Source organism: Inquilinus limosus DSM 16000 (assembly GCF_000423185.1).
GTDB classification, from domain to species: Bacteria; Pseudomonadota; Alphaproteobacteria; order DSM-16000; family Inquilinaceae; genus Inquilinus; species Inquilinus limosus.
The window spans coordinates 1-44,066 of the sequence record NZ_AUHM01000043.1 but is presented as its reverse complement, the minus strand read 5'-3'; the positions used below and the strand labels follow the sequence as shown (position 1 = coordinate 44,066).

Below are 44,066 nucleotides of genomic sequence, written 5' to 3'. Positions count from 1 at the left end.
TGTCCGGCGTCTGCTCGATCAGCCCCAGGATCTCCTCGGCATGGGCCTCGAGCCGCTGCGAGCGATGATCACCGCCCCGCGGTCGCGGCGCCACCGCGCCGGTACGCTGCCACTGCTCAACCCACTTGATCGCCGTCGAGGCGGCAACCCCGAAGCGCTTGGCCGCAGAGCGCCGCGTCATGCCGCCGTCCACCGCCCGAACCAGCCGGTCCCGGATGTCCATCGAAAGAGGTCGCGTCATGCAAGCTGGCCTCCCTCACCAGCCTGCATCTTGAATCAGAATTCCCAGCCTTCGGGAATCCCCCACGATTCCTGAAGATCGGAAAGTGCTCTAGAAGCTGCCCGCATTCATGAGCCCGATCGATAGCGCCATGCGGCTTCGGGCCTCTAATCGCCGAGCCTCTACCGGCCCATCTCCGGGCGACCGGACCAATGGAACGACGGAGGGGATCGATGAAGCTGCTTGCCGCCACTCTCGCCATGTTTTCGCTGGCCGCATCGGCCCAGGCGGAGCAGCGCAGACCGGCGCCGCCGAGGGTGGCCTCGCCCGATGTCCGGGCGGTCGCTCCGGCGCTGGCCGACTACACCGACGAGGTTCTGTTCGCCGATGTCTGGGCCAGGCCCGACCTGGCGCCGCGGGACCGCAGCCTGGTGACGATCGCGGCCCTGATCGCGACCGGCCACACCGCGCAGCTGACGGGCCATCTGAACCGGGGGATCGACAACGGCTTGACCCGGGCACAGTTGTCTGAGGTCATCACCCATCTCGCCTTCTATGCCGGCTGGCCCAGGGCGATGTCCGCGATCCCGGTCGCCAAATCGGTGTTCGAGGCGCGCGGGCTGCCGCCGGGCGAGACCTCCAGCCCCGACACGCAAGGGAGCACGACATTGGACATCGTTCGCCACGGTTCGACGCCCGCCCAGCCCGGCCCGGCGGAGTACTTCACCGGCACCGTCCGGATCGCCTCACGCTTCCAGCGCAGCGATCCCGCGCGCGTCGGCGGCGCCATCGTCAGCTTCGAGCCCGGCGCCCGCACCGCCTGGCACACCCACCCGCTGGGGCAGACGCTGATCGTCACCGCCGGCCAGGGATGGATTCAGCGCGAGGGCGGGCCGGTCGAGGAGATCCGCCCCGGCGATGTGGTCTGGATCCCGCCGGGCGAGAAGCACTGGCACGGCGCCACGGCGACCTCGGCCATGACCCATGTCGCCGTCGCCGAAGCGCTCGACGGCCGGAGCGTCGACTGGCTGGAGCATGTGACCGACGAGCAGTACGGACTCGGGTCCCAGGGCGGAGGCTGAGCACCCGCCGGGAGCCCCTTAAGAGGCCGGCGGCCCGGCTTACGGCAAGACGGCCTGGATGGCGGGAGAGGATTGAACCGGGACGGTACCGGGCGCCTCGACGGCTTCCGGCAGGTCCAGATCCTCCAGCGCCGCCCGGGCCGCCGGCAGGTCGCCAGCCGGCACGCGCAGCAGCAGCACGGCACGGACCTGGCTGTCGGCGCCGCGGATCGGCCGCGCCGCCTCGCCGAGATCGGGGCCGGCCTCGCCGGCCAGCGCAGCGACGCGCTGCCCGCCTTCCGCGCGGATCGCCGCCACCAGCTCGGGCAGCGTCAGCGGCCTGCAGCCGTCGCGCCGCGGCCGGGCATGGGCGGCCAGCAGCCAGCGCAGCCGGCGCTCCGGCAGCTCGGCCACCAGCAGGCGCCCGGCCAGGGTCCAGTTCACCGGGGTCCGGCTGCCGACCGCGATCGGCGCCGCCCCGGCCGCGGCGCGGCTGAGAGCGATGGCGCAGCGCTCGCCATGCAGCACGGCCAGGGCCGCGGCGCCGCCAACCGAGCGCACCAGCTCTTCCAATATCGGTTCGATCGTGGCGGCGAGGTCGGCGATGCCGGTCGCGGCGAGGCCGGCGGCCCGTGCCCGCGGCCCGGCGCGGATCCGGCCGCGGCCGCCGCGCTGCAGCAGCCCATGCCCGACCAGCGGCCCCAGCAGGTCGTGCAGCGAGGAGCGCGGCATCGCCACCGCCTCCAAGAGATCGGCGATGCCAGTCTCGCCGCCATGGGCCTTGAGCCAGACCAGGATGTCGAGGGTGCGCAGGATCGAGCGGGCGCCGCCATCGGCCGCCGCCCCCTTCCCCACCGCGCCCCCCTTTCCCACTGTGAAACTGGTCGGGTCGTAGTCGTCGCCCATGCCGTGGCCCAGGATCAGGCTGGGCGGCCGGTCCCAGCGCACATGGTCCTCAACGAAGACATCGGCGCGGACCGAGGCGGTCTCCCAGCCGCGGCTGATCACCAGGGGCGTGGGCACCTCGATCCGCCGCGGCAGGGTGCGGCCGGCCAGGATGTCGAGCCCGACCTCGACCGCGCGGATGCCCATCGCCGGCGGGAAATCCATCGCCGCCAGCGGCACGCCGTGCAGGATGGCGAGCTGATAGACCGCGTTCTGGTCGCCGCCGGTGTGCGGCGGCACGCGGCCGTCATAGCCGGCATCGACCCAGGCGTGGATCGACCCGGCGCCGTGCAGGCCGCTGTCGCACCAGACGCCGCCGATGGCGTCGCCCCAGCGCTCGATCAGCCCGGCCATGGCGCGGCGGCCGGCCGCGACCGTCATCTCGGTGTGCACCGTCTCGAGGATGCGGATGCCGGGCGAGAGCGCAAACACCTCGCGCGCCGCCCGGGCCCGGCGCAGCAGCGGCCCGATCTCCGGGTCGCCCACCATCATCACCACACTGCCGCGGCCGCCCAGCGTCTCGACCAACCATTGCGCCGGCAGCCGGCCGATGGCGGTGTCGGGCCCGGCGACCTGGACCAGGGAATGCGAGGCGTCGCCCAGCAGCCGGTCGACCATGATCACGGGCAGCCCGGCGGCGCGGGCCCGGGCCAGGGCCGGCAGCAGCGCCTCGGTCTCCAGCGGGCTGACGATCAGCGCATCGACGCCCATGGCCAGGAAGGCGTCGATGTCGCGCGCCTGGGCCGCGGCGTCGTCATCGGCATGGGCGATGCGCAGCGTGGCGATGCGGTCGGCATGCTCGGCGGCGGCGAACTGCACGCCATGGATCAGCCCCTGGCGCCAGAGATTGGCGCGGGACCCGTTGGAGAAGCCGAAGACATAGGGTGGCGGCCGGGCGAAGGGCGCGGCGTCGACCAGCTCGGTGAAGCCCGGGTTCCACAGGAAGGACCGGGCCGGGCCGGTCATGCCCTGCAGCCGCGGCCGGGCCGGCGCGGCCGGCTGCTCGGCCTCCAACGCCACCGCCAGGTCGAACCAGGCGGCGCCGAGCCGGACGATGCCGCGCCGCGGCGCCTCCAGCCAGCCCGATGCCAGCATCGGCCGCAGCACGGCGTAGAGGCTGGACCGCGGCACGGCGAGACCGCCGGCCAGGGCGGCGACGGACACGCCGCCCGGGGCTTCGGTCAGGCGGTCGACGACCCCGAGCAGGATGTCGACGCCCGACTGCCGGTGGCCGGCGCCCTCCAAGGCGTCACTCGGCGGCGGCCGCGGCCCGCATCGCCCGGGGCGGCGACAGGCGATGCATCGCGCCGTCCTTCATCACCATGCGGATCGCGCCGTGCTCGTGGATCAGGCTGATGTCCTTGAGTGGGTCGCCGTCGACCAGGATCAGGTCGGCCAGGAAGCCCTCGCGCACCTGGCCCAGCCGGTCGCCCATGCCCATCAGCTCGGCGCCGATCCTGGTGGCGCATTGCAGCGCCTCGGACGGGGTGTAGCCGAACAGCTTGACGAAGTGCTCGACGTCGCGGGCATTGGTGCCCTGCGGCGTCCAGGCGAAGCCGTAGTCGCCGCCGATCACGACGCGGATGCCGCGGCGGCGCATCTCGGCATAGGTGCGCTGGCTGGCCTCCATGCAGAGATGCATGCCCAGCTTGCGCGCCTTGGCCTCGTCGATGCCCCAGGGCCCGGCCTCGTGGATGGTGTTGTAGATCAGGCCGATGGCGGGGCCGACGAAGACCTGGTCCTTCTTCGCCTCCAGCATGTCCAGCGCCTCGCTGTCGGCATGCTCGCAATGGTAGATCACGTCGACCCCGGCGCGGATGGCGCGCTTCACCGCCTCGCTGGCGCGGGCATGGCAGTTCACCCGCCGGCCGAAATCATGCGCGGTCTCGACCGCGGCCGAGACCTCGGCCTGGGACATCACCGTCATGCCGCCCTTGGCCGGGTCGACGAAGTCGTCGCCGGAGATGTTGATCTTGATGTTGTCGACATCCTCGCGGATGCAGATGCGGACGGCGCGGCGCACCTCCTCCGGCCCGTCGCAGACCATGCCGAAGCTGGCGCGGGCCAGGTGCAGCCGGGTCTCGTCGCCCAGGCCGCCGGTCACCGTGATCTCCGGGCTCGCCGCCTTGATCCGCGGTCCCTTCAGCCGGCCGGCATTGACCTTGTCGCGGATCACGACGTCGAGCCGGATCTTGGCGCTGGCGGCCGAGTAGCAGCTGGTGAAGCCGTGATCCAGCAGCGTCTCGGCGTTCCACATCGTCTCCAGCACATGCTCCTCGGTCGGGATGTCGCCGAGATCGGTGTTGCGGGCGGCGCCGCAGAAGGAGAGATGGGCGTGGCCCTCGACCAGCCCCGGCATCAGCGTGGCGCCGGTACCGTCGACCGCCTCGCAGCCGCCGGCGTCCAGCCGCTCCGAAGCCGGGGCCACGGCCTGGATGCGGTCGCCGCGGACCACGACCTGGCCGGGATACGGATCGCGCCCGCTGCCGTCCCAGATCATCGCGCCGGTGATGTGATAGTCGCCCATGGGATCCTCCGCCCTGAGCGGGAGGCGGGCCGGCCCGCCTCCCGCGGGTTGACTACTTGCCGATCCACCGCTGCGGGTAGTCCGGCATCCCTTCGCAGCCGCACATGGCGTAGTGCAGCGGCGGCATCTTCTCGTTGACGTATTTGTCGAGGGTCTCGGCCGTGATCGTCGGCTGCGGCAGCGACCAGGCCGGGCCCGGCACCTTCTCGCCCTTCAGGATGCGCAGCGCCGCGATCACCGGGGTGCGCCACTGATAGGTCGGGTAGGTCGGCGCCAGCGCTTTCATGCCCGACTGCTTCCATTTCTGCAGGAAGTCCTGCTGGTCCTCGCCGGTGACGATCGGCACGTCCATGCCCTGGTCCTCGAATGCCTCGATCGCGGCGACGCTGGTGGCCCCGGCGTCCATCCACACGGCGTCGAGCTTGCCGACGCGGGTCAGATAGTCCTCGACGATCGACTTGGTCTTGGCCCGGTCGCCGTCGGTGAACTCGGCGCCGACCACCTCGATGCCTTTCTCGTCGAAGATCCGCTTGGCCGCGGCCCAGCGGTTCTCCAGCACGTCGACGCCGGGCAGGATGCGCAGCGCCAGCACCTTGGCGCCCTTCGGCACATTGGCGGCGATGTATTCCGCCGCGGCGATGCCGAAGGCGTAGCCGCCGATCGGCTTGATCACGGTCACCGGGCAGTCGGTCAGCACGCCGCGATCGAAGACGATGACCGGCACCTGCTTGCAGGCCTCCTCCACCGCCGGGGTCAGCGCCGCGGTGGTGTTGGGCGAGACGATCAGCGCGTCGCAATTGCCGCTGGCCAGCATCGCCTTGATGTCGGAGATCTGCTTGTCGTCCTTGCCCTCGGCATCGGCCACGGTGAAGGAGGCAATCTCGTCCTTGTGCAGGTCGACCTCGGCCTGCATCGTGGTCCAGCCGACCACGCGCCACGGGTTGCCGACCCCGGCATTGGAGAAGCACAGCTTGTACGGCCCCGGCTTCTTGTATTTGGACGTATCGACCATCTGGGTGCCGTAGTGCTGCTCCCACGGCTTGTCGGCCGGACCTTCCGCCTTGGCCGACATCAGCGCCCGCTGGGCCTCGAACTCCTTGGGGTCGTCGAAGCTCTGCGCCTGTGCCGTGCCGGCCGCCAGGGCCAGCAAGGCGGCAGTGCCGATCATCATCCCGATTTTCATCACGTTCCTCCCCTATCGTTCTGGTTCTTGGAATGGTCGACGGCGTCAGGCCCCTCCCCTGCGGCGGCGCCAGACGCTCCAGCCGACGGCGGCGATCAGGATCAGGCCCTGGGCCGCGTCGCGCAGCGGCTTGGGCAGGCCGATCAGGTTGAGCAGGGTGAACAGGGCGGCGAGGCTGAGCGCCCCGGCCACGGCGCCGGGCACGGTGCCGCGGCCGCCGAGCAGCTGGGCGCCGCCGATCACGATCGCCGCGATCGCCTGCAGCTCGTAGCCGTCGCCGACATTGGTCGAGACCCCGGCGAAGCCGCCGAGCAGGATGCCGGCGGTGACTGCGGACAGGGCGGAGACGACGAAGGCGATGGTGCGCACCAGCCGCACCCGCACCCCCGCCAGCTCCGCCGCCCGCGGATTGTCGCCGATGGCGTGCAGCAGCCGGCCCAGCACGGTGCCGTGCATCAGCCACCACAGCAGCGCGACCGTGACCACCATGACCACGACCGCCAGCGGCAGCAGGTCGATCATCGGCAGGCCGCGCCAGGTCAACCGGCCGAAATCGCGGAAATTGTCGGGCAGGTAGCCCTGCGGCGACCCGCCGGACCAGGCCAGCGCGATGCCCTTCAGCGACAGCAGCATGCCGAGGGTGGTGATGATCGACGGCACCTTGAGCCAGGACACCACCAGCCCGTTGAACAGGCCGACGGCGAGGCCGATGCCGTAGACGAGGGCGATCACCCACCAGGTCTGCGCCGGGTCGCCCTGGATCAGCAGCGCCGAGGCCATCACCACGAGCGTGATCAGGGACCCGACCGAGAGGTCGAAGCCGCCGGCGACGATGACGAAGAGCTGCCCGGCCGCCAGGATCACCAGCGGCGCCGCCCGGCGCAGGAAATTCATGTAGCCTTGCGGCTCCAGGAAGGCCGGGCTGGCCACGGCGATCGCGACCAGCAGCACGATCAGCACCCAATAGGCCGGGCGGATGACGGCCAGGCGGCGCAGCGGCGACGGCGTCGCGCGTGGCGGGCTGATCGGGCGCGGCTCGGTGGTCTCGATCATGCCACATGCCCCCGGGTGCGGTAGGCATAGACCGCGACGGCGGCGACGACGATGCCGCCGCGCAGCACCTGCTTCACGAAGGCGTCGATGCCGACCATGGTGAAGATCGCGTCGAGCGTGCCGAACAGGATCACCCCGGCCAGCGTGCCCCAAACGCCGCCGCGGCCGCCAGCCAGGACGGTGCCGCCGATCACCACCACGGCGATGGATTCGAGGTCGTAGATGCCGTCGCGCCCGACCCAGGGGGCGCCGGAGCGCAGGCGGCTGGCGAGGTAGAGCCCGGTCAGCCCGGCGGCGAGGCTGCAGACGACATGCGCGGCCAGCGTCACCCGGTGGGTGTGGATGCCGGCCAGCCGGGCGCCGTCCGGGTTGCCGCCGGTGGCGTAGAGATGGGCGCCGAAGCGGGTGGAGCGTAGCACGAAGGCGGCGCAGCCGGTCAGCACGAACAGGCCGATCACCGGATAGGGCACCGGCCCGACCTGGCCGTAGGCCAGCACCTGGAAGCTTTCCGGCACCGCCCCGGCGAAGTTCTGGAAGGAGGCGCTGAGCAGCCCCTGCAGCACCAGCCCGACGCCGAGAGTGGCGATCAGCGGGTTGATCTCGAGCCGCGTCACCAGGAGGCCGTTCACCGCCCCGACCAGGGCCGAGACGGCGAGCACCGCGGCCACGGCCGGCAGCATCATCGCCGGGTCGCCCTGCATCAGCCAGGACGCCATGACGGCGCCGACGCTGACCAGGTTGGCGACCGAGAGGTCGATCGAGCGGGCCAGGATGACGAAGGTCTGGCCCAGCGCCACCAAGCCGAGCGCCACCACCCGTTCCAGCACCGCGATCACGCCGCCGGCCGAGAGCTGCGCGGACTGGCCGGTGGCCAGCGCCGTGGCGGCGAAGCCGACGGCCGAAGCCGCGATCAGGATCGCCGGCACCGGCAGCTCGGCGCGGCGGCGGGGCCGCCCGGCGGTGGCGATCGCGCTCATGCCGCCCCCATTCGCGCCACGGCGTCGAAGCGGTGGCCGGTGGCCAGCGCCATGACCTCCTCCTCGGTCGCGCCGCCCGGCCGCTCGCCGACGATCCGGCCGGCGCGCATCACCAGGATGCGGTCGGCCAGGCCCAGCGCCTCCGGCAGGTCGGAGGTGGCGACCAGGATGCCCTTGCCGCGGCCGGTGAAGTCGCGCATCAGCCGGTAGATCGCGGCCTTGGCGGCGACGTCGACGCCGCGGGTCGGTTCGGCGAAGACCAGCAGCTGCGGGTCGCAGGCCAGCCAGCGCGCCAGGATCGCCTTCTGCTGGTTGCCGCCGGAGAGGAGCCGCGTCTCCTGCTCCCAGCTCACGGCGCGGACATCGACCGCCGCGAGGATGCCGTCGATCGTCTCCGCCCCCACCGCCCTGCCCTGCGGCCGCGCCAGCAGCGAGGCGAGGCCGCGGCGAGCGAGCAGGCCGTTGTCGCGCACCGACTGCATCAGCGCCAGCCCGTCGCGCTTGCGGTCCTCGGGCACGAGGCCGAGTCCGCGCGTGACCCCCGCCCGCGCCGAACCCGGCCTCGCCTCCCGCGCCCCGATCCACATGCTTCCGCGGAGGAAGGGATCGGCCCCAACCACGGCGCGGGCCAGGGCTGTCTTGCCGGAGCCTTCCAACCCGGCGATCGCGACGATCTCGCCGCGGCGCACGACCAGGTTGATGTCGGCCAGTGCTGCGTTGCCGCCGCCTTCGATCCGCAGCACGGGATCGCCGGGCGGGCCCGCCGGTCTCGGCGGGAAATAATCGCTGAGCGGCCGGCCGACCATCAGACGGACCACCTCGTCCGCTCCGGTCTCCGACCGCGGTCGGGTGGCGACGTGCCGCCCATCCTTCAGCACGGTGATGGTGTCGGCGACGGCGAACACCTCCGGCATCCGGTGCGAGATGTAGACCACGGCGACGCCGGCTGCCTTGAGGCCGCGCACCAGTTGCAGCAGCCGCGCCGCCTCGACGTCGTCCAGCGCCGCGGTCGGCTCGTCCATCACCAGGATGCGGGCGTCGACCGCCAGCGCCTTGGCGATCTCCACCGCCTGCTGCTCGGCGATGGCCAGGTCGCGCGCCGGGGTGTCCGGGTCGATGTCGGAGGACAGGCGGGCCAGCAGCGACCGGGCGCCGGCGCGCATCGCCGCGCGGTCCAGGCGGAAGCGGCGCACCGGCTCGATGCCGAGATGGATGTTCTCCGCCACCGTGCGGTCGGGCAGCAGGCTCAACTCCTGGTGGATGATGCTGATGCCGGCGGCGCGGGCGGCGGCGGGGTGGGAGAAGCGCGCCGGCGCGCCGTCGACCAGGATCTCGCCGGCATCGGGGGCGTAGACGCCGCCCAGCACCTTCATCAGGGTCGACTTGCCGGCGCCGTTCTCGCCGCACAGGGCGTGGATCTCGCCGGCGCGGCAGGCGAAGGACACGCCGTCCAGTGCGACCACGCCGGGGAAGGCCTTGCGGATGCCGCGCATCTCGAAGCGCGGGGCGCTGCTCATGCCGCGGCCTCCCACTCGCGCCGGATCAGGGCGATCGACTCCGCGAACAGCGTGTCGAGGTCGGGGAACAGGTCGCGCCAGACCCTGGTGGCGGCGGCGAGATCCGGCAGCGCCCGGCCGAAGGCCTCGACCGTCAGCCAGCCGTCATAGCCGATCCCGCGCAGGGCGCGGATGGTCGCCGGGAACGGGACATGGCCGCGCCCCGGGATGCCGCGGTCGTTCTCCGACAGATGCACATGGGTGATGCCGGCGGCATGGGCCGCGATGACGCCGACCGGGTCGCGCTCCTCGATGTTGGCGTGGAAGGTGTCGTACATGAAGCCGAAATTCGGGTGGCCGACCCGGGCGCGAAGCGCCTCCGCCTGCTCCACCGTGTTCAGGGCGTAGCATTCGAAGCGGTTCACCGCCTCGATCGACAGATGGATTCCCGCCTCCTGCGCCCGGCCGGCGGCCCAGTGCAGCGCCTCCGCCAGATTGGCAAGCTCGTCCTCGGTCGGCCCGTTGCCGGAGAAGACGCCGAGCGGCGAGTGATACGGCCCGCCCATCACGGTGGCGCCCAGGGCGTGGCCGCAGTCGATCGCCCAGGCCAGCCGGTCGCGGGCGCGGCGGCGGATCGCCGGATCCGCGCTCAGCGGGCTGTGGTCGGGATCGGGGATGATCGTGGTGCAGGTGCGGGCCAGGCCGAGATCGTCGAGCAGGCGGCCCAGGGCGGCGCAATCGGCCTCGGTCCCGCCCATGACCGGCACCTCGACGCCGTCATAGCCGTGCCGCTTGAGGGACTCGAGCACCGGGCGGTCGGCGGGCGCGATCGCCCCTCCGATCACCAGGAGGTTGAAGCCGATTTGCACGCGTTCCTCCCAGCCCCGGGCCCGTGGCTGCCGCCCGTGCCCCGGATCTGTTTTTCAGAAAGGATGAGGTTCGCGTCGGTCCGGCGTCAACGCAGCGGCGCGGCCCGATGTCCGACATTCTGGACAATCCGCGCCGGGCTCAGCCCCGCGAGCCCGGGATCAGACCCCTCGTGCAAGAGAACCGTGATTGCGAGGAGGCGAAGCCGACGAAGCAATCCATGCCTCCGCTCCTGCGGCCCTGGATTGCTTCGCTGCGCTCGCAATGACGATCTTTTCATGCGCTCGCCAGGCTCAGCCCCAGGCGCGGCGGTACAGCGCCTGGATCTCAGTGGCGTCGGGGATGCGCGGGTTGTTGGCGGGCGAGCCCGAGGCCAGGGCCTGCTCCGCCATCAGCGGCAGAAGCCGGTCCCATTTCCCGGCGTCGAGGCCGTAGGCCCGCGGCGTCGGCACGTCGAGCTCGGCATTGATCCGGTGCAGGGCCTCGACCAGGCGGCCGACCGCAGTCTCGTCGTCTTCTCCCGCCGGCGCCAGCCCCATGGCGACGGCGCAGGCGGCGTAGCGCGGCATCGCCGCCGGCGCCGACCATTCCGTCACCACCGACAGCAGCATGGCGTTGGACAGGCCGTGCGCGACATGGAAATGCGCGCCGATCGGCCGGCTCATGCCGTGCACCAGCGCCACCGAGGCGTTGGAGAAGGCGATGCCGGCCTGCAGCGATCCCAGCATCATGCCTTCGCGCGCCGCGCGGTTGCCGGGGTCGTCGCAGGCGGTGCGCAGATGGGTCCAGATCGACCGCATGGCGGCCAGCGCCATCGCGTCGGTGAAGGGCGAGGCGCGGCGCGAGACATAGGCCTCGATCGCATGGGTCAGGGCGTCGATGCCGGTGTCGGCGGTGAGGCGGCGCGGCTTGCTGAGGGTCAGCTCGTAATCGACCACGGCGATGCTGGGCAGATAGGCGAGGCCGGCGCAGAGCATCTTCTCCTCGGTTGCCTCGTCGGTGACGATGGTGAAGCGCGTGGCCTCGGAGCCGGTGCCGGCCGTGGTCGGGATGGCGACGATCGGCAGCCCCGGCGCGTCCTCCTGATGCGGCGCCTTCAGCGCCCGCATCGTGCCGCCCCGGACGCTGAGCACCGCGGCCGCCTTGGCGGTGTCGATCGGGCTGCCGCCGCCGAAGCCGATGACGCAGTCGTGGTCGCCCTCCCGGATGAAGGCCGCGGCCGCGTCGACGACGCCAGAAGTCGGGTCGGGGACGGTCTCCGTGAAGGCCCGCACGGGGATGCCGGCGACGGCCAGGACGGTACGGAGGCGGTCGAGGGCGCCGTTCCCGGCCAGGAAGCGGTCCGTCACCACGGCCGGCCATCTCAGCCCGAGCTGGGCCAGGGCCTGCGGAAGCTCGTCGAGGGCACCGGCGCCGATCCGCATCAGGCGCGGCAGGGCGATCGCGGACATGGGTCCTCCTGGTCGGCGAAGGGTGGTGGGTCGGGGCAGACGGTCAGGCGTCGTGGACGTCCGGCCGGGCGCCGCGGAGACGCCGCTCGATCTGGTCGAGCCGGGCGTTGAGCACGGTGTAGAGCAGGGCGACGTCCGAGCGCAGGGAGCGCAGCAGCATCTCAGCGTCGTCGCCGGCCTCTCCGTCCCGGCCGGACTCCGGCGCCCGGCCGTTCTCCAGCGCGCTGCTGATCCGGGCCAGGGTCGAGGCCCGCGGGTTGGCGACGCCGGCCTCGATGTTGTGCAGGCCGGTGACGGAGAGCCGGGCCCGGCGCGCCAGCTCGGCCTGCGTCCAGTTCAGCATCCGCCGCGCCGTGCGGATCTCTTCCGGTGCGATCATGCCCCCACCTCACGCATGACCGATCTCCCGCAGGGCCGCCCAGTGCGGCGCGAGGCTGCGGCCGACCGCCTGCCACAGGGCGAAGCGGCGGCGGTAGAAGCCGGCGAGGCATGGGTCGGGCACGACCTCCCGCGGCGGCGCGACCATCGCGGCCGCGGCCTCGTCCAGGCCGGCGAAGCGGCCGGCGCCGACGGCGGCGGCCATGGCGGCGCCGAGGGCCCCCGTCTCCGCCTGCGCTGCGACCCGCACCGGGACGCCGAGCACGTCGGCGATCATCTGCGGCCAGACCGGGCTGCGGGCGCCGCCGCCGGAGACGGTGATGCCGCGCAGCCGGGCCCCGGCGGCGAGCAGCTTCTCGACATGGGCGAGATGGGCGAAGGCCACGCCCTCGAACACGGCCCGCACCAGATCGCCGCCGTCGTGCCAGCCGGCCAGGCCGAAGAAGCCGGCGCGCGCCGACGGATCGCCCGCCGCGCCGTAGAGATAGGGGTGGTACATCGGCCCGTCGGCCTTCGGCGGCGCCGCGGCGGCCAGGGCGTCGGCCAGGGCGAAGGCGCTGCCGCCCGCGCGCCGGCCGTCATGCGCCAGCACGTGATGCGCCAGCCATTCGAGATTGGTGGCGGAGGTGGCGGAGTTCTCCATCGACAGGAAGCGGCCGGGCGCCATGCCGGTCGACATGAACACCCCGTCCAGCGGCGTCTCGACCACCACCTGGTTGATGCTCCAGGTGCCGAGGATGATCGAGGCCTGGCCCGGCCGGGTGACGCCGGCGCCGACGGCGCTGGCCACCACGTCGAAGAACCCGGCGACCACCGGCGTGCCCTCGGCCAGGCCGGTGCGGGCCGCGACCTCCGCCGTCACCGCGCCGACCCGCTCCGTCGGCCAGTGCAGCGGCGGCAGCTTCGCCCCGATGGCGCCGAGGCCGTAGATGTCGAGCAGGCCGCCGTCGTAGCGGTTCTCGGGCAGCCGCAGCAGCCCCGCCCCGCCCATATCGGTGACGTCGGTCGCCACCCGCCCGGTCAGGGCATGGACCACCACGTCCTTGCACATCAGCACATGGGCGGCGCGCGCCAGGATCTGCGGCCGGTGGCGGGCCATCCAGGCCAGCAGCGCCGGCGTCTGCGACGGCCAGGGCCGCTGCAGGCAGATCGCCGCCGCCGCTTCCGCCACCCCGGCGGCCTGCCATTCCTCGACCAGCCCCGCGGTGCGGGAGTCGAGCGACTGGATCGCCGCCAGCGCCTGCCCCTCGGCGTCGAGCAGGTAAAGGCCGTTGCCGTGGCCCGAGGTGCCGATGCCGGCGATGTCCCTGCCCTGCAGCCCGCTCTTGTCCAACAGCTCGCGGACCAGATCCTCGAGATCGATCCGCAGGCGGCCGAGGTCGCGTTCGACCATGCCGGGCGCCGGGCTGTGGCCGCCGGTGTCGCGATGGGCGCAGGCCAGCTCGCGTCCCGCATCGTCGAACAGCAGCGCCTTGACCCCGGTGTTGCCGGCGTCGATGCCGAGCCAGGCGGTCATCGGCCGCCGCCGTTGCGGTAGATGGCCCAGGCGGCGTCGGCGTCCGCGCCGTCATGGATCATCGCCATCAGCGCCGCCACCACCGCCGCCGGGTTGTCGTGCTGGTAGATATTGCGGCCATAGACCATGCCGTGCGCGCCTTGGGCCATCAGCGCGGCGGAGGTGTCGAAGACCCGCCGGAGGTCGGCCTTGCCGCCGCCCCGGACCAGCACCGGGCAGCGCGCGGCCTGGACGACATGGCGGAAGTCGGCCGGGTCGTCGGTCGGGTCGGCCTTGACGATGTCGGCGCCGAGCTCGCGCGCCAGCCGGACCAGGGTCACGACCTTCTCGGTGTCGCCGTCGACGAGGTAGCCGCCGCGCTCGTTCGGCTGCATCACCAGCGGTTCGATCATCAGCGGCATCCCGTATTTCTCGCAGTCGTTGCCGAGCCGGCTGATGTTCTGCACGCATTGCCGGAACAGGCCCGGCTCGTCGGGCAGCATGAACAGGTTCACCACCACGCAGGCCGCGTCCATGCGCAGGGCCGGCAGGATCGGGTCGGCCTCGTTCTGCAGCACCGCCCACATCTCGCGATGACGCTGGCGGTTGTAGGGGTTGCCCATGTCGACCCGCATCACCAGCGCCGGCCGGTTCTGCCCCGGCATCGACTGCAGCAGGTCGGCCTGGCCGTAATTCATCTGGATCGCGTCCGGGCCGGCCTCGGCCAACATCCGGACCACGCCTTCCATGTCCTCCAGCCCCGCCATGAAGGACGGCTCGTTGCAGACGCCGTGGTCGATCGCGACGTCGAGGCAGCGGCCGTTCCGCATCAGCCGGTTCAGGCGGACCTTCTTGGTGACATACATCGGAAACCTCACTGGTGAGCGGCCTGCACGCGGTGGCGGCGGGCCATGATGTCCTCGAAGCGCGCGGCGGCGGCCGCGGCCTCGGCCTCGGTCCAGCCCAGGACGGACGCGATCAGGCCGCCGGCCTCCGCGACCAGGGCGGCGGTGACCCGCCCCTCCATCCCCAGGAGCGTGCGGCGCAGCAGCAGGTCGCCGATGTCGCGCACCCGTTCGGTCTCGATCAGGTATTGCAGCTCGCGCCGCGAATAGTCGGGCGCGGCGGCGAGCGGCGCGTCCGGCCCCTCGCCGAGGAAGCGGGCGACCGCGACGGCGCGGCTGCCGTAGCGCTGGGCCAGGACCTGGAAGCGCTGCAGCGGCAGCCCCATGGCCTGCGCCTGGTCGCGCTGCCAGCGGGCCAGGGCGTCGGGGTCGCGCGGGAAACCCCGCCCGCCGCCGATCGGCCGGTCGCGGGTGTCGACCTTGCGCGCCCGCCCGAGCTGGGCCAGGGCCAGGTCGGCCACCTCCTCGCCGAAGGCGCGGAAGGTGGTCCATTTGCCGCCGATCAGGGTCAGGACGGCGAAGGGCAGCGCGCCCGGCGGATCGACCTCGACGGAGTGGTCGCGGCTGATCCGCCCGGTCGCCTCATCGTCGCTGACCGGCAGCGGCCGGACGCCGGTGAAGACATGGACGATCTCGTCGTCGCGGACATCGAGGTCCGGGAAGATCCCGGCCAACGCGGCCAGCATGTAGCGCTTCTCGTCGTCCAGACACACCGCGTCGTCGGGGTCGTCGATCCGGATGTCGGTGGACCCGACCAGGGCGGCGCCGGCATGGTTGAAGGCGATGCAGATGCGGCCGTCGTCGTTCTCGAAATAGATCATCCGGCCGTCCAGCGCTTCCTGCAACGCCCGGTTCCGGATCATCAGATGCGACCCCTTGGTGCCCTGGACGCGGCGCCGGTTGGTGGCCGGGCCGATCGCGCCACCGACGAGGTCGACCCAGGCGCCGGTGGCGTTGACCACCACGCGCGGCGCGATCGTGCCGCTGGCGCCGGTCATCCGGTCCCGCCAGGCCAGGCCGTCGCCGTCGCGGCCGGTGATCTCGGTGTAGGAAAAGGCGCGGGCGCCGGTCTCGGCCTCGGTGTCCAGCACCAGCTCGATGCCCAGCCGTTCCGGATGGGTGACGCGGGCGTCGTAGTACAGCACCCCCGCCACCGCCCGCTGCGTGATCCCCTTCGCCAGCCGCTGCAGCTTGGCGCGGCCGATGCCGCGGTGCCGCGGCATGGTCCGGCTGCACCAGGTCAGCAGGTCGTATAGCGCGAGGCCGGTGCGGATCATCAGCCCGGGCCGCGCCTGCGGCCGGCCGCAGAGGCCGAGGAAGGCGCCGATCGTCGCCAGCGTGCCCCGAAAACGCGCCGTCACCGGCACCAGGGTCGGCAGCGGAAAGACGTAGTGCGGCGCGTTGCGCAGCAGCCGGTCGCGCTCCTGCAGCGATTGCCGGACCAGCCGGAACTCGCCGTTCTCCAGGTAGCGCAGCCCGCCATGCACCATGCGGGACAGGGCGGCGCTGGCGCCGGAGCAGAAGTCGTCGCGTTCGACCAGCACCACATCGATGCCCTGCAGCGCCAGCTCGCGGAAGGTGCTGATCCCGTTGATCCCGCCGCCGATCACCAGGACCTCGGCCCGCTCGGGGACGGACGAGCCATTGCCGGTCATGGTCTGGTGTCCTGCTTGAAAGCCAGCAACGACATCGACCGAACAATAAGTGAGTCCCCCCTCCCCTCGCGGGAGGGGGCTAGGGGGAGGGGGTTTTCGCCGTCAAGACCGACCTGAACTCTGGCGATCCGGCCCCGACTGCGGGTCCTGTCCTTTGCGCATTCGCCCGCGGACGCGCGCAGACCCCTCCCCCTGCCCCCCTCCCGCAAGAGGAGGGGGGACTTGAGAAAGCTCGCTTCGACGATGCGCGAATTCGCCAGCCCGCAAGCGGGAGAGGCAATCGGAGCGCATCCCGGGATCTGTGAATCGGACATTCCCTGGAGCCGAACCTACGCAGCCGCCGCGACCGGCCCGAGATGGGCGGCGATGGCGCGGTCGATCGCGGCCAGCTCGTCCGCCGACAGGCGCAGCCCGCCCGCCCGCGCGTTCTGCCGCGCTTGCTCCGCATTGCGCGCGCCGCAAAGGGCGAAGGTGATGCCGGGCTGCGCCAGGGTCCAGGCGATCACCACATCGGCGATCTCCACGCCATGGCCGCGGGCGATGCCGGCGATGTCGGCGGCGAAGGCCGCGACCCGGCGCCGGTTCTCGACCGAGAAGCGCGGGTTGGTGCGGCGCAGGTCGTCGCCTTCGAAGACCCGCTCCGGCCCGATCCGGCCGGTGAGCAGCCCGAGCGCCAAGCTGGAATAGCTGATCACGGCGATGCCCGCCTGCCGGCAGGGCGGGATCAGCGTCTGCTCGAGCCCGCGGTCGAGCATGTTGTAGGCCTCCTGCACGCAGTCGACCGGCCCGGCCGCCCGATAGGCGGCGAGATCCTCGACGCTGGCGTTGCTGATGCCGATCGCGCGGGTCTTGCCCTCCGCCTTCAGCGCCAGCAGCGCCTCCATGGTCTCGGCGATCGGCGTTGTCGGGTCCTGCCAATGCGTGATCAGCACGTCGACATGGTCGGTGCGCAGGCGGCGCAGGCTGGCCTCCAGCTCCTGCCGCACCGATTCCGCGCCGAGATAGCGGTGGATGGTCTTGTCGTCCTGGGCGACGAAGGGACGGCCCTTGTCGGTGTCCCAGACCAGGCCGCATTTGGTGACCAGCACCACCTCGTCGCGGCGGCCCTTGATCGCCCGGCCGACCAGCTCCTCCGCCCGGCCGAGGCCGTAGGCCGGCGCGGTGTCGATCAGGGTGACGCCGGCATCCAGCGCCGCCCGGATCGCCCCGACCGAGGCGTCGTCATCGCCGCCGCCCCACATCCAGCCGCCCATCGCCCAGGTGCCGAGCCCCACCGCGCTCGCGGTGATCCCGCTCGCGCCGATCTCACGCCGCAGCTGCATCCTTGCCCTCCAGTCGTTCGACGACCGCACGGGCTGTCCGGTCATCCGTGATCAAATGGCCCAGCGCGCCGCCGCGCAGCACCGCGGCGATCGGCGCGACCTTGCGCTCGCCCGAGGCGACCGCGATGCGCCGCGGGATCCCCGCCAGCTCGTCCAGCGTCAGCGCCACCAGCCGGCGGTTCGACGGGTGGTCGCAGGGCCGGCCGTCATGGTCGAGCAGATGGGCCAGCAGTTCCGCCTCGGCCCCGGCGCTCTCGATCGCGCCGCGATCAGCCGTGTCCGTCAGGGTCAGGTAGGTCGCATGCTCGTCGCGCACCGAGCCGATGCCGAACAGGGCGACATCCGCCGACCGCGCCATGTCGAGCACGGTGCGGATCGTCGAGACCGACAGCAGGGCCGCCCGCTCCGCCTCGTTCGCCGCGAAGATCGGGGCGTGCAGCTGGTAGGCCGTGCCGCCCAGCTTCTCGGCGAGGGCGACGGCGACATGGTTCACGTCGGTGCGGAACTTGCCCTGGACGCCGCCGGTCGCCGGCACGACACGGACGTCGTAGCGCCGCGGCGGCGCCAGCGCCTCGATCGTGGCGCAGAGGGCGACGCCGCCGGAGACGGCGATGGTCATGCCGTCGGCCAGGCCTTCCAGCAGCGTCGTCGCCGCCGCTTCGGCCACCGATTTCAGCACGATGGCCGGGTCGGTCGAGACCGAGGGGACGGCGACGGCCGAGTCGAGGCCGCCCAGGCGCTTCAGCGCCGCCGACAGCCCCTCCTCCACATCGAAGGGCGAGCGGATGCGGATCTCGACCAGCCCCCGCTCATGCCCCTCGCGGATCATGCGGTTGACGGTGGCCGGCGAGATCCCGATCTCCGCCGCGATCTCGGCCTGGGAGCGCTGCTCCTGATAGAACATGACGAGGACGCGATGGATGTTTCGCAGTCGTTCGGATTCGCTGTAGAGCGGGCGCGGCATCGGTGTCTCAGCCTCGGGCCTTGTGCATGTTGAGGAGGTGATCGATCGTCACCGCCGCCAGCAGGATCGCGCCGCGGATGATGTCCTGCCAGTACACAGGCACGTTCAGCAGGATCAGCGAGGAGGTGACCAGCGACAGCAGGGCCGCCCCCAGCACCGCGCCGGCGATGGTGCCGGACCCGCCGTTCAGGCTGGCCCCGCCGATCACCGCCGCGGCGATCACGCTGAGCTCCATGCCGATGCCGAATTGCGGGGTGGCCGCGCCGAAGCGGGCCATGTAGATGACGCCCGCGATCCCGGCCAGCGTGCTGCACAGCGTGGCGCAGATGATCTTGGTGCGCTTTGTGTCGATGCCGGAGAAGCGGGCCGCCTTCTCGTTGCTGCCGGTGTAGTAGACCCGCCGGAACAGCACCGACCGGCGCAGCAGCACGTCGAACAGGGCGATCAGCACAAGGAAGATCAGGATCACGAAGGGCAGGCCGCCGATGCTGCCCTGGCCGACGAACTTGAACGCCTTCGGCAGGGAGAACAGCGATTGCGGCGTGCCCTGGGTCAGCAGCAGGCTGAGGCCGCGGGCCACCACCATGAAGGCCAGCGACACGATGAAGAAGTGCAGCCCGATCCGGGTGACGCACAGCCCCATCAGGAAGCCGATGGCGCCGCAGGCCGCGATCGCGATCAGGCTGGCCGACCAGGGGTCGAGCCCGGCCAGGAACAGCGTGCCGCCGATCACCATCGACAGGCAGACCACGGAGCCGACCGAGAGGTCGATGCCGCCGACGATCAGGAGGATGGTCATGCCGATCACCACGATCCCCTCGATCGAGAAGGACAGCAGCACCGCCCGCATGTTCGACCAGGTCAGGAAGTAGGGCGAAGCGAAGCTCATCGCCACGAACAGCAGGGCGATGATGGCCAGGAGGCCGAATTCGCGGACCCGGACGACGCGCATCATCGGCGCCGCGGCGGCCGTGCTCATGCTCATCTGATGTCTCCCATGGCGGTGCGGCGCATCGCGCCCTGGCTGGGCGGCTGGTATCCGAGGCCCGAGGCCAGCTGCATGATCGCCTCCTCCGACATCTCGTCGGGCCCGAGCTCGCCGGCCAGGCGGCCCTCGTGCAGGACCAGGATGCGGTCGCTGATGCCGATCAGCTCCGGCAGCTCGGACGAGATCGCGACGATCCCGGCGCCCTGATCGGCAAGCTCGCGGAGGATGGCGTAGATCTGCGCCTTGGCGCCGATGTCGACGCCGCGCGTCGGCTCGTCGACGAAGAGGATGCGGGGATTGACCGCCAGCAGCCGGGCCAGCGCCACCTTCTGCTGGTTGCCGCCGCTGAGCGTCGCCACCGGCTGGTGGACATCGGCGCAGCGGATGCCGAGCCGCTGCCGCATCGCCTCGGCCAGAGCCGCCTCCCGCTTCCGGCTGACCATCACCGGACCGGACACGAGACGCAGGTCCAGCGACGAGATGTTCTGGGCGATCGGCAGGTCGAGGAAGATGCCGTTGCCCTTGCGGTCCTCGCTCAGATAGACGAGGCCCTGCCGGACCGCGGCGGGATAATCGTCCGGCGGCACCTCGGCGCCGTCGCAGGTGATCCGGCCGGAGGCGCGCCGGGCCAGGCCGCAGATCGCCTGCACCGTCTCGGTCCGGCCGGAGCCGATCAGCCCGCCGAGGCCGACGATCTCGCCCGGGCGGACCTCGAAGCCGACGTCGCGGACGATGCCGCCATCCGACAGCTCCTCGACCTTGAGCAGCGGGGCGCCGGCCGCCGGGCCGCGGCGCGGCGGGTAGAGGTCGAGCAGCGGACGGCCGACCATCTTCGCGGCCACCTGCTCCGGCGTCGTCGCCGCGGTCTGCAGCGTGTCGACATAGGCGCCGTCGCGGAACACGGTGATGCGATCGGCGATGGTGAAGATCTCCGCCATGCGGTGGCTGATATAGACGATGCCGATGCCGCGGGCCCTGAGGTCCCGGATGATGGCGAACAGCGCTTCCGCCTCCGCCTCGGTCAGCGCCGCGGTGGGCTCGTCGAAGATCAGCACCCGGCAGTTCAGGGTCAGGGCCTTGGCGATCTCGACGATCTGCTGGCTCGCGATCGGCAGCTCGCCGGCCCGGACCTCGACCGGCACCGGATGCAGGCCGGCCAGCACCGCCTCGGCCCGCCGCCGCAGGTCGCGCGTGTCCATCCACAGGCCGCGCCGGCCGTTGGTCTCGGCCATGAAGATGTTCTCGGCCACGGTCGCGTCGGGGCACAGCGCGATCTCCTGATGCACCAGCCCGATGCCGAGCGCCTGCGCCGCGGCCGGGCCGGGGATCCGCACCGGCTGGCCGTCCAGGCTGACCGTGCCCCGGTCTGGCTGGTGCACGCCGCCCAGGATGTTCATCAGCGTCGACTTGCCGGCGCCGTTCTCGCCCATCAGGGCGTGCACCTCGCCGGCGCGCAGCTCGAACTGCACGCCGGCCAGGGCGCGGACCGGGCCGAAGCTCTTGGCGATGTCGCGGACGGAGAGCAGGGGTTCGGACATAAGGCTTCCCTGGTCGCCGGCGGGACCGGCGATGGCGGGCCGGCCGGGCGGTCCCGGCCGGCGGATGGACGGCGAGGTTACTCTTCGATGCCCTTGGTGCCGCGGCGCTTCAGATACGCATCCCAGTAGAAGTCGTCGGCATTGGCGGCCGTCACCACGGCGTAGCCGTTGTCGATATAGGGGATGGTCATCGGGTTCTTGCCGTTGCGCTTGGCGTCGTTCATCGGGTCGATCAGCTCCGGATGCGCGGCCAGGTAGAGCGCCATGAAGCCCATGTAGCCCTGCATGCCCTGGTTCGGGTTGACCGAGCCGAAGACCTGGCCGGCCTTGATCATGTCGAGGATCTTGGCGTTCACGTCGGCGGTCATGACCTTGATCTTGCCGCCGAGCTCCACGCTGGCCTGGGCCGCACCGAGGGCCGAGTTCGCCTCCGGCATGAAGATCGCGCCGAGATTGGGGTTGGCCTGGGCCATGGACAAGACGGCCTGATAGGCCTTGTTCGGGTCCTGGTTCGAGGCGGCGCGGGCCACCAGCTTCATGTCCGGCCACTTCTCCTCCATCCGCTTGATGAAGGCGGCGATGCGGCGGTCGTGGTTGTCCTGGCCCGGATTCTCCAGCACGGCGTATTCGCCCTTCCCGCCCATCGCCTCGGCCACCGCGTCGGCGGCGCCCCGGCCCTCGAGGTCGTTGTTCGAGGTGATGTGGGCGGTGCGGTTGGAGTGCGGCGAGTCCGCGGCGAAGGTCACCACCGCCGTGCCCTGCTCGATGGCGCGGTTGATCGGCTCGATGAACGGGTCGGCGTTCATCGGGTGCACCAGGATGCCCTTGGGCTGGCGGGCCAGGATCTGGTCGAAGCTGGCGATCTGCTTGGTGACGTCGTAGTCGGGCGTGCCGGTGTAGATCGTCTCGCAGCCCATCTGCTGGCCGGCCTGCTTGAACATCTCATAGACCGGGAACCAGTACTCGACGCCCGAGACCATCACGTTCATGGCGTAGAGCTCGCCCGGCTCGCAGCGGAACGGCTCCGCCGCGCCGGCGGGGGCGGCTGACAGCATGGCCCCGAGGGCGGCGCCCGCCAGAATCCGCGTACGCAAGGTCTTCATCTCTCATCCTCCCCTGATCCCGGCGGCGTCCTGCGCGGCCGGTTGTTGATGTATCTTTCAATACCTGAAATTTATTGCACACAGAGAAGCGGAGATCGCCGCCGGCGTCAAGCGGCTTGTCGGAGCCGGACAAGAAAAAAGGGGCGCGCCGGATCGGCACGCCCCTTCCCGTTCTCCCGGCCCGCAGCGGCGGGCAGGCGGAACGTCTACTTCATCGTCGGCATCACGAAGTCGGCGCCGGCGCGGATGCCGGTCGGCCAGCGGGTGGTGATGGTCTTCAGCCGGGTGTAGAAGCGCACCCCCTCCGGCCCATGCATGTGGTGGTCGCCGAACAGCGACGACTTCCAGCCGCCGAAGGAGTGGAAGGCCATCGGCACCGGGATCGGCACGTTGATGCCGATCATGCCGACCTGGATCTGGTGCGCGAACTCGCGCGCGGCGTCGCCGTCGCGGGTGAAGATCGCCGTGCCGTTGGCGAATTCGTGCCGGTTGATCCAGCCGGCCGCGGTCTCGTAGTCCGGCGCGCGGGCGATCGACAGGACCGGGCCGAAGATCTCCTCGCGGTAGATCTTCATGTCGGTGGTGACGTGGTCGAACAGCGTGCCGCCGATGAAGTAGCCATCCTCATAGCCCTGGCGGCGGAAGTCGCGCCCGTCGACCACCAGCTTGGCCCCTTCGGCGACGCCGGCGTCGATATAGCCGCGCACCCGCTCGAGATGCTGCTTCGTGACCAGCGGCCCCATCTCGGCCTCCGGGTCGGTGCCGGGGCCGATGGCGAGAGCGCGGACCCGCGGCTCCAGCCGGGCGACCAGGGCCTCGGCGGTCTTCTCGCCGATCGGCACGGCGACCGAGATCGCCATGCAGCGCTCGCCGGCCGAGCCGTAGGCCGCGCCCATCAGCGCGTCGACCGCCTGGTCGAGATCGGCGTCCGGCATCACGATCATGTGGTTCTTGGCGCCGCCCAGCGCCTGGCAGCGCTTCCCGGTGCGCGCCGCGGTCTCGTAGATGGTGCGCGCGATCGGGGTGGAGCCGACGAAGCTGACCGCCGAGATGTCGGGGTCGAACAGCAGCGCGTCCACAGCCTCCTTGTCGCCATGGACGACGTTGAACACGCCGTCGGGCAGGCCGGCCTCCTTCAGCCATTCGGCGAGCAGCAGCGAGGCCGAGGGGTCGCGCTCCGACGGCTTCAGGATGAAGCAGTTGCCGCAGGCCAGCGCCACCGGGAACATCCACATCGGCACCATGGCCGGGAAGTTGAACGGGGTGATGCCGGCGACGATGCCGAGCGGCTGGCGCAGCGAGTGGCTGTCGACGCGGGTGCCGACATTCTCCGTCACCTCGCCCTTCAGCAGCTGCGGCGCGGCGGTCGCGAACTCCACCACCTCGATGCCGCGCTGGACCTCGCCGCGGGCGTCGCTCAGCACCTTGCCGTGCTCGGCGGTGATGGCGGCGGCCAGCTCGTCCGTCCGCTCCTCCACGATGCGCAGGAAGCGGTTCAGGATGCGGGCGCGGCGCAGCGGCGTGGTGCCGGCCCAGCCGGGAAACGCCTCGCGGGCGCTGGCGACCGCGGCGCGCACGTCGTCGGCCGAGGCCAGGGCGACGCTGCCGCTCTGCTGGCCGGTGGCCGGGTTGAAGACCGGGGCGGTGCGCCCGCTGCCGCCCGGGAACCGGCGGCCGCCGACAAAATGATGGATCTCGGTTGGCATTCTCGTCTCCTCCTCTGCTGCCGGATCCTTCTTCCCGCTTTACCCGGCGCGCATCAACGCACAGGATCGAGCAACCATTGTGCGAGATTTATAGCCATGGACTGGGACCATCTGCGCGTCTTCCTCGCGGTCGCCCGGCACGGCCAGCTGCTGGCCGCGTCGCGCAAGCTGGGGCTGAACCACGCCACCGTGGCGCGCCGGCTGGACGCGTTGGAGGCCGATCTGGGCACGGTGCTGTTCGACCGGCGGCCGGCCGGGTCGGTGCTGACCCAGGCCGGCGAGCGGCTGCTGCCAGTGGCCGAGGGCATCGAGACGGCGCTTCTGGGCGCGGCGGAAGGGCTGCGGTCCGATGAGGCGGAGGTGGCAGGCACGGTGCGCATCGGCGCGCCGGACGGCCTGGGCAACCATTTCCTGGCGCGGGAGCTGGGCCGCTTCGCCCGGCAATACCCGAGCCTGACGATCGAGCTGGTGCCCCTGCCCCGCAGCTTCTCGCTGTCCCGGCGCGAGGCCGACCTGGCGATCGGGCTGGACCGGCCGGTGGAAGGCCGGCTGATCGTGTCGCGACTGACCGACTACAGCCTCGGCGTCTATGCCGCGGCCGACTATCTCGCGGCGGCGGGCACGCCGGCGGATCTGGACGCGCTGGCGGACCATGTCGTGGTGACGGGGGTCGAGGACTACGCCTACGCCCCAGCCCTCGACTACGCCAAGGCGCTGGAGGACCGGTCGCCCCGCCGCTTCCGCTGCGCCAGCGTCACCGGGCAGATGGAGGCGGTGCGGGCCGGAATCGGCATCGGCGTGCTGCACGATTTCGCCGCCGCCGGCATGGCCGGGCTGGTCCGGATCCTGCCGGAGGTGGGCTTCCGCCGCAGCTACTACATGCTGTCGCATCCGGACACGGCCGGGCTGCGGCGGGTGGCGCTGTGCCGCCAGTTCATCGCCCGCCGCTTCGAGGAGGAGCGCCGGCGCTTCCTGCCGGCCTGATCAAAAGCAGATCCGGACAGGCTGCCCCACCGCAGCCTGTCCGGAGGCCGGGGTCGGCGCGCCTAGCGGCTGGCCACCCCGGTGCACACGTTCTGCCCGTCCAGCGACCGCAGATAGGCGGTCAGGTCCGCGACATTGCCGGCCCCGACCTTGCCGCCATGCACGGCGCTGAGGTTGGGGCGGAACACATCCGCCAGCGTCGCCGCCTGGCCGTTGTGGAGGTACGGCGACGACTGCCACAGGCCGTGCAGGGTCGGCGTGTCGAAGCCGATGCCGGCCAGCGGCTGGCCGGACCCGGTGCCGGACGAGGCCTGGACGGTCCCGACATCGTGCCGCAGGTTGTCCTGCACCGTGGGCGTGCTGCCGTGGCAGCTGGTGCAGTTGCCCTGGTTGAAGACCTGCTGGCCCCGCTTGGCCGCCGCCGTCAGGCACCCCTGCGCGTCCCGGTACGGGCTGCGCGGGAAGGTCGAGAGCGACGACACATAGGCCGCCAGGTTGTCGAGATCGGCGCTGAGCCCGGCCTTCTTCGGCCCCAGCGTGTTCGCGGTCCGCTGGAAGTCGGCGTCGGTCATGAAGCCGCCGCCCTCGAACTCGTTGCGGATATCGTTCTCGAAGTCCTGGACCTCGTCGAAATTCGCGGTCCAGTGCAGCTTGCCCCCGGCCGCCCCGATCCCCTGCCGGCCCTGGAGCGAGATCGTCCGGCGCAGCCCTTCGCCCCGCTGGGTGAAGTCCCAGACCATGGCGTCGCTGTCGCCGTCGACATGGCAGCTGGCGCAGGAGATATAGCTTTCGTTGCTCATCCGCGGATCGGCCGCGTTGTAGAAGATCCGCTTGCCGGCCAGAACATTGGCGGCCAGCGGCTCCTGCGCCACCGTGGCGATGGTCCGGGGCGGGGGCGTCTGGAAATCCTCCCCGGTCAGCACCTTGCTGACGTCATGGACCGTCACGCTGCGATCGAGGAAGCTGTTGACGAAGAGCAGCTTGCGCGACGCGTCGAGATACAGGCCATGCGGCGTCCGACCGACGCCGGAGACCGAACCGACCACCGCCCGCCGATAGGGATCGACGATCTCCACGGCGTTGGATTCGATCTCGGCCACGAAGATGTAGTTGCCGGACGGGGCGAAGAGCGCGGCGCGGGCCGCCGACCGGTTGTTGAAGTCGATCTGCTCGGCGAAGACCTCAACCCCCCGCGCCAGATCCACCTGGGAGAGGATCGAGCGCACGGTGGAGTCGGCCTTCAGGTCGATGCCGTTGCGGTACCGCCCGTCGACGATGTTGTCCTTCTTCGACGGCAGGACGGCGCGCAGCCCGTCGGGCGAGATCACCACCTGGTTCAGATAGTTCGGGATGCCGGGCGCCGAAGCCTCGGTCGCCGTCGTCGTCCGGTCGACCTGGAGCGGGATCACGGTCGGGCTGCCCATGGTGGTGAGATTCACCTTGTACAGCTCGCCCTGCGTCATCCGCGACCGGAAGCGGGTGACATAGGCCGTCTTCGAATCCGCGCTGACGGCGATGCCGCGGGCGTCACTGCCCTCGGGCAGCGCCACCCGGCCGGTGATCGCGCCGGTGGACGGATTGAAGGCCACCAGCGCCGACCGCCCTGCCAGGGTCAGCAGGCCCTTGGTGCCGTCGGGCGTGAACGCCACGCCGTAGGGCGCGCTGGCATAGTCCAGCGGGAAGGATGTGACGGCCCGGGTCGAGGGGTCGATCCGCACCAGCTTGTCATCGCCCTGCACCGCGACCCAGAGCTTGCCGTCGGGCCCGAGGGCGAGCGTCTTCGGCTCCTTCCCCACCGCCACCTGCCAGCTCTTGGTCAGGGTCGCTGCGTCGATCGCCGCCACCGTCCCGGCGTCGGGGTCGAGGGCGTAGACCGCGTTGCCCCTGCCGACGATGTTGCTGGTGGCCGTGGGCGCCGTCGCCGAGACCGGGTTGATCACGCTCTGGATGAAGGAATACTGGGACTGCGTGCCGTCGGCTGCGACCACCGTCACCGAGACGGTGTAGTTACCCGGCGTCTGGTAGGTGTACTGCACGATCGGGCTGGCCGACGTGGTCGTGACCGGCGGGCTGCCGTCCCCGAAGTTCCAGATATATCTCTCCCCGCTCAGACCGATCGCCCTCGGGTCGATCCGCACGACCGTGTTGACGTTCTGCTGCGGCAGGACCTTCGGCCGGAGATCGAAGATGTCGAGCACCTCGCCCTCGGACAGGACGCGGCTGTAGACCCGGACATCCGACAGGATGCCCTTGAAGGCCACGGGATTGCCCTGGATCTGGCCCAGCATCTGCAGCCTGTCGGTCAGCCCGACCACGCCCGGTGTCCCGGTCGACGTGGCCTTGGTGAGGTCCACATAGACCGCCTGCGCCCCCGTCACGGCATTGCGGGTCATGGCCACCTGATGCCACTGCCCGTCATTGATCGGCGCCGGGGACCGGGTGCCGGGGTTGGCGGTGGTCTTATTGCCGACCGACAGGTTCAGATAGCCCTGGGTGTCGATCCAGCCCCAGAAGATGTCGCTGGTGCCGTTGGCCTGGTCGCGTCCGAAGACGCCCGGGGCCTGCCACGGGTTGTTGCTGGTCCCGGTCTGGGTGGTCTTGATGCGGAAGATGACGGTGGCCGACCCGCCCAGCGTGTCGGCGATGCCGTCGCTCTCGAGCTGCACGCCGGTGGTCCTGGCCGCGAAGTCCAGGCCGCCTTCGGCATAGCGGTCGGCGGCGGAGGCGACGCCGTCGTTGCCGCCCGCCACGTCCTGCAGCGAGCCGTCCAGCGGCCACCGGTTGACATAGGAGTTCGGGACCGGCCGGTTCCCCGTGGTGAAGGTCGACACGACGTCCTGGGCCAGGGCGTTGCCGGCGTAGTCCTTCACCCCGCCCGCCTTCAGGACCACCTCGTATTCGGTGTCGAGCGCCAGCGGCGCGGCGGGGGAGAAGTTGATGATGCCCAGCTGCACGCTGTAGGTGCCTGCCAGCGGCTGCCCGCCCTTGGGCCGGACGATGAAGGTCGCGCTGTTGACCGTCTCGGGCAGGATACTGTCGCTCAGCCCGAAGCCGACTCGCGACGTCACCCGCTGGAACTGCGCCCCGTTGGCTGGTGAGACCGCCCGGACCGCCGGCGGCGTCGTGTCCGGCGCCTTCTGGTGGGGCCGGAAGGCCGTGTTCGTGCCGTGATCGCCGCCGACGAAGACCAGATTGCCGAAGGGCGCCACCTGCCCGAGATCCGGATCCGTGTTCCCGTTCGGCGGGTTCGAGACGTAGCCCTGCTCCTGCGGGTTGTTCAAGGCGTCGGGGGACCTCCCGATCTGCACGTACTGGGCAGGATTGGTCACGTCCAGCTTGGTGATGTTGCGCTGCTCGCCGACGATCAGGTGGTTGTCCTGGATGGCGCAGTAGAGGCCCTCGTCGACCACCGTGGTCTCGTTCTCGATCTTGACCTGGCGCGGATCCGAGAGGTCGTAGCCGGCCATCCTGCCATTGGCGTTCCGCCCCGACGTATAGAGCTTCCGGCCGTCGAAGCACGTGGCGTAGTACGTCGGCAGGGTCGCCTTGCCGCCGACCAGGGTCGGGTTGAGCGGGTCCGAGATGTCCAGCGTGGCGAAGCCCGAGGTGGTCTCCATCGAGGACAGCACCATCTGGTTGCCCATCGCGAAGACCGGGCCGATCCGGAAGCCGCCCAGCTCGCCCAGCGGCACCGGGTTGGGCCGGCCGTTCCCGCGATCCGCCAGCCTGGGATTCGCCGGGTCCCGCGCATCGACGATGAACATGCCCTGGCTGGCCGACGCCACGTAGAGATAGGGCGCCTGCCACCACAGCTGCCAGGCGACGTTCTCGTAGTCGCCGAAGTTCACATTGGCCAGGCGCAGCTTGCCGACCTGCTGGATATTGTTGATGTCGGTGAAATCCCAGAACTCCACGCCGTAGCCGCTCTGGACCGCGATGTAGTCCTTGCCGCCGATGGTCGAGACGCCGAAGGCATGCGCCTCCCGGAACTCGCTCGTCCGTCCCGTCGGCTCGTAGATCTCCTTCACCTTTCTGATGTTCCGGGGGTCGCTGACGTCGTACAGCAGGAAGCCGCCCGGCCCCCCGCCGCTGTCCGGCGCGAACTGGGTCAGGAAATAGCCCTTGTGCATGATCCCGACATTGATGCCGAAGGGCTTCGACGTCCTGCCGTCGGGAAAGGTGTGATTGACGGCGGGGATGCCGTTCGTGTTGATGATGTTGGGTCCGCTGTAGGGATTGGGAGCGTTCCAGTCGATCGCGGAGATCTCCTTGAACAGCTCGGCGTCGGTGTAGGTGAGATTGCCCAGGCCCGGCCCCGTCAGCGGAAGCGGGTCGGCGGGCTGGGCGGATGCCGTCTGACACAGGGCCCCGGCCATCAGGCCGAGGGCCAGCAGCGCCGATCGATAGGCGTTCATCGTTCCCCCCTCCATTCTTCTCCCGGCCCCGCCGAATGCGCCCGGGAGCGCCCTGTCCGGCGCCGCGGTTGCAATTGCAGCAGAGACCCGATTCCCAAGATGGTGAGGTGCCCCGAGAACTGTGTCAATAAATCTCAATCGTTGAAATATATTTCAAAAGTCATGCGACCCCAGGATTCCAATGAAGCCGCCACGCGGCCTTCACATCGTCCCGGGAATCGGCTCCCAGCCCTGTGCGCCCGGGCGGAACTGCGGGATGTGGCCGAGCGCCGTGACCAGCGCGGCGTCCACGCCCAGCACCGGCTCCCAGTCATGCGCCTCGGTCAGGATCACGCCGATGCCGGCCACCTCGGCGCCGGCGGCGCGCACCAGCGCCAGCGACCCGGCCAGGCTGGAGCCGGTCGCCACCACGTCGTCCACCACCACGACCCGCTTGCCGGCCAGCAGCGGCACCGCGGCGCGGTCGAGCAGCAGCCGCTGCTCGCCATTCGAGGTGATCGAGGTGATGCTCTGCACCAGCGCGTCGCCGAGATGGATCTTGGGCGACTTCTGCAGGATGACGTAGCGGTCGAGGCCGAGATGGCGGCTGACCTCGATCGCGACCGGGATGCCGAGGGTGGCGGCGCCGACGACGACATCCGGCTTCAAGGGAGCCAGCCGTTCCGCCAAAGCGCGGCCCACATGCTCGCCGAAGGCCACCCCGGCATCGATCACCATCAGCAGCGAGATGGCGAAATCCGGCTTGATCGGCACGATCGGCAGATCGACCGGCAGCCCCGCCACATCGACGCGCCAGGTCGGCTTGGTCTGTTCCGTCACGTCCTGCGTTCTCCGTTTTCGGCCGCCGCCGGCAGCCTTTCCTCCACCAGCACCCCGACCCGCCGCCAGCTGCTGCGCCGCACCGCCGGATCGAAACCGTAGACCGACAGCGAGGTCGCGATCGCCTGGGCCATGCGGATGCTCTGCACCAGCAGCGGCACGCCGCGGGCCAGACCATAGCGTAGCCGGGTCCACAGCGGCACGTCGTCCAGCTCCATGCCACGGGCGCGCTGGGCCTCGCCGATGCGCTCGAACTCGTCGCGCAGCATCGGGATCAGGCCGAAGATCAGGGCCAGCACCAGCGTCGCCATGGACGGCAGGCGCAGGGCGCTGGCCGCGGCCAGGATCGAGCCGGGGCTCGACGTCTCCATGACGAAGAAGAAGGCGCCGGTCGTCGCCACCAGCCGCGCCGCCATGCGCAGCGCCGTGGCCGCGGCCTCGGCCGGCGGCGCGCCCTGCAGCCAGAGATTGAGCAGCCAGGTGGCGAAGACCAGGGCGAACAGGATCGCGGCGCCCTTCAGATAGCCGCGCATCCCGGGCAGCCGCAGCGCCAGCAGCACGGCGAGGACGGCGGCCATCAGCAGCCGCGCCGGCAGCGGCGTGGCCACCAGCCAGGCGACGGCGGTGACGGCGGCGGCCGCCAGCAGCTTGAGGAAGAAGTTCAGCCGCAGCAGCAGGCTCATGCCACCGCCTCCGCAGGCGCGGGTAGCGGCGCCGGCCAGCCCAGCGCGGCGAAGGCGGCGGAGTGCCAGCCGGTTTCCGGCGGTCCGTCGTGGCGGATCTTGCCGCCATCCATGATCAGCAGCCGGTCGGCGACATCGTCGACCAGATCCAGGTCGTGCGAGACCAGCAGCGCGCCACCGCCCCGGCCGCGCAGATCGTCGAGGAAGCGGTCGAGCAGCGCCCGGCCGGCGAGGTCGCGCGCCAGCAGCGGCTCGTCGAGGATCACCAGCTCGGCCTCCGCCGCCGCGGCGCAGGCCAGGCCCAGCACCGCCTGCTCGCGCGCCGACAGGGCGAAGGGGCTGTCCCCCGCCCGGCGGTCGAGGCCGAAGCGCATCAGCGCGGCCTGCGCCCTGGCGCGGACATCGGCAGCGCCGGTCCCGCGCGGTTTGCCGCAGACGGCGAAGGCGGCCTCGTCCAGCACGGTCAGGTTGAACAGGATGCGCCGGACGTTCTGCGGCACATAGGCGATGCGGCGGGCGCGGCGGGCGACGGTCCAGCCGCCGGCCTCCTCGCCGCCCAGGAGGATGCGCCCGGCCGCGAGCGGCGACAGACCCAGAATCGACTGGAACAGGGTGGTCTTGCCGGTGCCGTTCGGCCCGATCAGCCCGGCCACCTCGCCGGCCCGGACGGCCAGGTCGACGCCGTCCAGCACCGGCCGGCCGTCGCCGCGACGCAGGCGGCTGACCAGCCCGGTTGCCTCGATCAACGTCCGGCCGGTCCCGGCGCCCCGACGACGGCTGCCGGCCCGGCGCCGCACCGGCAGCAGCCCGTGGTCGAGCCACAGCCGGTCATCCGCCGCCGCCTCCGCCATCGGCCGCAGCACATCCGCGGCGCCGTCCTTCTGCAGCAGCACGGCATCGGCGACCGAAGCCAGCGCGCCGGCATCCTGCTCCGCCGCCAGCAGCATGGGGAGATCCCCGCCCAGCCGACCGAGCAGCCCGGCCAGGCGCTGCCGGGCGGCCGGGTCGAGGCCGGTGGTCGGCTCGTCCAGCACCAGCAGCTCCGGCCCTGTCGCCAGGGCCGCGGCCAGGGCGACCATACGCCGCTCGCCGCCGGACAGGGTCAAAACCCGGCGGCCGAGCAGCGGCTCGATCGACAGGGCCGAGACAAGCTGCAGCACCCGGTCCCGCACCCGCAGGCCCGGCAGGCCACGGCTTTCCAGCGGGAAGGCGATCAGGTCCTCGACCCCGAGGTCCCAGAGCTGGTCGTCCAGGTTCTGGAACACGATGCCGACGCGGCGGAACAGCTCGGTGCGCGGCAGGCCGCCCAGCTCGGCCCCGCCGAGGCGGACGGAACCGGCCAGGAAGGGCGGCCGGGACAGCTTCGGGATCACCCCGGCGGCGGTGGCCAGCAGGGTCGACTTGCCGGAGCCGTTGGCGCCGCACAGCAGCAGGCGGCCGCCGGGGGCGATCCGGAAGGAGGTGGGCAGGATGGCGGGCTTCGCCGGGGCGAAGCCCACGCTGAGCGCATCGAGCTCGAGCACTTTTCGGCGCGGGTCCTCAGAACCGGGTGATGCCGGAGGTCAGGCCCGACCCGGCCAGGATCTTCAGCGCCGGCTTCACCAGCAGCGGCGTGCCGATGATCATCGGCACGATGTCCGACAGGCCGAGATAGAGCAGCCCCCACCAGAACGGGAAGATGCCGAGAAACGCCAGGCTGGCCGCCACCGCGGCCACCATCACGAGGCCGACGACCAGGCAGGTGGCGGCGATCTTCACCAGCCCGGCGGTGTCGATCGGCTTGCGGGCCGGGTCGAACAGCAGGCCGGGCACGGCGCCGGTCAGCCCGACCATGATGCCGTCGACGATCAGCGTGTGGGCCGGGATGAAGGTGCCGGCCAGCAGCGACCAGACCAGCGACCCGACATAGCCGCAGATGAAGCCGCTGCGCGCGCCGAACAGGATGCCCACCAGCGGCGGCAGGAAGGCGAAGATGCGCCACTGGATGACGCCGGGCACCAGCTGGATCGGGTTCGCGTAGCACCACAGGACGCCGGTCGCGACGCCGGCGACGAGCGCCAGCACGATCGGGAACAGGATGTTGCGTTCGGTCTTGACGGTGGTGATGTCGGTCATGGCGGGACCTCGCTTTCGTCTCAAATTCGAAGCAAGGGCCGTGCCAGCCGCGGAAGGGCCGGGAACGGCCGGATCCGCCCTTCCCTTCCCGCCCTGCCGGCATCCGGCGGGGCATGCTGCACAGAATCTGGTCAGCCGGCGCAGGCGGTGGCCGGTCGCAGCGGCGAGGCCAGCGCCAGCTCGGGCCGGATGCACGCGCTGAGATGGCCGTCCCCGACCGCCCGCAGCGGCGGGGCGGTCTCGGCGCAGGCCGGCAGGGCGTAGCGGCAGCGGGTGCGGAACGCGCAGCCCGAGGGCGGCGACAGCGGGCTGGGCAGCTCGCCCTTCAGCAGGATGCGCGGACGGCGCAAAGTCGGGTCCGGGATCGGCGCGGCCGACAGCAGCGCCTCGGTGTAGGGGTGGCGCGGCGTCTCGAACAGGGCGCGGGCCGGGGCGATCTCGACGATCCGGCCGAGATACATCACCGCCACCCGGTCGCAGATCTGGCCCACCACCGCCAGGTCGTGGCTGATGAACAGGATGGTCAGGTCCAGCCGCCGCTTCACCTCCATCAGCAGATTGATGATCTGCGCCTGGACCGAGACGTCGAGGGCGGAGACCGGCTCGTCCGCCACCAGCAGCCGCGGCTCGGTGACCAGCGCCCGGGCGATGCCGATGCGCTGGCGCTGGCCGCCGGAGAATTCGTGCGGGAAGCGCTCGGCATGACGGGCCGACAGGCCGACCGTCTCCAGCGCCGCCGCCACCCTGGCCGCGCGCTCCGCCGCCGAGGGCACGGCCTTCTGCACCCGCAGCGGCATGGCGACGATGCGGCCGACGGTCATGCGCGGGTTCAGCGATGCCGCCGGGTCCTGGAACAGGAACTGCATCCGCGGCCGGATCGGCTTGAGCTGCCGGCGGCCGAGGGTGGTGATGTCGGTGCCCTCGAACAGCACGCGCCCGCCGGTCGGCCGCATCAGCCGCAGCAGGGTGCGGCCCAGCGTGCTCTTGCCCGAGCCGGATTCGCCGACCAGGCCCAGCACCTCGCCCTGCCGCACGGTGAAGGAGACGCGGTCGACCGCGCGCACCTGCAGCCGGTCGCGGCCGAACAGCGTGCCGCCGACCGGGAAGGATTTGCTGAGCTCCTGCAGGTCGAGGATGGGAGGTGGTGTGGGGGTAGGCTGCAGTGTCGTCATTGCACACCGTCCTCCATGCCCATCACCGTCATGGCGAGGAGCGCAGCGACGTGGCCATCCAGGGGCCGGTGCGAGCCGCCCTGGATGGCCACGCCCCTGCGGGGCTCGCCATGACGGTTTTGGGGGTGACGACAAACGTCCTTCGAGCGACTTCGCATCACGTCCCCGCCTCGATCTCGCGCCACAGATGGCAGCGCACCACCCGGCCATCCGCCTCCTCCAGCGCCGGCACCGCGGCGTCGCAGGCGCCGGGCCGGGCATGGCCGCAGCGCGGGTGGAAGGAGCAGCCAGGCGGCAGACGGCCGGGGTCCGGGACGCTGCCGGGAATGGCCGGCAGGACGCCGCCGCCGAACTCCAGCCGGTCGATCCGCGGCACCGAGCGCAGCAGTCCCTGGGTGTAGGGCATGCGCGGCCGCTGCAGCAGGCCGACGGCGTCGCCGCGCTCGACGATCCGGCCGGCATACATGACCATGACGCTGTCCGCGATCTCGGCCACCACGCCGAGATTGTGGGTGACGAAGATGATCGCCATGCCGGTCTTCGCCTGCAGCGACTTCAACAGGTCGATGATCCCGGCCTGGACAGTGACGTCGAGCGCCGTGGTCGGCTCGTCCGCGATCAGAAGGCTGGGGTCGCAGGCCAGGGCCATGGCGATCATCACGCGCTGGCGCATGCCGCCCGACAAATGATGCGGCCAGGCGGCCAGGCGCCGCCGCGGCTCCGGGATGCCGACCAGCTCCAGCAGCTCCTCGGCCCGCGCCATCGCCTCCCGCCGGCCGAGGCCGCGGTGGAAGGTCACCGCCTCGGCGATCTGGTCGCCGATCCGGTGCACCGGGTTCAGCGATGTCATCGGCTCCTGGAAGATCATCGCGATCTCGTCGCCGCGCACCGCGCGCATCGCCTCGGCGTCGAGCTGCAGCAGGTCGCGGCTGCGGCCGTCGCGCCCGGTGAAGCGGACCGAGCCGGCGACCGCGCAGCGGGGCGCCGGCGGCAGCAGCCGCAGCACGGCCAGGCTGGTGACGCTCTTGCCCGAGCCGGATTCGCCGACCAGCGCCAGGGTCTCGCCGCGCCGCACGGAGAAGGAGACGTCGTTGACCACCGTCACCGCCCCGCCTTCGCCGCGGAAGGTGACGGCGAGGTCCTGGACCTCGAGGATCGGGGCGTCCGTCATGATGCGTCCAGCCGGGCGTCGAGCGCGTCGCGCAGCCCGTCGCCGATGAAGTTGAAGCTGGTCACCGCCAGGGTGATGGCGAAGCCCGGAACCAGGGCGAGCCAGGGCGCCGAGGTCAGGTACTGCTGGGCGTTGTTCAGCATGTTGCCCCAGCTCGCGGTCGGCGGCTGGATGCCATAGCCGAGGAAGCTGATATAGGCCTCCATCAGGATGGCGCGGGCGACGGTCAGGGTGGCGGCGACGACGATCGGGCCGACGGCATTGCGCAGCAGCTCGTCGACCATGATCCGCGCGTCGGAGGCGCCCATCATCTCCGCCGCCAGGGTGAAGTCGCGCTCGCGCAGGGTGCGGATCTGGCTTTCGACCACGCGCGCCACCTCCATCCAGCTGGTCGCGGCGATGATCAGGGTGATGGTGACCGGATCGGGCTTCAGCAGGGCCGCCAGCGTCAGCAGCAGGAAGACGGCGGGGAAGCACAGCATGGCGTCGACCAGGCGCATCAGCACCGCCCCGACCGCCCGGCCGTAATAGCCCGCCACCACCCCGACGGCGGAGCCGACCAGGGTGCTGATCACCATCGCGGCGAAGGCGACGGAGAGGGAGATGCGCCCGGCCATCAGCAGGCGGGCGCAGAGGTCGCGGCCGAGCGGGTCGGTGCCGAAGAGGTGAAGCCCGGTCAAAGGCGGCGCGAAGCGGGCGCGCATGTCGATGCGCAGGTCGTCGAAGGGCAGCAGCCAGGGCCCGGCGACGCAGGCCAGGACCAGCAGCAGGATGCAGGCGACGCCGAACATCGCCAGCCTGTGCCGGCGGAACCGGCGCCAGCCGCGGTTCCCGGCCTGCGGGACGGACTCGGCGACAGTGGCGGCGTTCGGGTCGGCGGCGGCCAAGGTCATCATCCCCTCCCCTCAATCCAGCCGGATGCGCGGATCGGCGATGGCGCAGAGGATGTCGGCCAGGAGATTGCCGAGCAGCACCAGCACCGCCGAGAACACCAGGATCCCCATCACCACCGGATAGTCGCGGTAGCCGAGGGAATCGAGGAACAGCCGGCCCATGCCGGGCCAGGTGAACACCGTCTCCGTCACCAGGGCGCCGCCGAGCAGCGTCGGCAGCTCGAGCCCGGCCAGGGTGATCATCGGCAGGAGGGCGTTGCGCAGCGCGTGGCGGATCAGCACCCGCTTCTCCGGCAACCCCTTGGCCCGGGCGGTGCGGATGTAGTCCTGGTTGATCACGTCGATCATCGAGGCGCGCATGTAGCGGCTCCAGATCGCCACCTCGACCAGGGCCAGCACCAGGGCGGGCGCGATCAGGTGGTGCAGGAAATCGAGGAGGGAGCCGTCGCCGACCGTGTACATGTTGCCGGCCGGCAGCCATTGCAGCCGGACCGAGAAGATGTAGATCACGACGAGGCCGAACCAGAAGGTCGGGATCGACAGGGCGATCATGGCGCCGACCGTCGCCAGCGTGTCGGCGAAGGAATAGCGCCGGATCGCCCCCATCACGCCGATCCAGACCCCGAGCAGCACCGCGATCAGGATCGCCGTCGCCATCAGCTCGAGCGTGGCGAAGAGATGCGAGCCGATGACGGCGAGCACCGGCTGCTGGTCGCGGTAGGACCGTCCCCAGTCGCCGGTCAGCAGCCGGGTCAGCCATTCCCAGTATTGCAGCGGCAGGGGCCGGTCGAGGCCCATCTCATGCGCGATCTGCGCCAGCCGCTCCTGCGACATGCCGGGGACCAGGGCGAACTGGGCCAGCGGGCCGCCCGGGGTGAGGTGCAGCACGGCGAAGCCGATCATCGACACGAGCAGGAGCAGCAGCAGGCTCTGCATCGCGCGGCCGAACAGGAATCGGGCCATGGTCGGGCCTCCTCTGTCTCCGGGCGGCCGCCTCCCTCAGCCCGCCCAGTACCAGGTGTAGGCGTTCCAGCAGTTCTCCGGGACGTTGACGTTGGAGGTGAAGCCGGTCAGCCCCTTCTTCACGCCCTGGACCATGGCGTATTGGAAGATCGGCAGATAGGGCAGGTCGCGGCGCGTGATCTCCTGCATCTTCAGATAGGCCTGCTTGCGCTTGGCGAGATCGACCGTCGAGGCGCCCTCGGCCAGCAGCTTGTCGACCTCGGCGCTCTCGTACTGCGTCGTGTTCTGGCCACCCCCGCCCTTGGCGCCGATCGAACGGCTGGAGAAGTAGTCCGTCGCGTCCGGGTCGGGGCCGATCATGAAGGCGATGCCGACCATCGCCGTCTCGAACTTCGACATCATCCAGTAGTCGCCCCACATCACCGCCGGGGGCAGGTTGTTGATGTTCATCTTGACGCCGATGTCGAGCCAGTTCTGCTGCAGCAGCTGCTGCGCCTGCTCGCGCACATGGTTGCCGGCGGTGGTCGAGTTGACGAATTCGAGCCGCACGCCGTTCTTCTCGCGGATGCCGTCGCCGCCCGGGGCCCAGCCGGCCGCATCCAGGATCTGCTTCGCCTTGTCCGGATCGTAGACATGTTTCGGCAGGTCCGGGTTGTGAGCCCAGGATTCCTTCGGCAGGTAGGATTCCGACGGCGTCGGCAGGCCGTAATAGATGCTGTCGATGATGCTCTGCTTGTCCATCCCATAGTAGAGGGCCTCGCGCACCGCCGGGTCCTGGAACACCGGCAGCCCGAGGTTGAAGGCGATGTTCTCGATGGTCGCGCGCGCCACCGGCAGGACGTCGCGCTCGGCCAGGCCTTTGGCTTCCTCATAGTGATCGGCGGTGATGCCCTGCAGGCCGATATAGTCGATGTCGCCGGTGCGGAACTGGGTGTAGAGGACGGTCAGGTCGGGGATGTACTTGATCACCAGCCGTTCCAGATAGGGGCCGTCCAGGTGATAGCCCTCATGCGCGGCGAGGGTGATGTGGTCGCCCGGCACCCGCTCGACCCATTTGAACGGTCCCGTGCCGACCGGCCTCGTGGCGAAGGTCGAGGCGTTCGGGTCGGCCTCCTTCTCCAGCAGGTGCTTCGGCACGATGAAGGTCCAGGACAGGATCGCTGGATAGGGCGCGTAGGGCTTCTCCAGCCGCCAGGTCAGCTCGGTCGGGCTGACCACCTGGATGTCGCGCACCAGCTCGTGCCCCGCGCGGCGGCCGGCGCGGAACTTCGGGTTGTTGATCAGGTCGATGGTGAACTTCACATCCTCGGCCGTGAACGGCGTGCCGTCGTGCCACTTGACGTCGCCGCGCAGCTTGATGCGCCAGGTCAGGCCGTCCGCCGAGATGCCGCCGTTCTCCAGGGTCGGCACCTCGGCCGCGAGATCGGGGATGAAGCCCCCCTGGGGATCGACCTGCCACAGCGGGCTGAACAGGTTGGCATAGACGCCGTCGTCGACCTCGATGTGCAGCATCAGAGGGTGGAACACCGTCGGCTCCTGCGACAGGCCGATCACAGCCTGCCCGGTCGGTTTGGCCGGCGGCCCCGCCGCCCGCGCCGTCTTGACCCAGCCCTGGCCGGGGCCGAGCCAGACCGCCGTGCCGGCGGCGAGACCCGCAGCCAGAAGGCGCCGGCGGGTGGGCTGAGCGAACGGAAGATCCCTGGTCTCGTCGGTCATGGTGAAGCTCCCCTATTCGTTGCCTCCAAGGCCCGGTGGGACGGGTCTGCGCCCGCTCCCCGCCGGCCGTCCTACACCCCGGCCATCGGCCTGGGCTTCGATCCGTCGGTGAAGCGCGAGAAACGGAAATCCGTCGGGTCGACGATCGGGCGGGCGCCGGTGGCGAGATCGGCGGCCAGTTGCCCGGCGCCGGGGCCGATGCCGAAGCCGTGGCCGGAGAAGCCGGTGGCCACGACCAGGCCCGGCACCTGCTCGACAGTCGAGATCACCGGCACCGCGTCGGGCGTCACGTCGATCAGCCCGGCCCATTCCTGCACCACCCGGGCGCCGGCGAAGGCCGGGAACTGGCGGGCCAGATCGGCCATCGCCCGGCGGTTGGCCTGGCGGTCGGGCTCCGGATCCAGCACCCGCACCTTCTCATAGGGCGAGGGCTGGTCCAGCGGCACCGGCGCCGCCTCGCGCCATTCCTGCAGGAACCGGTCGTCGAGCCGGATCTTCAGCGACGACCATTCCATGCGCAGCGCCGGCAGGAAGTCGCTGAAGAAGCGGAAGCTGTCCGGCACCAGCGGGGCGATGTTGGAGTTGCCGTCGGCGATGGTGTAGCCGCCGTCGATACGCTTGCGCAGCGCGAACTCCTTCGACCACATCGCCGTCTCCGGCGCGCCGTCCAGCGGCGCCGTCCGCTGCACGCTGGCCCGGACCTTGAGCTGCGGCAGCCTGAGGCCGAGATCCTTCAGGAAGCGCCGCGACCAGGCGCCCGCCGCCACGATCACCGTGTCGCAGGCGATGCGGCCGCGCTCCGTCACCACCCCGGCGATGCGGCCACCCGCCCGCTCGACGCCGCGGACGGCGCAGTCGGTCAGGATCGCGGCGCCGGCCCGGCGCGCGGCGCGGGCGATGGCGGGGGCGGCGCGCTGAGGCTCGGCCCTGCCGTCGGAGGCGGAATAGAGCGCCCCCTTCCAGCGCCCGCCGGCGCCCGGCATCAGCCGGTCGAACTCGGCGGCGGTGATCAGCCGGGCGTCGAGCTGATAAGGCCGCGCATGCTCCAGCCAGGCCTCGTATTCCGCGATCTCCCGGTCGGTCTCGACCGCGAACAGGATGCCGCTCTGGCGGAAGCCGGTCTCGGCCTCCACCCTCTGGTTCATGCCCTCCCACAGCCGCATGCTCTCGATGATCAGCGGGATCTCCCGCGGATCGCGCCGGGTCTTGCGGCACCAGCCCCAGTTGCGGCTGGACTGCTCGCCGGCGACATGGCCCTTCTCGCACAGCGCCACCGAGACGCCGCGCTGCGCCAGGGTCAGCGCGGCGCTGGTGCCGATGATGCCGCCGCCGACGATGACCACGTCGACCCGCTGCGGCAGGACGGCATCGGGCTCGACGCTGTCGACCTGCGGGCCCATCACCAGTCCTCCTCTGCCAAGACCGTCATTGCGAGGAGGTGAAGCCGACGAAGCAATCCAGGGGCCGGTGCCGCTGGATCCCCGCGTCCCCCGGCTCGAGGCCGGGGTCCTCGCGATGACGAGGAGGTGGGGCAGGCGTTGCACTCAAAGGCGGCCGGACTCACCAGCTGTCCTCCAGGGTCGAATTGATCGGGATCTCGGCGATGCTCGCCGTGTCGGGCAGGTCCAGCAGGAAGGCGACGATCCGCGCCACGTCCTGCGGCTGGGTCATGGCTTCGGGCGGCCGGTTGGTCAGGCCCGCGGCCATGTCGGTGGCGACGAAGCCGGGGCAGACCGCGGTGGCGCGCACGCCCTCGTCCCAGCCGGCATGGCGGATGGCGTGGGTCAGGGCCAGCGCCGCGAACTTGCTGACGGCGTAGAGGCCGGAGGTCGCCGACTTCACCCGCTTGCCCGACAGCGAGGCGATGGTGACGACGCGGCCGTGGCCGGAGGCGACGAGATGCGGCCAGGCGGCCCGCACCAGCCGCAGCGGCGACTTGACGTTGACCTGGATCAGGTCGTCGAGGTCGGCGTCGTCGGCCGCGATCACCGTCTTCGGGATCATGATGCCGGCATTGGCGATGACGGCATCGATCCGGCCGAACCGCTCGGCCGTGGCTTCGACCCACAGCCTTTCGGAATCCGGGTCGCGGGCGTCGAAGCGGTGGGCCAGGGCGTCGGCGCCCTCGGGCGGGATCAGCTGCGCCGGGTTGCGGGCGCCGAGGCTGAGCCGCCACCCGGCGCGGGCCAGGGCGGCGGCGATCTCGGCGCCGATGCCGCGGCCGGCACCCGAGATCATCGCGACGCGGGCGTCAGTCATGGTGCCCCCCCGTCAGCCAGATGCTCGCTTCCCTCAGCGACAACCAAACGAGTCCCCCCTCCCCTCGTGGAAGGGGGGCAGGGGGAGGGGGTTGTCGCAGCGTGCCCCGGCTTGGACGACCAGAGACCGGTTTGGATGGAGAGTCGGGTCCTATTCGCATTCGCGCGCCGACGCGCGCAGCCCCCTCCCCCTGCCCCCCTCCCGCAAGGGGAGGGGGATTGAAAAGAAACCAAGCCGGAGGGGCTACTCGCCCAACGGCGCCTGCTCGACGTAGCTCCCATAGACCTTGCGCAGGATGCGCAGCAGGTCGGCCTGCTCCTCCCCGCTCAGGATCGAGAAGAACTCGGCGGATTGCCGGCGGGCGACGGCGCGCACCTGCTCGGCCACGCGCCGGCCCTTGGCGGTCAGGTACAGCTCGCGCGCCCGCCGCTCCTCCGGCGAGATCTTCTGCTCGATCAGCCCGGCCTGCTGCAGCTGGTCGAGCAGCCGGCCCATGGCCGAGCGGTCCTTGAGGATGAAATGCGCCAGCACCGAGGGCCGGATGCCGGGGTTGCGGCCGACCAGCAGCAGCGTCGAGATCTTGCCGGTGCCGCCGGCCAGCGACAGCGCCTCCATCTGCTCGTCCAGGTCGCGGCTGACCAGCATGTTGACGGTGCGGACGTAGAAGCTGAGCAGGTCGGTGAAGATGTCGAAGTCGATCTCCGAGAAGTCGATCGTCTTCGGGATCTGCGGGTTGCTCCGCGGGCGGGCGCGGCGGACGCGCCCCTCGCCGCGGCCATCGCTCGTGGCGGGCATAGCCGTCCTTGGTTCCGGTGGGCTGGTTCAAATCACAGTTCCGCATGGATCCGGCAAAGTTGGGGCGAGGTCAGAAGGGCGGCGGGTCGAGGCCGTCGCGCCGGGCGGCTCGCTGGTCGCGGAGCCGCGACCAGGCCAGCATGACGCGCGGCATGAAGCTCATATAGAAGGGCACCCGCTGCAGATTTTCGACCGGCAGCGCGAGGTCCCGCGACGGCGTTCCCGTCGCCCACTCCGCCAGCACCCTGCCCATCATCGTGCCGGTCGGCACGCCGCGGCCGGAATAGCCGAGCGAGGCGACGATGCCGGGCGCCAAGCCGTAGAGCCGCGGGAAGGTGCGCGGCTGCATGTCGAGCGCGCCGGACCAGCTGTACTGGAACTCGATATCGCCGAGCTGCGGCAGCAGCCATTGCAGCTTCCGGCGCATCAGGTCGTGGGTATAGGCCGGGTCGCGGCCACGCCTTCCCTCGACGAACAGCGAGGTCACCAGCCGCCCGTCCTTGTCGTATTTCCAGATCGAGATGTCGCGCCGGCTGTCGACCACGGTGTTGTTGTCCGGCGCGATCGTCCGGCGGACATTGTCGCCGAGCGGCTGGGTCGCCAGCACGGCGACGCCGAGCCTGGCGAAGCTCTGCTCCAGCCCCGGCCAGAAGCCGTCGGTGTAGGCGCCGGTGCCGCAGACCACCCTGTCGGCGATGACGGCGCCCGTCGGGGTCTCGACCCGCCAGCGCCCGCCCTGCGGCCGGATCGCGGTGACCGGCGAGCGGGTGAAGACCTGCGCGCCGCGCGACATGGCGGCGCGCGCCAAGCCCCGGGCGTAGCCGAGCGGGTTGAGATGCCCGCCCTCCGGATGGAACCAGCCGCCGCAGAAGCGCGGCGACCCGGTCAGGCGCTGCGCCTCCTCGCGGTCCAGCATCCGGGTGGCCTTGCCGATTGCCGCGTAGTTCCGGCAGCGTTGCTCCAGCTTCGCCAGGGCGGCGGTGGCGTGGGCGGCATGGATGTAGCCGGTCTGCACCGCCTCGCAGTCGATGCCGTAGCGGCGGATGATGTCGAAGACGAGGTTGGCGGCGTTGGTCTGCCGCTCGATCAGCCGCGAGGCGAAGGGCTCGCCCAGGATCCGCCGGATGGTCGGGATCTCATGGACATGGAAGGTCGGGGTGCAGTGGCCGGCGTTGCGGCCCGATCCGCCATGGCCGACCTGCTCCGCCTCCAGCACCACCGCGCCGACGCCGCGTTCACCGAGATGCAGCGCGGTGGACAGGCCGGTGTAGCCCGCGCCGATCACGCAGACCGGCGCGTCGACCGTGCCGTCCAGCGCCGTCGTCTCCGGCGCCGCGGCCGCCGTGGCGTACCACAGCGACGGCTCGAGCGGTGTCCTATGTATCATGTCCTCCTCATGTTGGAAGAACTGACACAATTCCGATGAAAGAACGCAGAATGCCCATCACAGGCACATCATGCCTTCTTTTTCATCAGCCGATGATCAGACAGCGTGCGATCGAATGTTCGTGGCCGGACGTCGGTCCGGACATTCGATCGTTTCTTGGGAACTGAGATTATGATTGTGATCGTCCATTATGGACGGAGTCAAGCGTCATGTGGTGGTCGGGCATGATCGACGGCGGCCGGGTGACGTCGTCGCGGATGCAGGCGAAGCGGTGGCCGGGCGCGGCGTCGCGCAGCGGCGGCACCGCCCCGGCACAGGCCGGCAGGGCATGAGGGCAGCGGGTGCGGAAGACGCAGCCGGAGGGCGGGTCGTGCGGGCTCGGCGGCTCGCCGGCCAGGCGGATCCGCTGTGGCCGGCCCTCTGCCGCCAGGCGCGGCGCCGCCGACAGCAGCGCCCTGGTGTAAGGGTGGCGCGGCGCGGTGAAGATCTCCCTGACCGGCCCCTCCTCCATCACCCGGCCGAGATACAGCACCACCACCCGGTCGCACAGGTGCCGCACCACCGGCAGGTCATGGCTGATGAACAGCATGGTCAGGCCGAGCTCGGCCCGGAGCGAGGACAAGAGCGCCATCACCTGGGCCTGGACCGAGACGTCGAGGGCCGAGACCGGCTCGTCCGCCACCAGGAAGTCGGGGTCGGTGGCCAGCGCCCGGGCGATGGCGATGCGCTGGCGCTGGCCGCCGCTGAAGGCATGCGGATAGCGGTCGGCATGCTCCGGCTGCAGCCCGACCTGGACCAGCAGCTCCCGCACCCGCCGCCGGCGCGCCGCCGCATCGGCCAGGCGGTGGATGCGCAGCCCG

36 protein-coding genes are annotated in these 44,066 nt (G+C 71.1%); 2 read left to right on the top strand and 34 right to left on the bottom strand.

Translation table 11 applies throughout. The annotated features are described in order from the left end of the window. The coding region (locus G537_RS0127775) for a helix-turn-helix domain-containing protein (protein ID WP_026871918.1) at positions 1-241 on the bottom strand (241 nt) is incomplete at its 3' end. A 212-nt stretch (positions 242-453) separates the two neighbouring features. Between G537_RS0127775 and G537_RS45670 the strand changes: the two genes are divergently transcribed. Next, positions 454-1,302, top strand: coding sequence for a (R)-mandelonitrile lyase (locus G537_RS45670; RefSeq protein ID WP_051249219.1), 849 nt, complete (start codon positions 454-456; stop codon positions 1,300-1,302). Between the two features lie 39 nt (positions 1,303-1,341). Here the strand turns inward: G537_RS45670 and G537_RS42450 are convergent, their stop codons facing one another. The 18 genes from G537_RS42450 to G537_RS0127680 form a co-directional block, all read right to left on the bottom strand. Continuing rightward, on the bottom strand, positions 1,342-3,471 hold the full coding sequence (locus tag G537_RS42450; protein ID WP_051249218.1) for a substrate-binding domain-containing protein: 2,130 nt from the start codon (positions 3,469-3,471) through the stop codon (positions 1,342-1,344). Between the two features lie 4 nt (positions 3,472-3,475). Next, positions 3,476-4,753, bottom strand: a complete 1,278-nt coding sequence (locus G537_RS0127760) for a metal-dependent hydrolase family protein (protein WP_026872873.1) — start codon at positions 4,751-4,753, stop codon at positions 3,476-3,478. Between the two features lie 52 nt (positions 4,754-4,805). Next, positions 4,806-5,936: an ABC transporter substrate-binding protein gene (locus G537_RS0127755; protein WP_081689090.1), complete on the bottom strand. Its 1,131-nt coding sequence runs from the start codon at positions 5,934-5,936 to the stop codon at positions 4,806-4,808. 45 nt (positions 5,937-5,981) lie between these two features. Continuing rightward, on the bottom strand, positions 5,982-6,989 hold the full coding sequence (locus G537_RS0127750; protein ID WP_051249217.1) for an ABC transporter permease: 1,008 nt from the start codon (positions 6,987-6,989) through the stop codon (positions 5,982-5,984). Further along, on the bottom strand, positions 6,986-7,966 hold the full coding sequence (locus G537_RS0127745; protein ID WP_026872870.1) for an ABC transporter permease: 981 nt from the start codon (positions 7,964-7,966) through the stop codon (positions 6,986-6,988). Before G537_RS0127745 ends, G537_RS0127750 begins: the two co-directional genes overlap by 4 nt. Further along, complete coding sequence (locus tag G537_RS40275) at positions 7,963-9,483, bottom strand: sugar ABC transporter ATP-binding protein (protein ID WP_034853251.1); 1,521 nt, start codon at positions 9,481-9,483, stop codon at positions 7,963-7,965. Before G537_RS40275 ends, G537_RS0127745 begins: the two co-directional genes overlap by 4 nt. Further along, positions 9,480-10,331, bottom strand: coding sequence for a sugar phosphate isomerase/epimerase family protein (locus G537_RS0127735; protein ID WP_026872869.1), 852 nt, complete (start codon positions 10,329-10,331; stop codon positions 9,480-9,482). Before G537_RS0127735 ends, G537_RS40275 begins: the two co-directional genes overlap by 4 nt. Positions 10,332-10,622: 291 nt before the next feature. Next, positions 10,623-11,780, bottom strand: a complete 1,158-nt coding sequence (locus tag G537_RS0127730) for an iron-containing alcohol dehydrogenase (protein ID WP_026872868.1) — start codon at positions 11,778-11,780, stop codon at positions 10,623-10,625. 43 nt (positions 11,781-11,823) lie between these two features. Continuing rightward, entirely contained in the window at positions 11,824-12,159 is a 336-nt protein-coding gene (locus G537_RS42445) for a helix-turn-helix domain-containing protein (RefSeq protein WP_051249216.1), read from the bottom strand. 9 nt (positions 12,160-12,168) lie between these two features. Next, positions 12,169-13,674: an FGGY-family carbohydrate kinase gene (locus G537_RS0127720; protein WP_026872867.1), complete on the bottom strand. Its 1,506-nt coding sequence runs from the start codon at positions 13,672-13,674 to the stop codon at positions 12,169-12,171. Beyond that, positions 13,671-14,519, bottom strand: coding sequence for a class I fructose-bisphosphate aldolase (locus tag G537_RS0127715; protein ID WP_026872866.1), 849 nt, complete (start codon positions 14,517-14,519; stop codon positions 13,671-13,673). The genes G537_RS0127720 and G537_RS0127715 overlap by 4 nt, the downstream gene beginning before the upstream one ends. Before the next feature lie 8 nt (positions 14,520-14,527). Beyond that, complete coding sequence (locus G537_RS40265; RefSeq protein WP_034853249.1) at positions 14,528-16,213, bottom strand: glycerol-3-phosphate dehydrogenase/oxidase; 1,686 nt, start codon at positions 16,211-16,213, stop codon at positions 14,528-14,530. Positions 16,214-16,542: 329 nt separating this feature from the next. Further along, entirely contained in the window at positions 16,543-17,535 is a 993-nt protein-coding gene (locus G537_RS0127705) for an aldo/keto reductase (RefSeq protein ID WP_026872865.1), read from the bottom strand. Next, positions 17,519-18,499 (bottom strand): sugar-binding transcriptional regulator, encoded by a 981-nt coding sequence (locus G537_RS0127700; RefSeq protein WP_026872864.1) that lies wholly within the window; start codon positions 18,497-18,499, stop codon positions 17,519-17,521. Before G537_RS0127700 ends, G537_RS0127705 begins: the two co-directional genes overlap by 17 nt. A gap of 7 nt (positions 18,500-18,506) precedes the next feature. Continuing rightward, entirely contained in the window at positions 18,507-19,484 is a 978-nt protein-coding gene (locus G537_RS0127695) for an ABC transporter permease (protein WP_026872863.1), read from the bottom strand. Further along, positions 19,481-21,025, bottom strand: coding sequence for a sugar ABC transporter ATP-binding protein (locus tag G537_RS0127690; protein WP_034853247.1), 1,545 nt, complete (start codon positions 21,023-21,025; stop codon positions 19,481-19,483). Before G537_RS0127690 ends, G537_RS0127695 begins: the two co-directional genes overlap by 4 nt. A 77-nt stretch (positions 21,026-21,102) precedes the next feature. After that, positions 21,103-22,128 carry a substrate-binding domain-containing protein gene (locus G537_RS0127685; protein WP_026872861.1) on the bottom strand — a complete coding sequence of 342 codons (1,026 nt, stop codon included), beginning with the start codon at positions 22,126-22,128 and terminating at the stop codon, positions 21,103-21,105. 206 nt (positions 22,129-22,334) lie between these two features. After that, the gene (locus G537_RS0127680) at positions 22,335-23,834 is read right to left on the bottom strand and encodes a CoA-acylating methylmalonate-semialdehyde dehydrogenase (RefSeq protein WP_026872860.1); all 1,500 of its coding nucleotides are present in this window, start codon (positions 23,832-23,834) and stop codon (positions 22,335-22,337) included. A 96-nt stretch (positions 23,835-23,930) separates the two neighbouring features. On the opposite strand from G537_RS0127680, the gene G537_RS0127675 reads away from it, so the two are divergent. After that, positions 23,931-24,818 carry a LysR family transcriptional regulator gene (locus tag G537_RS0127675; RefSeq protein ID WP_026872859.1) on the top strand — a complete coding sequence of 296 codons (888 nt, stop codon included), beginning with the start codon at positions 23,931-23,933 and terminating at the stop codon, positions 24,816-24,818. Between the two features lie 62 nt (positions 24,819-24,880). Here G537_RS0127675 and G537_RS40260 read toward each other — a convergent pair whose 3' ends face one another. The 15 genes from G537_RS40260 to G537_RS40245 all read right to left on the bottom strand — a co-directional run. After that, entirely contained in the window at positions 24,881-29,233 is a 4,353-nt protein-coding gene (locus G537_RS40260; RefSeq protein WP_051249214.1) for an Ig-like domain-containing protein, read from the bottom strand. 201 nt (positions 29,234-29,434) lie between these two features. Further along, a complete protein-coding gene (locus G537_RS0127665; RefSeq protein WP_026872858.1) occupies positions 29,435-30,052 on the bottom strand; it encodes a phosphoribosyltransferase family protein in 618 nt (205 codons plus the stop codon). Beyond that, complete coding sequence (locus G537_RS40255) at positions 30,049-30,735, bottom strand: energy-coupling factor transporter transmembrane component T family protein (protein WP_034853244.1); 687 nt, start codon at positions 30,733-30,735, stop codon at positions 30,049-30,051. The genes G537_RS0127665 and G537_RS40255 overlap by 4 nt, the downstream gene beginning before the upstream one ends. After that, positions 30,732-32,258 carry an ATP-binding cassette domain-containing protein gene (locus G537_RS0127655; protein WP_026872857.1) on the bottom strand — a complete coding sequence of 509 codons (1,527 nt, stop codon included), beginning with the start codon at positions 32,256-32,258 and terminating at the stop codon, positions 30,732-30,734. Before G537_RS0127655 ends, G537_RS40255 begins: the two co-directional genes overlap by 4 nt. Before the next feature lie 16 nt (positions 32,259-32,274). Beyond that, the gene (locus tag G537_RS0127650) at positions 32,275-32,850 is read right to left on the bottom strand and encodes a hypothetical protein (protein ID WP_026872856.1); all 576 of its coding nucleotides are present in this window, start codon (positions 32,848-32,850) and stop codon (positions 32,275-32,277) included. A gap of 131 nt (positions 32,851-32,981) precedes the next feature. Then, positions 32,982-34,022, bottom strand: a complete 1,041-nt coding sequence (locus G537_RS0127645) for an ABC transporter ATP-binding protein (protein ID WP_051249213.1) — start codon at positions 34,020-34,022, stop codon at positions 32,982-32,984. Between the two features lie 157 nt (positions 34,023-34,179). Beyond that, entirely contained in the window at positions 34,180-35,193 is a 1,014-nt protein-coding gene (locus G537_RS0127635) for an ABC transporter ATP-binding protein (RefSeq protein WP_026872854.1), read from the bottom strand. Beyond that, a complete protein-coding gene (locus G537_RS0127630; RefSeq protein ID WP_026872853.1) occupies positions 35,190-36,086 on the bottom strand; it encodes an ABC transporter permease in 897 nt (298 codons plus the stop codon). The genes G537_RS0127635 and G537_RS0127630 overlap by 4 nt, the downstream gene beginning before the upstream one ends. 12 nt (positions 36,087-36,098) lie before the next feature. Further along, positions 36,099-37,049 (bottom strand): ABC transporter permease, encoded by a 951-nt coding sequence (locus G537_RS0127625; RefSeq protein WP_026872852.1) that lies wholly within the window; start codon positions 37,047-37,049, stop codon positions 36,099-36,101. A gap of 36 nt (positions 37,050-37,085) precedes the next feature. Beyond that, a complete protein-coding gene (locus tag G537_RS0127620) occupies positions 37,086-38,765 on the bottom strand; it encodes a peptide ABC transporter substrate-binding protein (RefSeq protein ID WP_026872851.1) in 1,680 nt (559 codons plus the stop codon). 71 nt (positions 38,766-38,836) lie between these two features. Continuing rightward, entirely contained in the window at positions 38,837-40,165 is a 1,329-nt protein-coding gene (locus tag G537_RS0127615; RefSeq protein ID WP_155888812.1) for an NAD(P)/FAD-dependent oxidoreductase, read from the bottom strand. A gap of 160 nt (positions 40,166-40,325) precedes the next feature. Then, a complete protein-coding gene (locus tag G537_RS0127610; RefSeq protein ID WP_026872849.1) occupies positions 40,326-41,024 on the bottom strand; it encodes an SDR family NAD(P)-dependent oxidoreductase in 699 nt (232 codons plus the stop codon). Between the two features lie 243 nt (positions 41,025-41,267). Continuing rightward, positions 41,268-41,819 carry a MarR family winged helix-turn-helix transcriptional regulator gene (locus G537_RS40250; protein ID WP_081689088.1) on the bottom strand — a complete coding sequence of 184 codons (552 nt, stop codon included), beginning with the start codon at positions 41,817-41,819 and terminating at the stop codon, positions 41,268-41,270. A gap of 70 nt (positions 41,820-41,889) precedes the next feature. Next, positions 41,890-43,206 (bottom strand): NAD(P)/FAD-dependent oxidoreductase, encoded by a 1,317-nt coding sequence (locus G537_RS0127600; protein ID WP_026872848.1) that lies wholly within the window; start codon positions 43,204-43,206, stop codon positions 41,890-41,892. A gap of 169 nt (positions 43,207-43,375) precedes the next feature. Further along, a partial coding sequence (locus G537_RS40245) for an oligopeptide/dipeptide ABC transporter ATP-binding protein (protein WP_155888811.1) occupies positions 43,376-44,066 on the bottom strand: 691 nt, incomplete at its 5' end.

Coding starts and splice junctions, on each gene's coding strand:
- G537_RS0127700 (WP_026872864.1), bottom strand. CDS start 18,499: ATGCCGCGCCCGCTCTACAGCGAATCCGAACGACTGCGAAACATCCAT.
- G537_RS0127630 (WP_026872853.1), bottom strand. CDS start 36,086: ATGACCTTGGCCGCCGCCGACCCGAACGCCGCCACTGTCGCCGAGTCC.
- G537_RS0127625 (WP_026872852.1), bottom strand. CDS start 37,049: ATGGCCCGATTCCTGTTCGGCCGCGCGATGCAGAGCCTGCTGCTGCTC.
- G537_RS42445 (WP_051249216.1), bottom strand. CDS start 12,159: ATGATCGCACCGGAAGAGATCCGCACGGCGCGGCGGATGCTGAACTGG.
- G537_RS0127610 (WP_026872849.1), bottom strand. CDS start 41,024: ATGACTGACGCCCGCGTCGCGATGATCTCGGGTGCCGGCCGCGGCATC.
- G537_RS40260 (WP_051249214.1), bottom strand. CDS start 29,233: ATGAACGCCTATCGATCGGCGCTGCTGGCCCTCGGCCTGATGGCCGGG.
- G537_RS40255 (WP_034853244.1), bottom strand. CDS start 30,735: ATGAGCCTGCTGCTGCGGCTGAACTTCTTCCTCAAGCTGCTGGCGGCC.
- G537_RS0127635 (WP_026872854.1), bottom strand. CDS start 35,193: ATGACGGACGCCCCGATCCTCGAGGTCCAGGACCTCGCCGTCACCTTC.
- G537_RS0127760 (WP_026872873.1), bottom strand. CDS start 4,753: ATGGGCGACTATCACATCACCGGCGCGATGATCTGGGACGGCAGCGGG.
- G537_RS0127620 (WP_026872851.1), bottom strand. CDS start 38,765: ATGACCGACGAGACCAGGGATCTTCCGTTCGCTCAGCCCACCCGCCGG.
- G537_RS0127720 (WP_026872867.1), bottom strand. CDS start 13,674: ATGACCGCCTGGCTCGGCATCGACGCCGGCAACACCGGGGTCAAGGCG.
- G537_RS0127615 (WP_155888812.1), bottom strand. CDS start 40,165: ATGGGCCCGCAGGTCGACAGCGTCGAGCCCGATGCCGTCCTGCCGCAG.
- G537_RS0127675 (WP_026872859.1), top strand. CDS start 23,931: ATGGACTGGGACCATCTGCGCGTCTTCCTCGCGGTCGCCCGGCACGGC.
- G537_RS0127695 (WP_026872863.1), bottom strand. CDS start 19,484: ATGAGCATGAGCACGGCCGCCGCGGCGCCGATGATGCGCGTCGTCCGG.
- G537_RS0127680 (WP_026872860.1), bottom strand. CDS start 23,834: ATGCCAACCGAGATCCATCATTTTGTCGGCGGCCGCCGGTTCCCGGGC.
- G537_RS0127705 (WP_026872865.1), bottom strand. CDS start 17,535: ATGCAGCTGCGGCGTGAGATCGGCGCGAGCGGGATCACCGCGAGCGCG.
- G537_RS40265 (WP_034853249.1), bottom strand. CDS start 16,213: ATGACCGGCAATGGCTCGTCCGTCCCCGAGCGGGCCGAGGTCCTGGTG.
- G537_RS0127685 (WP_026872861.1), bottom strand. CDS start 22,128: ATGAAGACCTTGCGTACGCGGATTCTGGCGGGCGCCGCCCTCGGGGCC.
- G537_RS40275 (WP_034853251.1), bottom strand. CDS start 9,483: ATGAGCAGCGCCCCGCGCTTCGAGATGCGCGGCATCCGCAAGGCCTTC.
- G537_RS40250 (WP_081689088.1), bottom strand. CDS start 41,819: ATGCCCGCCACGAGCGATGGCCGCGGCGAGGGGCGCGTCCGCCGCGCC.
- G537_RS0127650 (WP_026872856.1), bottom strand. CDS start 32,850: ATGACCGACATCACCACCGTCAAGACCGAACGCAACATCCTGTTCCCG.
- G537_RS0127755 (WP_081689090.1), bottom strand. CDS start 5,936: ATGAAAATCGGGATGATGATCGGCACTGCCGCCTTGCTGGCCCTGGCG.
- G537_RS0127645 (WP_051249213.1), bottom strand. CDS start 34,022: ATGACGACACTGCAGCCTACCCCCACACCACCTCCCATCCTCGACCTG.
- G537_RS0127690 (WP_034853247.1), bottom strand. CDS start 21,025: ATGTCCGAACCCCTGCTCTCCGTCCGCGACATCGCCAAGAGCTTCGGC.
- G537_RS0127745 (WP_026872870.1), bottom strand. CDS start 7,966: ATGAGCGCGATCGCCACCGCCGGGCGGCCCCGCCGCCGCGCCGAGCTG.
- G537_RS0127600 (WP_026872848.1), bottom strand. CDS start 43,206: ATGATACATAGGACACCGCTCGAGCCGTCGCTGTGGTACGCCACGGCG.
- G537_RS45670 (WP_051249219.1), top strand. CDS start 454: ATGAAGCTGCTTGCCGCCACTCTCGCCATGTTTTCGCTGGCCGCATCG.
- G537_RS0127750 (WP_051249217.1), bottom strand. CDS start 6,989: ATGATCGAGACCACCGAGCCGCGCCCGATCAGCCCGCCACGCGCGACG.
- G537_RS0127730 (WP_026872868.1), bottom strand. CDS start 11,780: ATGTCCGCGATCGCCCTGCCGCGCCTGATGCGGATCGGCGCCGGTGCC.
- G537_RS0127715 (WP_026872866.1), bottom strand. CDS start 14,519: ATGTATGTCACCAAGAAGGTCCGCCTGAACCGGCTGATGCGGAACGGC.